The sequence below is a fragment of the Haloarcula amylovorans genome, from assembly GCF_004681185.1.
In the GTDB taxonomy this organism is placed as follows: Archaea; Halobacteriota; Halobacteria; order Halobacteriales; family Haloarculaceae; genus Haloarcula; species Haloarcula amylovorans.
The window spans coordinates 1113456-1169834 of sequence record NZ_SRIF01000002.1 but is presented as its reverse complement, the minus strand read 5'-3'; the positions used below and the strand labels follow the sequence as shown (position 1 = coordinate 1169834).

Genomic DNA, 56379 nt, shown 5'->3' with positions numbered 1-56379 from the left:
GAGAGCGCGATCCGGTCGGTGAACGCAGAGAGCGAGGACGGCCAGTAACCACGCCGACGCCACCGCGAGCGTCGCGCTATCACGCGGCCCATGCGTGGTCCGTTTTATTCGTCGCGACCGCCGAAATAGCCATCGAGGACGAGTCCGGCACCGAGCAGCCAACAGCCGACCAGCGCGCCGAGGACGCCGACGTGGAACAACCGACCGGTAGTGAAACCGCCGACGAGCGACCCGTCGAGCGCCGTCGCGGCAGTGTCGACCGCGACGCCGAGCGTCGCTGCGTCCGCTATCATCCCCGCGAACGTCCCGGCGACAATCGGCAGGGTCCCGACGAGGAGTGCAAGCCCCACACGCGTCGCCACGCTACCGACAGTGATCGGGTCGACAGCCCCGACCGTCGCGTGCGTCGAGCGTCGCTGTGACATGTCAATACGTACCAATCCTCAGCGTATAAATCCCCACGAAGCGAACCGTTCGACATCCGTTGGCGACTGTATGGGGTAGAGAGAGGATGATACGGGGTTTTCGACGATTCAGCCGTCGGCATCGCCTGTCGAAACTACTATCCCCGGGCGCACGTACGGGGAGACATGAGCACTCCGCCGGGGGAGTATTACACCGAAGAACGCTGGCAGAACTGGCTTGATCGCATCAACGAAGAGAACGTCGACCCCGAAGACGAGGACTCGGCGCGGCTCCTGTTGAACTTACAGGACGACGCGGCTATCGCCGTTGCGAAGATACTCACCGACTACGAAGACGGTGAGCTCGACGAAGAGACCGCCCTCGACGAACTCGCGGGCGTCCGCGAGATCGTTCTCGCGGACTTAGAGATGGAAGACGAAGAGACGCTAATGCTGATCGACGGCGTCCAGACGTCGCTGCTCTGTGTCTTCTACGCCGCCGAGGAGTATGCCGCCGAGGGCGTCGCCGACGATGCCTCCGTTGCCGACTACGTCGGGGCCGCCGCCGACGCCGAAGCCGAGGAGGACTTAGACGCGGCGCTCGGCTACTGCGTGCAGGCCGGGACGCGCATCATCGACGGCGACGAACTCTCGATGGACGTCGCCGAGGAACTGGAGTACGGACTGGTCTCGGAGTGGGTCAACGGGCTCGATAGCCTGCAGACGGCGATGAGCGACCCCGAGGTCGTCGAAGAGGAAGACGAGGCCTGAGACACTGGAACTAGAGCTGATACTGGGGCAGATACCTTTTTACCACCGACTCTGTAAGCGGCGGGCATGAGTTTCGTCGGGGACGAGCGGGCACAGTCGGTGCAGATCGGAGCGGTGTTGCTGTTCGCCGTCCTCGTCATCGCCTTCTCAAGTTATCAGGCGTTCGTTATCCCGAACCAGAACCAGGAGATAGAGTTCAATCACAATCAGCAGGTCCAATCGCAGATGCAGGACCTGCGAAACGCCATCGTCTCGACGTTGAGCGGAGAGCGGACGCAGGCCGTCGCCGTCCGACTCGGCACCAGATACCCCTCCCGGGCCGTCGCTGTCAATCCGGGTCCTGCAACGGGGTCGTTACGAACAGTCGGGACGACAGACGAGCGTGTCAAACTGACGCTCTCGAACGCATCGGCTGCTGGCGAGACCGGAGACTACTGGAACGAGACGCGACACTACAATACCGGCGGCATTCAGTACGCTCCGTCGTACAACCTCTATACGGAGGCACCGACGACAGTGTACGAACACACCGTCCTGTACGACCGATTTCCGAGCGGGAACGTCACGCTTGCCAATCAGACGTTCATCGACGGGACGGACATCTCGCTGGTGGTTCTCAACGGGTCGCTGTCGAGTGCATCCAGCGGAAGTACGTCCGTCGACGTCCGAACGGTTACAGCGTCTTCTAAACGGCTCCGTCTCGATGACGCGGGGTCGAACATCACGATTTCGTTTCTCTCCACCCGATCGGAAACGTACTGGGAGTTCCTAAACGAGACAGAAACGACCGTGACGGACGTCAGGAGTTCGCCCACAGCAACTCAATTCCACAACGTGACGGTCGAACTCGCAAAGAACGAGACGTACACACTTACGATGACGAAAGTAGGCGTCGGAACCCGTGTGACGTCCGAAAAGACGGCGTATCTCACTACCGTCGACGACCGGCGGCGCGCGCTTGCACAGGGCGAACGGGCCGAACTGGTACTCGAAGTCCGCAACCGATTCAACAACCCACCGGCGAACGCTTCCAACACCGTCGTCTATGCTAATGCGAGTGGCGGAAAGCTCGTTTCGACCGCACAGACGCCCGACGAAAACGGGCAAGTGATCTTCACCTACGTCGCTCCTAACAGTCGAACCGGCGAACAGCGCGTCAACTTCAGTTACGTCAGCTCCGACGCGGCCAACGCCAGTGCGTTCGAGCCGAGTACAGTCAAAAACGCGTCGATAGCCGTCGACGTAACGGCTTCCACTGACGACAGTAGCGGAGGGAATGGTGCGTACAGGACCGAATGGCTTGACCCCGCCGGGCAGTCTGGTGTGAGCTGCCCCGACGGCCCCGATGGGATCTGTACCGTCGACGTGAGTCAGACGTCCGATGCGATACTCACGATGGGGACCACTCCGGTCGCAGACGGCGCAGCCGTCCAGTACGCGGTCAACGACACCGGCGTTGGGTCGATCTCGCAGACGACCGGCACTACGAACTCCGTCGGCGAAAATCAAAGTGTGTTCTTGCCAGTGAACGATGGCGGCGTGAAAGTGTATACCACGAGCGGGAGCAGCGGTGACACGCTCGTTCTCGACGTGATAAACACCGTTGACGACCTCATTTACAACGAGGATGCCGTGGCCGTGGACGGGCCCGATGATGAGGTCTACCTTTCTCCGGAAGTTTCCGGTGGCGTCGAGTTCACCGTCACAAACCAGTTCTCTCAGAGCGCCGAAATTACGGAGATACGGGTGACTCGCCCCACCGGGCCCGCAAGAACGCTGAACGACAATGTCGGTGCGCCGAACGACGAAACACGTCGTACCGAAGTGTATGTTACCGGTGCGACGAGCGATGGCCACGTCGACATCAACGGTGGGGTCGGGCTACCGAACACGTTCGACATGGACAGCGACGGGTTCAGTAACGACGCTAATCCGGAGACACCCGCAGGAGGATCCTTCAAGCTCTATCTATTCGAATTCAGAGACAACCAAGGGGACGCTGTCGATATAACGGGCCGCACGTTCGACGTGACGCTCTACTACCGTCTCGCCGGCGGTGCGACGGGTTCAAAGACGATTACGATCACGCCGTCATGACCGGGCCGGTGAATGGGAGTTCGACGAGCGTCGAACTCTTGGACGACAGTAACTTATACGCTCGTAGTGAGGGTGTATCCATGACAGCAGTCGGTATCGACGCGATGGAGATATGGACAGGGAAGCTGAAACTCGACCTCGCCGAGACGTTCGCGCCGGCGCAGGGAGACGACCCCGGGAAGTATACGAAGGGGCTGGGACTGCACGCCTCGTCGTTCCCGGACGTCTACGAGGACATCGTGACGATGGCGGCCAACGCCGCCCACCGACTGATGGAACGCAAGGGGCTCGAACCCGACGATATCGGCCGCATCGACGTGGCTACGGAATCCTCCTTCGACAACTCCAAACCCGTCTCGACGTACGTCGCCGGCTGTCTCGAACAGGTGTACGACGGCGACTTCCACCACGCGAACAAGGGCGAACGGAAGTTTGCGTGTATCTCGGGAACACAGAGCCTGGACGACGCCTACAACTGGATTCGCGCCGGACGAAACCGCGGCCGCTCGGCCATCGTCATCGCCACCGACACGGCGCTGTACGCCCGTGACGACCCCGGTGAGGCCACACAGGGAGCGGGAGCCGTCGCCATGCTGGTCTCGGAGGACCCCGACCTCGTGGAACTCTCTACCGAGCAGGGCTTCGGCAGCGCCGACGAGACGGACTTCCTCAAACCGAATCAGCAGTTCCCGTCCGTCGACGGGAAGCGCTCGGTGAACGTCTACCTCGCCCGGATGCGCGAGGCGCTCGACGACTTCGCGTCGGTGGCCGGCGACATCCACCCCGACGACTATCCGTTGATTCCCTTCCACACGCCGTTCCCGGGGATGGTCCGGAAGGCCGCGGCGCTCGGCTACCGACACATCATCCGCGGGACGGAGGTCGAGGAGGCCGTCGCGGCCGAGATCGGTCACCAGCCGATGCGCGAGGACTTCGAGACCGACGACGAGTTCCGCGACGCCATCCGAGAGTACACCGACTCGCTGACCGAGACCGAGCGGTACAAAGACTGGTACGCCGACACTATCGACCCGACGCTCGAGATTTCACGCGAGGTCGGCAACTGGTACACCGGATCGGTCCACATCGCCCGCGCTGCCGGCCTGAAACACGCCCGCGAGAACGGCCGCGACTTGGAGGGGAAACAGCTACTGGTCGCTTCCTACGGCTCCGGCGCACAGGCCGAAGTCCACGCCGAGACGGTCGTGCCCGGCTGGGAAGAAGAGATCGCCCAGCTGAACATCGACAAGCAGAACCGCGAGCGGTACAACCTCTCTTTCGAGGAGTACGAGCAGATTCACGACGTCCACAACCACGACATGGAGGCCGACGTTGAGGAGTTCACCGCACCCGAATCCGAGTTCGTCTTCGACGGGTGGGGGCGGATGGGTGAGCGGAAGTATCGGTACGTGGAGTAGCGAGGTTCCGGCTTGCCGGAACCTCGGATAGCGAACGGCGAAGCCGTGAGCAGTAGCAAGGGACCGAACGAAGTGAGGTCCCTCGAATTGCGATCGGGGAGAGCGAGGCGCTTTGCGCCTCGAATGCGAGCGGCGATAGCCGCGAGTGGAACGACCCGCGAGCAGTAGCGATATGTCCCGAAGCTTGCAAGCACGTCTCTGACCACTCTTGCGTCCGGAGACCCGGATATGACGCTCACGGTCACTGTTGCCGACGTGCATCAGATGACGCCCGACGTGAAGCAGTTTCGGCTCGTCGCCGACGACCACACCTTCGAGTATCGGCCCGGGCAACACACGGCGGTTCACTTCGAGAACGACGGCGAGGACGACTCGCGGCCCTACACTGCTGCAAATCTGCCCGGCACCGACCAGCTCGTACTCGCCATCAAGCGCTACGACGACGGGAACGGGTCGGTGTTCATGCACGAGCAGACGCCGGGCGACGAAATCGAGATCGAGGAAGTCGAGGGGAACCTCCACGTCCGAGACCTCGACCGCGACGCCGTGTTCGTGGCGACGGGAACGGGAATCACGCCGTTGTATCCGATGGTGAAACACTACGCACGCGAAGGGGAGGGCGATGCCCAGCTCGTGTTCGGCGAACGCGACCAGTCCCACCTCATCTTCCGCGAGAGCCTCGACCAGCTCCAGGCGGAACACGAGAACGTTAGCGTCGAGTACGTCCTCTCTGATGCCGACGACCGGGCATGGAATGGCCGGACCGGACACGTACAGGACCATCTCCCTGACGCGCTGGACGGACTCGACGAGACGGACGTCTACCTCTGTGGCGTCCCCGAGATGGTCGTCGAGACCCGTGACCTCCTCGAAGACGAAGGCGTGGACGAGGAGAACATCTACACTGAGGGTTGGGAGGCGGACGCGGCGTAGCGAGGGGCGCGCGACCGAAAGGAGCGCGGCCCTCGGTGGGATGCGGAGAGAGACCGACAGTCCCCCAGGTAGTCGGGCGACACTGCCCCCTTCGATCAGAACTCACTGACTACGGCAGCGAGTGCAGACCGTCCAATAGGTCGTCCAGTTCCACGTCGGTGACAGCCAGTGAAAAGTCGTCGATGCGCGCGAGGTCGGCGGCGTGCTCCCAGACGGCGTCGCTGTCGAGTCCGTGGAGGACGACGGCGTTGGGCGTCGGCGAGACGACCCGAAGTGCCACGAGCGGGGATTCGCCGCGTGTGACGTTCGTGAACACGAGGACGCGGTTCGTCGATTGACCGTACAGTTGGAAGAACTCGTCCGAGGAGAGGCGAGTGATGGCCGCAATGGAGTTGATGACGGTGTGACCGGCGACGGTGTCCTGACTGCCGCGGTGGATCTCCTCGGCGTCGATGGCGTCGTACACCCGTTCGACGCCGACGTTGGCGGCGTACTCTTGGAGGTCGTAGACCACGTCGCTGTCGAACCCGGCCGAGAGGACGCGAGCGTGCTGGCGGATGTGGTCGCCGCCGCGGTCCTCGTCGATGTCCAGCAGCGCACTGACGAGTCGCCGGACGACATTGATACCCGGATTGTCTCGCCGCCCGCTCTCGTAGTCGGAGACGACCGATGGTGAGACGTCCAACTGGTCGGCCAACTCCGTCTGAGCCACGCCGAAGTCGGTTCGCCACTTCCGGAGCGTCGCCCCCGGTTCGTCGCTCAAGGCCACCTCCCCGGCAATCTTCTCGGCGAGGTCGTCCCGCGCTGCCCGTGCCATTGGTCAGCAAGGTGGGTTGACTGGAACAAAAGGATACCGAAACGCTACCCGCACGTCGCTCACCACAACGCTTCAGGTAGCGCGAATCCGTTCCTCGATGACGATGCTGTTCGTGGGAGCGTGGACGACGCGAACGACGAGGCGGTCGCCGCTGTCGAGCGAGCACTCGCTAGTCGAGACGCGGAACTGTGCCGTCTCCCCGGCGGTCCACTCGCCGTCGTCGTCCACGTCGCCCGTGCCGATGGGTCCCTCGACGGCGTCGTAGGAGTTGTCGAAGATATCGGCCCCGCGGACGTATTCGGTGGTCGGGCGGAGGTCGTCCCCGTCGGCGGGGAGGTTCACCAGCCGGCCAATCTTCCCGCAGGCGTCGCTCGCGTCGAGGACGATTTCTAACTCCCGCACGCGGAGCGTCTCACCGCCGAGATGAGCGACCCGAACGACCTGTGCCGTGTAGCGGCCGCCGCCGGTGCTATACGTCTCGTACTCACCACTTGAGTGAGCGACGGTCGGGACGGACGCGGTCACATCGTCGGCGTAGCCGAGTGCGAACGCCGACACCGACCCGGCGATAGCGACCGTCAGCCCGAGCAACAGGACGACGGCGACGACGGAACTGACCGCTCGCTGGTCGGGAGTCGACGGATCGGGCGGTGTCGGTGACACGGCACCAGATCGGCCCGTCTTCGTACAAAAACGGTCGGCTGGTACGCCAAGCGGACCACCGGGAGACTGCCGTCTTGGGACCGAAGACACGGGCACACCCCAAACTTGCACTTGAAGGCGAAGCTCCGAAACGGAATCCGCTCGATGTACGGTACGCAATGTCACTATCCGAAACGGTTTCCGAGATCGACCATCTGAGCGAGGAACAGCGAGAGTGCATCGAGAACTGCAACGAAGCCGCCGAGGTCTGTGAGTGGTGTGCCGACGAGTGCCTCGGGAGCGAGGACATGGAGGAGTGCGCCCGCCTCTGTCGGGATGTCGCTGACATCGCGTCGCTACACGCCCGGTTCATGGCCCGTGATTCGCAGTTCAGTTCGCAGCTCGCCGAGGCCTGCGCGGACGCCTGCGAAGCGTGTGCCGACGAATGCGAACAACACGACGCCGACCACTGCCAGCTCTGTGTCGACGTGCTCCGCGACTGCGTGGAGACCTGCCGCGATATGGCCTGAATCAGGCGACCGCTCCGACTCGTAGGCGTCACGCTCACCCGCTATCGAACTCTTTTCGAATCACGTCTCGTTCGTCCGCAGAGAGACCGTACAGTGAACACACGCGACGCTCGATAGCCGAATCGAGCGCTTCGATTCGTCGGTCCAACTGTCGGGCGCGAGCGCGCTCGTCCGAGAACTCTCGAAGCCCTGCCGCCACGTCGTCGAGGCGTGGCAGCGTCAGCGACTGCAGTCGCGTCACGAGCGAACTGGACTGGGTCGCGTTCGCCCGGAAGTCGGCGAATCCCTCGCGCCTGTCGGCGGCGTAGGGGACGAAGGCTTCGACCAGGGTTTCGCGTTCGTCGTCTACCCCGTCGAGTTCGAGCGCCGGAATCGGCTCGGTTTCCGCGTATCCCCACCTGTCGGTCTCGACCGTGTCGTCGTCGGGTTTGTACCGGGCGCTCGCGGCGATGACGAGACCGTTCGAGCTTGACTCCGCACGAACGTCGCCGATTCGTAGATTCGGCCACTCGTCGGCGGTCGCTCCGAGTTTCGTCGTCGAGACGCCTTCTGCCGGGCAACACTCTGAGAGAGTACCCAGCGACGGCCCGAACTCGTACGTCCCGAGAGACTCGGTAAGGTCGAGGTCGAGCCGGGAGCGCTCGGCCGTCAGCGAGAGCATACGGCCGACGGCGTCGACGAGCTCCGAATCCGGCCCCTCGCTCATCGCCGTCGGCAGCGCCTCGAAGGTGGATTGGTTAATTTGTGGGAATACGGTCCGGTAGGCGGCGTGCTTGTAGTGGTGGTAGAAGTTCAACACTGAGGAGTTCAACACCCCGAGGAGGTGTTTGAGTTCGTCAGTTGATCCCGACTCGATGTGGATGTTGTACGCCGATTTGATGGTTGCGAGACCGTCCGAGTCGAGCGTGCCGACGAGCGACGCGCTGGTCTGGCGGAAGACGAGTTTCGGACTCTCGTAGTTGCGCTCGTCCTTTTCGAGGTCGGCAGCCTCGACGTAGCGGAGTTCCTCGTCGTCGATGCCGTACCGACGCACCGCACCGCCGGGCGCGATCGGGCGCGTCCCTTCCCCTCCCTGTGGGCTCTCGGCGAGGCGCTCAGCTCGTTTACTCATCTCCTCACCCCGCGAGATGGTGATGAATTCACCGAGCGGGGGCTGGCGCTCGATTTTGTCGAGAATCGAGCGAGTGTCTGCGTCGAGATACAGCAGGAATCGCGCCGCGTCTTGCGCTTCGAAGACGCGAGACGGAATCGGGTCGTAGGCGATATCGTCCAGATTCGTTCGGTCAGCGTCGGTCGCGCTCGCACAGCGGACGGCGTCCGTCTCGTCGCCGCTGACGAGAATCACCGCGCCGCTTTCGACGCCCTCGAACACGGCACCGACCTGCAGTATCTCCACGAGCGACGTGTGTTCGAGGACGTACGCCCTGATGGGTTCGTTCTGTTCGCGCGTCAGCACCGAGTCCGGGACGACGAACCCGACCCGACCCGTCTGAGACTGGCGAATCGCCTGCTCGTAGAACGCCACGTAGAGGTCGAACTGGTCTTGTGTCGTCTCGAAAGCGTCTTCGAGGTAGGCCCGGAGGTCGGTCGCGATGGCGGCGCTGACGTTCGCGCGCCCGGCGGTCGCCACCCACGGCGGATTCCCGACGACGGCGTCGAATCCGGGTCGGTCGAGCGGGTCGCCGCTCTCGTCATAGTACATCTCCGGAAACTCTAGCTTCCAGTGGAAGTACGAGTCGTCCGCCGCCAGTCGCTGCGCCTCCTGAAACCACGTCGCCTTCTCGATAGTCGCCCACACCTCGTCGTCTTCTAGCGCGGCGGCCATCCGCTGGTAGGCGTCGGCCGGGACGGTATCGAGCCCGAATCGCTCGGCGGTGTAGACGTTGGCAATCGCCGTCAGCCGCCGGCGACGCCACTCGCGTTCGCATCGCCCGTATTCGCTCTTGGCCGCCGGGATCTCCTCGATGTCGCTCCCGACCAGCGCATTGCCTGTCTTGAGGTGGCGGTCGAGCGATGTGAGCGGTCGGTTGGCGACCGACGCTCGGAGCCAGAGCGACGCCGTCGCCAGTTCGACGGCCAGCGGATCCAGATCGACGCCGTAGACGCAGTGTCGTGCGACCTGCCGTCGCGCTCGGTCCATATCGTCGGTTGCATCGACGGACTCGTCGCCCGATTGCGCCTGCCGTTCCCGTTCGGCGACGATTTCCCGAGCGAGGTACTCGACGACGGCGAGGAGGAAGTGACCGCTCCCCATCGCCGGATCTAGCACGCTCAGGTCGAGGACTCGCCGCGTGAACTCGTCGGCCGAGTCCCCCTGCGCCCCGTCTCCCCCAGTTCCATCGCGACGAGCGTGCTCGGCTTCGAGGTCCGCTCGAATGTCCCGGACGAGCGGTCCGAGGGTGCGCTCGACGACGTGTTCGACGACGTACTCCGGCGTGTAGTACGCACCCGTCGCTTTCCGCTCGCCGTCGTCCGTCGTCAGATAGATGCTGCCCGTCGGGACGACGACGTGGTCACCGTCGCCCGCAGCCGTATAGGCCCCGTCCGTCAGCGTCAGCGGTTCGTCGGCCACGTCGAGTCGGTACTGCAAGAGGGTTTCGTGAATACTCCCCAACTGTCGAACGGCCAGCGACGAGTAGTCGATAAACGACGTTTCGCCGTCGTCTTCGTGTCGAGTCAGCAGTTCGACGACTCGGGCGAGGTGGGCGTCACTGACCGCGTAGTCGGCGAGAAAGCGCGTTTCACGGGGGTTACCCTCGTCGGGGTCCGTTCGGAACAGCCAACTGTCGTACGCCGGAACGGACGGGGCCTCCTCGTCAGTTCCGAGCGACGTACTGTCCCGATCGAGGCGTTCGAACAGTTCGTCGAGACGCGACCACAGGTCGGTCTGTCGACTGGAGTACGCCGAGTCCGCGCTGTCGAGTCGAGCGGCGACGGCCCGTTTCAGCGAGTGCAGCCCGCCCCGCTCGTAACCCCCGTTTTTCGTCTCCGGTAGGTGCCGCTCCTCGCTCTCGGCGTACAGGACGACGAGAAGTCGATAGAGGTAGACGAGCGAACTCTCGTAGACGAGGCCGAGTCTCGCCGCCTCGAAATCCGATCGATCGTCTGAAAGCAGACCGCGTTCGGTCAGTGCCGACCGCCCGAGGTCGTTGTCGGGGTACTCGAAGAACCCCTCGGCGAGGACTTCGAGGGCCTCGGCGACGTTTTCCGCGACTTCCCGGCCGAGTTCCCTTCGTCCGCCCCCTTCGGTCCCCACGTCGCCTCGGTCGTTCCCCATCGGTAGTATCGGACACCTGTCGAGGGACCCGTATAGTCCTTTCTCAGCGGCGGCGTGCTGGTATCAGCTCACGCCGCTCTGTCTCTCGGAGACGAACAGAGCGTGACGCTCCGCAACCACTAAACGCGCCACGCGCCTGTCTCTCGGTAATGGATTGGACCGAGAAGTACCGCCCGAGTACGCTCTCGGAGGTGCGAGGGAACAACAAGGCCCGCGACGCCCTGAAGGAGTGGGCCGACACGTGGGAGAGCCACCGCGAGGCCGTCATCCTCCACGGCACGCCGGGAGTGGGCAAGACATCGGCGGCCCACGCGCTGGCCAACGACATGGGCTGGCCGACCATCGAACTCAACGCCAGCGACTCCCGGACGAAGGATGTCATCGACAAGGTGGCCGGCGAAGCCGCCAAGTCAGGTACGCTGACCGCCGGGGGGAAAGGCCGCCGTCTCGTCATTATGGACGAGGCGGACAACATCCACGGTAACGCCGACCGCGGAGGCGCACGCGCCGTCTCCTCGCTCGTGAAAGAGGCCGGCCAGCCGATGATTCTCATCGCCAACGAGTTCTACGAAATGTCGAACTCGCTTCGCAACAACTGCCAGGACGTGGAGTTCTCGGCGGTCCAGAAACGCTCTATCGTCCCCGTCTTGCGGGACATCTGCCGGAAAGAAGGCGTCGAGTACACCGACGCCGTCATCGAGGACATCGCCGAGCAGAACAGCGGCGACCTGCGGGGAGCCATCAAGGACCTGCAGGCGACCGCCGAGGGCCGCGACCGCATCGAGGCCGACGACTACGTCTCCGGCGAGCGCGACACTTCCGAGGGCATCTTCGAGTACCTCGATATCGTGCTCAAAGAGGGCTCCGCCGAGGAAGCGCTGAAAGCCAGTTACGACGTCGACGAGACGCCCGACGACCTCATCAACTGGATCGAGGACAACATGCCCAAGGACTACGAGGGCGCGGAACTGGCCAAAGCCTACGGCTTCCTCTCGAATGCCGACCGGTGGCTGGGCCGGGTCCGGGCGACGCAAAACTACTCGTTCTGGCGGTACGCGGGCGACAACATGACTGCCGGCGTCGCCGCCGCCCGCGACGGCAAGAAGGGCGGTTGGACCCGCTACGGCCCGCCGAGCTACTGGTCGAAGCTTGGCCGCTCGAAGGGGACGCGCAAGACGCGGGACCACATCGCCCAGCAGATCGCCGTCATCGACGGCGTCTCGATGCGGACCGCTCGCCGGGAGATCATGCCGTTCCTCGCGACGATGACCCATCACTGTACGAATCGGGACCTGACGGTGGCGATGGCCGCCACCTACGAGCTGGAGGCCGACCACGTCTCCTTTATCACCGGGTCGGGCAAGGACACGAACAAGGTCCAGTCCATCGTCGAGGACGCCGAGCGACGCCGCGAAGACGCCGCCGTGGAACACTCCGGCGGCGCGTTCGAGGGCGCGACAGTCGACGGCGGCGACGCGGCTGGCAGTGACGAGCGTAGCGAGACGGCCGGCTCCGCCGACGCGGCCGACGAGAGCGAAACCGAAGACGAAATATCCGACGGCGAGGCGGCCGAAGACGACGACCAGCAGTCCGGGCTCTCCGACTTCATGTAGGTCAACGGGCAAAAGTGTGCGCGGTCCTCAGGCCCGCCGCTTCCCGCCCAGCCCGGGAATCGCCGTCCGTTCTTCGACCAGATTCATCAGGAGCGACGCCGAGACGACCAGCGCGAGGTAAAAGAGTGCGGCGAGCACGAACAGTTCCGTATAGCGGAAGGTGTCGTTAGCGATGGACTCGGCCTGGAAGAACAGTTCGCGGACCGTGATGAACGCGGCCAGCGAGGAGTACTTGATGAGGTAGACGAGTTCGTTCGACCACCCCGGGATGGCGTAGCGCAGGCCCTGCGGCAGGACGACGTAGCGGATGCCGTCCACCTTCGAGAGGCCGATAGAGCGCGCGGCGGTCAACTGGCCGGCGTCGACGGATTCGAGCGCCGAGCGGATGTACTCGGCCTGGTACGCGGCGCTGTTGAGCGTAAAGCCGACGATGGCGACCCAGACGGCGGTCCCCGGCACCATCCCCACGCCGACGCCGGGGAGCGTGCGAATTATCTGGGTCAGCGGCAGGCCGAAGTAGAGCACGAACAGTTGTGCGAGCAGCGGCGTACCGCGGATGAGTTCGGTGTACGAGAGGGAGAGCCACCGCAGGCCCCGGCCGCCGTAGACGCGCGCGACCGACAGCGGCACGGCCAGCACGAATCCGAAGGCGATGCCAGCGACAGTCAGGACGATGGTGAGCCACGCCCCGCGGGCCAGCGACGGGAGCGAGGGAATCGCGCCAGCCATAAAGGAGAGGACGCCCGCGAGCACGTCGAGCGGCGCACCGAACAGGCCAAGCGAGGCCGCGACCGCCCCGACCGACTCTGCTGCCGAAGCGAACGGCGTGACCGGAATAAACGACTGGTCGCTCGGGAACGCCAGCGAGTTCGGCAACAGGAAGTCGTTGGTCCACCGAATCAGCAGCCAGCCCCAGAATATCGCGAGTCCGGCGAGCGCCCACGGCCGGTCGATGTCGACGGTAGCCGTCGTGCGCACCTCGTCGGCGACGGACGGTTCGCCGGTGCTCATTCCGGAGCCCTCGACTGGAGACCCGCGAGGAACTCCTCGGTTCGGTCGTGTTCCGGGCGCTGGAACAACTGCTCGGGCGGTCCCGACTCGACGACGCGTCCGTCGTCTAAGAAGTGGACGTCGTCGGCCGCCGAGCGGACGAACCCCATCTCGTGGCTGACGACGAGCATCGTCGTCCCGCGCTCGGCGAGATCTCGCATCACTGCGACCACCTCGCCGACGAGTTCGGGGTCGAGCGCGCTGGTCGGCTCGTCGAACAGCATCAGCTTCGGCTCCATCGCCAACGCTCGGGCGATGCCGACGCGCTGTTGCTGGCCGCCCGAGAGTTCGGCGGGATAGGAGTCAGTCTGGTTCTCGAGGCCGACCTGCCGGAGGTGGTTGGCGGCTCGCTCGTTCGCCTCGCCGGCGTCCATTCCGAGGACGCGTTTCAGGCCGAGCGTGACGTTCTCCAGGGCGGTGAGGTGGGAAAAGAGGTTGAAGTCCTGAAACACCATCCCGACCTCCTGTCGGAGCGCGTTGACGTCGGTGCCGGGCGCGGTGACGTGCGTCTCGTTGAGCCAGATGTCGCCGTCGTCCACCTCGGTCAATCGGTTGATGCAGCGCAGCATCGTGGATTTCCCGCTCCCACTGGGGCCGACGAGGACGTCAACGTCGCCGCGGTCCATCTCGAAGCTGACGCCGTTCAGTACCTCCTCGTCACCGTAGGACTTGTCTACGTCCTCGACTCGTAGCAGTGTCATGTGTTCTCACCCGACGGAATCGCGTAGTACTCGCTCAGCCAGTCCAGCCCGCGGTTGGTCGTAAAGGTCAGCACGAAGTAGATGGCGCTGATGACCACGAAAACCTCCAAGACGGCCGTCGAGCGGCCGCTCTGGGTAAAGAGGTCGTAGCCGCGCGTCAGGAGTTCCGCGAGGCCGATGGCGAAGGCGATGCTCGTGTCCTTCAAGACGATGGTGAACTCGTTCTGGAACCCGGGCATGCTCCGGCGCAGCGCCTGCGGGACGACGACGTGACGGATACCGCCAAGTCGGCCCATCCCGATAGCGCGGGCCGCCTCCATCTGTCCGTCGTCGACGCTCTGGAGCGCGCCGCGGAAGATCTGCGACTGGTAGGCCGCACTGCGAAGCCCGAGTCCGACCGCGGCGGTGACGAACGCCGACTTAGAGATAGAGACGACGAAGAAGAGCACGAGCATGATGACGACGATGGGTGTCCCGCGGAGGACGACGCCAGCCAAGCTCACCAGTCGCTTGCCGATGCCGTCGCCGTACACCTCGATCGCGCCGGCGGGAAAGCCGACCAGCAGGCCGAGCAACAGGCTGGCAATAGTCAGGCCGACAGTGATGGCCGTCCCCGAGAGCAGGTAGTCGAGGTTGTTCAGGACGAAGGTCCAGTCGCCTGTCTGGAGCATCGCTCTACTCGCCGAACCACTTCTGGGTCAGTTCTTCGTACGTTCCGCCCTCCCGGACCGCCGAGAGCCCCGAGTTGAGCGCACTCGTCAGTTCGTCGTCGTCCGTGCGGACGCCGAAGCCGAACTTCTCGCCGGTCTCGTAGACGAACGCTATCTCGACTGGGCGGTTGTTGGCGAACGTCTCGGCGACGGGAACGTCGATGACGACGGCGTCGACGTTCCCGTTCTGGAGGTCCTGAATCGCCAGCACGTAGTTGTCGTAGGCGTTGTACTGGTTTTGAGTAATCTCGTCGCCGACGAGTTCGTCTTGGACGACGCCCTCTCCGGTGGTACCCTTCTGCGCGCCGATGGGACGGTCGGCCAGGTCCGAGAGGCTTCCCGGCGAGAAGTCGCCGTCCGCGCGGACGACGATGGCCTGGTCCGAGGAGTAGTAGGGGTCGGTGAAGTCGATGGTCTGGTCGCGCTTCTCGTTGATGGTCATCCCGGCCGCGATGGCGTCGATGTTGTTGTTGGTGAGCGCCGGGATGAGCGAGTCGAACTCGAACTCCGACCAGCCGTCGAACTGGTACTCCGTCTCGGAGACGACGGCCTCGAAGAGGTCGATGTCGAAGCCGACCAGTTCGCCGCCCTCCTTCATCTCGAACGGCGGGAATCCCGGTGCGGTACCGGCCGTGATGCTCGGTGCCTCTTCGGTGCCGGTAGATCCGTTTCCGCCGCCACCGTCGCCGCTCCCGTTACCGCCATCGCCCATGCAACCAGCGACCGAGAGCGTGACTGCCGCGCCGCCGACAGACGTGAGGTACTGCCGACGTGAGAGACTTCGCTCTGACATACACGGCAAGACAACGTAAGCGCGGATTAGTGTTACGAACGGGTTACTACGGGTGTTGTACGTTCTGATGCGGCGATTGTCGCTCGTTCAGTCGGAACTCGGAGCTGGTTCCGTCTCGGCGGTCGACTCGCTCGCTCGTGTCTCAGAGCGGGTCTCGGCGTCCGTCGCGGTGCCGTCGTAGGCCCACGCCGTCGCGGCGACCAATGCGACCAAAATCGTCAGCGCAGCGGCGTGATGCAGCACCTGTGCGGCCGCTCCGAAGTTGACGATGGTGTTTGCCCCCAGCAGTATCTGAACCGGGAGGACGACAGTGGCGACGCCCATTGCGTACTTGATACGGGTCGAGTACCCGCCGCGCCAGGCGGCGTACGTCGACCCGAGGATGGCGAAGCCGGTGACCATGGCGACCAGCCGGTGGAACCACTCGACGAAACTCGCCCAGTTGGCCGGGAACAGCCCCAGCCAGCCGTCACACAGCGGCCAGCGCCCGTTACATGTCAGGCCAGCGCCGATAGCGCCGGTGTAGACGCCCAAGAGGATGAGTGCGAAGGTCAGCCCCGTTGTCACCGCGAGTAGCCGACGGAAACGGTCGGTCATAGCGGAGTGTTGGTGTGCTCGTACTTATCCCCTTCTTTGGACGGCCGACAGCCTGAATCCCAATTATTAAACGTAATATTTTGGAGAGTACACTTTTTACAGTCCGTAAGATGGTCCCGAACAAGCACATCATGTTTTTCGAAGGATTGACCACACTGTTCGGGGACGACGAATCGAGCGAGCGGTTAGCAACTGACGGCGGTCAGACGGCGTCAGCGGCTGCCACGGATTTACCGGACGACGACCGCGACCCGAACGCCGAGGCGCTCGTCAGCGGCGCGTTCAATCGGCTCCGGGACGAACTCGACGAGGAGACACACCAGACCATAGCGACAGTCGAACGTGAACTGCAGGCCGAATTGGGGGCGGCGAGCACTGCCGGTCGAACGAACGGGACCACACAGCGCGAGGCCGCAGTCTCCCCGAAGCCAGCCGACGACCTACCGATAGATTTCCACGACGTCGTCCATCACATCGGGACGCCGCTGTTCATTCTCGACACGAACGGCGACATCGTGACGTGGAACCGCTCGCTGACCGAACTCACTGGGGTCGAAGAGACTGACGCCAAATCTATGGAGATGGCCAGCATGGCGTTCTACCCGGACGGCCGTCGCGGGCAGACGCTCGCCGACAAGGTGCTCGACGCACCCGAGCGGACCCACGTCGAGTACGACGTGCCGAAAGTCGAGGACGCGGAGTTCACGCTGTACCGAGACACGAGCGTCATGGCGGACCAACACGGCGAGGACCGACATATCTCCTTCAGCGCAGCGCCGTTGTACGAAGACGGCGAACTCGTCGCCGTCGTGGAGATGGTCCAAGACCGAACTGACGACGCCCATCGGCACGAGGCAATCTCCGACCTCGTCGGGGAACTCGAAGCGACGATGACTGCGATGCAACAGGGCGACCTCGGCGCTCGGGCGTCGTTCGACGACGAGGAAGGGAGACAGTACGTCGACGACGCGCTGTTGGACGTACTCGACGCACTCAACGACATGGCCGAGCAGTTCGACCGCCTGACCCGGCAGGTCGACACACAGACGGCGGACCTTGCGAGCGCCATCGACCAGACGGCGTCGGCCGCCCGAACTGTCGAGCAACAGGTCGCTGAACAGGCCGAAGCGCTGGATACGGCCGCCGACAACGTACAGAACGTCAGCGCCGGAATGCAACAGGTCGCCGCCACGTCGAGCGAGGTGGCCAGCGCGGCGGAGCGCGCGCTCACCGCCGCCGAGGACGGGGCCGACGCCAGCGAGGCGGTCCACGAGGTGACCGACGGACTCACCGAGACGAGTGAGTCCCTCGTCGACAGCGTCACCGACCTCGAATCACGGATGGACGAGGTCAGCGACGTGGCGGAGGTCATCGCCGACGTCGCGGAGCAGACGAACATGCTCGCGCTGAACGCCAACATCGAGGCTGCCCGGGCAGGCGAGAGCGGGAGCGGGTTCGCCGTCGTCGCTGACGAGGTGAAGACGCTGGCGAACGAAACGAGCGACCACGCCGCCGAGATATCCGACAGCATCGACACCATCCAGGCCCAGGCGACGGAGACGGCCGAGATGGTCGACGACTCTCACGAACAGGTCGAACGGGCAGAGAGCGAGATTCAGGCGGCGCTCGACGCGCTCGACGAGATAACGACTGCTGTGGAAGCGGCCACGTCCGGTATCCAAGAGGTCGCAGACGCGAACGGGGGACAGGCGAACGCCATCGAGGACATCACGACGATGATCGAGGACGCGAAAGTCCACGCAGAGGAGGCCGAGGCGGCGACTGAAGAGATCGTGTCCGCGACAGACCAGCAGTCCGGTGCGGTGGCGGACCTCGTGAGCAACGTCGCCGACCTCACTGACAACACGCGCCGCTGAGTCTGTCAGTGTCTACGTAAGATTTCGACATTCGTTGATGTCGGGTACGTCGCTTGACGGTAAAGCCGTCTTTTTTAAGTTGGCGTTCGACCACCGACTATGGGTCTGGACGAGGACGCACTCGACTACCACAGCAGTGATCCGCCCGGGAAAATAGAGATAGCGACGACGAAGCCGACCAACACGCAGCGGGACCTCTCGCTCGCGTACTCGCCGGGCGTCGCGGCCCCGTGTGAGGAGATCGCCGAAAACCCCGACGATGCATTTACCTACACTGCGAAGGGGAACCTCGTCGCTGTCGTCTCCGACGGCTCTGCGGTGTTGGGACTCGGCGACATCGGACCGGAAGCCGGGAAGCCGGTGATGGAGGGGAAAGGCGTGCTGTTCAAGCGCTTCGCCGACATCGACGTCTTCGACATCGAACTAGATACCGACAGCGCCGACGCGATGGTGAACACGGTCCGCGCGATGGAGCCGACCTTCGGCGGGATCAACTTAGAGGACATCGCCGCCCCGGAGTGTTTCGAGGTCGAACGACGCCTGCGTGAGGACCTGGACATCCCGGTCTTCCACGACGACCAGCACGGCACCGCCATCATCTCGGGGGCAGCACTACTGAACGCCGCCGAGATCGCCGATAAGGACCTCGCGGACTTGGACATCGTTTTCTCCGGTGCGGGCGCGAGCGCGATCGCCAGCGCCCGCTTCTACGTCTCCCTCGGCGCGCGAAAGGAGAACATCACGATGTGTGACTCCTCGGGTATCATCACGGAAGAGCGCGCCGAACACGAGGACCTCAACGAGTTCAAACAGGAGTTCGCCCGCGACATCCCCGGCGGCGACCTCGCGGACGCGATGGCCGGCGCGGACGTCTTCGTCGGCCTCTCGGTCGGCGGCATCGTCAGCGAGACGATGGTCCAGTCGATGGCCGAAGACCCCGCGGTCTTCGCCATGGCGAACCCCGATCCCGAAATCGACTACGAGACGGCCAAAAACGCACGCGACGACACCGTCATCATGGCCACCGGGCGGTCCGATTACCCCAATCAGGTCAACAACGTGCTGGGGTTCCCCTTCATCTTCCGAGGCGCACTCGACGTGCGTGCGACCGAAATCAACGAGGCGATGAAAGTCGCCGCCGCCGAGGCGCTGGCCGAACTCGCACAGCAGGACGTGCCCGACGCCGTCGTCAAGGCCTACGGCGACCAACCGCTCCAGTTCGGCCCGGAGTACATAATCCCGAAGCCGCTCGACCCCCGCGTCCTCTTCGAGGTGACGCCCGCCGTCGCCGAGGCCGCGATGGACAGCGGGGCTGCCCGGAAGGAACTGGACCTGGAGGCCTACGTCGAGAAACTGGAAGCCCGGCTCGGAAAGTCCCGCGAGATGATGCGCGTCGTCCTCAACAAGGCCAAGAACGACCCCAAGCGCGTCGTCTTAGCGGAGGGCGACGACGAGAAGATGATCCGCGCGGCCTACCAGCTCGTCGAACAGGGCATCGCCGAGCCCGTCCTGTTGGGTGACGCAGACGAAATCGAGGCGACCCGTCGCCGGTTCGGGCTGGAGTTCGACCCCATCGTGGTCGACCCCGACACCGCCGACGTAGAGGAGTACGCCGACCGCCTCTACGAACTCCGTCAGCGCAAGGGAGTTACCCGTAGCGAGGCCGAGGAACTGATTCGGGACGGCAACTACCTCGGCAGCGTGATGGTCGAGATGGGCGACGCCGACACGATGCTGACCGGCCTCACCCACGACTACCCGTCGGCGCTGCGCCCGCCGCTACAGGTCATCGGGACGGCCGAGGACGCCGACTACGCCGCCGGCGTCTATATGCTCACCTTCCGGAATCAGGTCATCTTCTGTGCAGACACGACGGTCAATCAGGCTCCCGAAGCGGACGTGCTGGCCGAAGTCACTCGTCACACCGCCGAACTAGCCCGCAGTTTCAACGTCGAACCGCGGGCGGCGATGCTGTCGTACTCCAACTTCGGCAGCGTCGATACTGAGGGAACGCGCAAACCACGGCAGGCCGTCGAGAAACTGCAGAACGACAGCAGCGTCGATTTCCCGGTCGACGGGGAGATGCAGGCCGACACTGCCGTCGTCAAGGACATCCTCACGAACACCTACGAGTTCTCCGAACTGGACGACCCCGCGAACGTGTTGGTGTTCCCGAACCTCGAAGCCGGCAACATCGGCTACAAGCTCCTCCAACGACTCGGCGGCGCGGAGGCCATCGGCCCGATGCTCGTCGGGATGGACAAACCCGTCCACGTCCTCCAGCGCGGTGACGAGGTCAAAGATATCGTCAACCTGGCAGGCGTCGCTGTGGTGGACGCACAGCAAGAGTAGGGACCGGGACGCCGTCGCCATTTTTCACCGCTGTCACTGCGACTTCGTCGGCGGGTGCAAGAAGAGCGCGTCGGTGACGGCCGCGACGGCGACGATTGAGCCGGCAGCGAAAGCGGTCGGAAGCGCCACGCCGACGACGCTGGCTGCGGCGAGCGCCAGTAGGAACGCGGCGGGGATGAGCGCGAGCACGAGATCGTACCGGGTCACTGCTATCGTTGGTCGGTCTCGACGCTGTCCCGCAGAGTCGCGAGTCCTGCTGCTACGGATACTCATCTGTGAGATCCCTCTGGGTATGGCTATATTACCGACCCCACTTAAAGATTGAGCCCTGTAACGTCGTCGAAACATCGTAGTCGTGGTGTTCGTGGTTCCCTATAACGTATGCATAGTTACGACACGGCCGACGCTCGGCCAAAACCGCCGGTAGCGGCGAAGCGACAGTATCCGGCGGGTCGTGTGAACTTTGGTCGTAGCCCGAGAAGAGGAGACGTGACCGAAACAGTCGCCGTCACCGGAGGGAACGGCCGGGTCGGGCAGGCCGTCCTCGAACGGCTATCTGCGGAGGGGTACCGAACGGTGAACCTCTCGCGCGGGAAGCGAGACGAGCACCACTCGGACGCGTATCTTACTACGGACTTGCTAGACGCGGGCGAAGTGTATGGCTCGGTAGCGAAGAGCGACGCCGACGCCGTCGTCCACCTCGGGATGCTTCCGACGCCGGAGGCGACGCCCGGCTATCGAACGTTCGAGAGCAACGCGATGTCGAGTTACCACGTGCTGGAGGCCGCGGGCGAACTCGGCGTCGAGACGGTGACGCTCGCGTCGAGTTTCAGCGCCATCGGCGGCGGGTTCGAACCGGACCCCATCACTGTCGATTACCTGCCGGTCGACGAATCCCATCGTCTCACGCCCTCGACACCCTACGGGATGGGCAAGCAAACGCTCGAAACCGTCGCCGACGGGTTCGCCCGTCGAAACGAGGGCGCGCCGCAGACCATCACCTCGCTGCGGTTCCCGTGGGTAGTCGACGACGCTATTGCCCGTGAGACGTTCGTCGAAGCCGACCGGACGCTTTCGGGGATGCGCGAGTCAGGGTCGTTTCACACCGAGCGCAATATGCTGTTTAGCTACGCCCACATGTCGGACGTGGTCGACCTCGTCCGCCGAACCGTCGAGGCGTCTTTTGACGGCCATGAGCGGGTCTGGGTGTCGGCACCCGATACGAGTGTGGCGACGCCGAGCGACGAGCTACTCGCGGAACTGTTCGGGGACGTGACGGTTCGAGACGACTTTCCCGAGAGCGACCACGCAGCGCTGGTCGATACGTCGAAAGCAACGGCACTCTTCGACTGGGAACCGACGTGGCGCTGGCGACAGCTCCGCTGACCGGATTTCGGCGTGACCGCACCCGGATCAGTCCGAGGCACCGCCGCGGTTCGACCGGGACGGTGGCGGCACGCGCTCGTCGGTGGAGGTCGTCGTCTGGGGAACGACACACCGGTCGGGTTCGCCGTTGACGTGGGCGTACTGGTCGGGGGCGTTTGCCAGCGGATGGGCCGGGTTCCGGTCGCTGGAGATGCGAGCAGCCCTGATTTCGCCGAAGCCGTTGATACGTGCCTGGATACCACGCCAGTGAAGCCCTGTCGACGGCGGGACGGAGACGCCGTGGGGCGGGTCGTAGGCCGACCCGTGTGTGGCCAACACTTCGGCGTTGACGTTCTCGGCGAGCTGGTCGTGGTCGATGAGGAGACCGATACGGGCGTTCGTCGGCGCTCGCGCGGCGAGGACGTCTAGTCCGAGGTGAAGCGCTCGATACTCGGCGACGTTGTTGTCCGGCGAACTGTCGGGGACAGATAGCCTGACAACACGTTCGCCGTCGAACGTCTCGACGACCACGCCGAGGCCGCCCTCCTCCATGGGGGAGCCATCGTCGCCGACGGCACCGCCGCTGTGCGGGCGGAAGGAGCCGTCTGTGGCGATGTAGAAGTCTCGATGGTGACTGCGCGGCGGATGGGCGATATGCGGCGTCGGTGACTCGTCGAACAGGTCTCGTAAGGTCGGCCGGCCGTAAGCGGCCATACCCGTTTTTGGACGAGTGGGAATATAAATATGTGGCCTGATACTGCGATAATCGGCCGGCTAATCGCGTGCGTGGGAGTGGCCGATGAGTAACGCGACGGCGTTACAGGCGACCAGCGCGGCGAAAGCCGTCCGCACGGAACCCGACTGGAGGCCCGAAGCTAACAGCGGGAGATAGAGGAAGGGGAGGGCGATGGCTATCCAGAAGGCGATACCTCGGATGGGGGCCAGGAGGGACTGGCCGATGTTCGGGACCGTCTCGTCGAAACGGGCGAACAGTTCGTTTGCTGACGAACCTGACATGGCGGGTGACCTACCGACAACTATACACCCTGTCTATCATATAACCGCGAGAGCCTTCGACCGATTTTGTCTCGTTTTACGTCTCGAAGCAACTGCCTAGACGTTTTATGGATTTGTTAGACGTGTCGAGACGTTTTATCGACCTCTCTCAGGCAGTAACTCATCGTGACGGTAATATTTCCAATTTTCGAATTACGCCGGGATTCACGGCCCGAGCAACGAGATCCTCACCTCGTGACCGTCCGTCGGAATCGTAACCGTCTCCACAACGTGGTCGGGCAGCGTCTCGCGCCACTCCGCGACGCACCGTTCGTGGTACTCGCGGTGTCGGGCCACGCTGTAGGTCTCGTCGTCTCGGTTGCGGAGTTCGTCGGCGGTTCGGTCGGGCGTCGGATACGGCGGGGCGTCCTCACGCAGGAGTGACGTGGGCGAGATGTGGAGGGTCTCGTCGGCGGCGTCGCCCTGAACGACGTGGAGGCGTGCACGCATCCGACCGCTGTACGGCGGCGTCACGCGCAGTACCGCGTTCGGACCGTCGCGTGCGCTCGCCTCCGCCGCCGCGAGGAGGTCCTCGGCGCTGACCGCGAGCGAGCGAATGGCCGACGGATCGGTACTCATCGGTCGCCCGTAGGTCCCCCTCGTACAAATCGCCGACGGCCCGCGCTACATCCGGTCGCTGTAATCCCACGAGTGCAGGCGCTCGGGCGTGACGGTGAGTCTCACTTCCTGCCGGTTCGGCGAGAGCAGCCGTTCGGCCAGCGGTGAGTCGGTCCCGCCGAGATACCGCTCGACGAGCGCTCGCAATACCCGCTTCTCGTCGTCGGGCGTTATCGTAACGCTCCCATTCCCGCGGACGCCGCGATACGGGGGGTCGTTCGTCGACACCTCGAAACTGACCTCGGGATCGGCGTCGAGATATCGGACGATGTCGGCGGCGGCGGCCGTCGCACACTCGAAGACGCCGTCTCGATAGCGATACCACAGCGAGAGCATCCAGAGGTCGCCCGACGGTCGCCGACAGCCCAGGCGAATCGGTACCGTCTCCTCGGTGAGGAAGTCGGCTGCTTCGTCGAGCGACCACGCGCCCGTTACTGAGACCATCACGGTGTGCTACGGCCGCCACGGCTAACTATACTGCGGTGAGCCAACACAACACACAGGTGACCAGTCGAGAATCATGTCTGATAATCCGTCAGGTGGATTTATGGTAGCCATTCGGTAAGACGTAACAGATGCAGGCGGCGCGGCTACCGAAACGGAGGTATCAAACGTGCATATGACCGCGGATTCAGAGACGGCAACGGTACTCGTCGTGGACGACGAACGCGACGTGGCCGAACTGTATACGACGTGGCTCGGGATGCGCCACAACGTCCGGAGTGCGAACAGCGGCGAGCGCGCGCTCGAAGCTGTAGACGAGTCGGTCGACGTGGTATTTCTGGACAGACAGATGCCCGGGATGTCCGGCGACGACGTGCTCGACGGCATCCGCGAACGCGACCTCGATTGCCGTGTCGTCATGGTCACTGCCGTCGACCCGGGATTCGACATCGTCGAGATGCCGTTTGACGACTATCTGACCAAACCGGTGACGCGTGCGGACCTCCACGAGACGGTCGAGGAGATGCTCGCTCGCGACACATACGACGACCAGATGCAGCAGTACTTCGCTATGGCGTCGAAGAAGGCCACGCTCGAAGCCGAGAAGAATGCCGCGGAACTCGATGACCACGACGAGTACCACGAGGTCACCCGGCGCGTCAACTCACTCAAGCAGGCCGCCGACCAGACGATCGGCGAGATACAGGACTTCGAAGCCGCGTTTAGCGACTTCTCCGGAAGTTGAGGTAGCGGGTGGTCGTTTTACTCTTGTTTTCGTACCACGTCTTCGTCGGTCGGCCCCTGTCCGTCGTATCTGGCGACGAACTCGTCCAGTCGCGCCGAGTCGTCGGCGCCCGGTAGTTCCCGGGTCGCCGTCTCGCAGGCGGCGTCGACGCCGAGACGCTCACAGACGAGGTCGGTCGCCGCTTCGGCCATCTGCCGGTAGGTCGTTAGCTTGCCGCCGACGATACTGAGGAAGTTCTCGACGCCGTCGTCGGCGTGGTCCAGTCGGAAGAACCCACGCGAGATACCGCGTCGATCGCCCTCGCCCTCGTCCGGTGCGTACAGCGGTCGGACGCCCCACCACGTGCGGGCCACCGATGCGTCGGCCACCGGGGGCACCATCGCCGCGCACTCCTCGATGGAGCTTTGGACCTCCCAGTCGGCTTTCTCGTAGTCGTCGGGGTCCGAAACGGGGACGCTCGTCGTCCCTAACACCGCCTCGGACTCGTGGGGGACGACAATGTCGCCGTCGGCAGGGTCCCGACAGCGGTTCAACACCGGGCCAACCCCGTCGTACTCGACGGAGACCATCACGCCGCGAGTGGGGGCCATCTCGACGGTCACGCCCGCCATCGATGCTACCTCCCCCGCCCACGCGCCGGCCGCGTTGACGACGTAATCGGTCTCGATGGTGTCGTCGACCGTCCCGCCGAGTCGCGCCTCAGTCACCAACCCCTCGACCGTGCTCAGTGCTTCCAGGGGTGCGTGCGGATGAACGGTCCCGCCGTGTGCCTCGACGTCGGCCGCGTTCGCCGCGACGAGTCGGGAGGGATAGACGACGCCGTCGGGCACCGACATCGCGCGCTCTACGTCCGCCGAGAGGTCCGGGACGCGTTCCCTCGCCTCCTCGGCGTCCAGCAGTTCCGTCTCGATGCCGATGGTCCCGCAGGCAGTGCGCTTCTCCTCGAAGTACTCCGGGTCGTCGCCGGCGAGTTGGACGAACAACCCACCGGTGTCTCGGATGCATTCCCCGGCGATGGATCGGAGGATTCGGTTCTCTTCAAGACACTCCTCGGCACCGACTCGGTCGCTCTCGGCATAGCGCGCCCCGCTGTGTAACAGTCCGTGCGAGCGGCCCGAGGTCCCGCTGGCGAGTCCGCCGCGCTCGGCGAGTGTCACGTCGACGCCGCGGATTGCGAGGTCGCGCGCGATGCCGGTGCCGGTCGCACCACCGCCGACGACTAAAACGGAAGGTGAACGCGTCATCACCGTACGTTGGACTGCAGAGGGATGTGTCTGGCGCTCAGTGCTCCACCTTCACGAGCACTTTGATAGCCTCGCGTTCGTCCATCGCTCGGTACCCCTCCGGAACGCCGTCTAAGTCGACCGTCTTCGTGAAGATTGGCGAGGGGTCGAGCGTCCCCTGTAACACGTCGGCCAGTAACTCCTCTGCGTAGGCTCGTACCGGCGCGACGCCGCCCCGAAGCGTGACGTTATCCTGGAACAGCGAGAACACGTCGAGACCGGCGTCGTCTACGCCGTGGGGAACACCGACGTAGCCGACGGTTCCGCCGGGCCGACAGAGGTCGATGGCGCTGTCCATCGCCGACGCTGCACCGACACACTCCATGACGTGCGTCGGGCCGCCGTAGGTCAGCTCTCTCGCCCGTTCGACCGCCTCATCGCCGCGGGCAGCGACCGTCTCCGTCGCACCGAACGACTCGGCGAGTTCGAGGCGGTCCTCGTGGTGTCCCATCGCGACGATCCGTTCGGCCCCGAGTCGGCGGGCCGCGAGGACGCCGCACAGACCGACCGCCCCGTCGCCGACGACGACGCAGGTGTCGCCCTTGCCGACACCCGCGCTCACGGCCGCGTGGTGGCCCGTGCCCATCACGTCAGTCAACGGGAGTACCGCTTCGAGCGTCGCCTCGTCGTCGGCGTGTCTATCGGGGACCCGAACGAGCGTTCCGTCGGCTTCCGTTGCCCGAACGAACTCGCCCTGTGCGCCGCCGTTGTCGCCGCCCCACGAGTCGCCGTTCGCGCAGGACGTGTGCAGTCCCTTCCGGCAGAACTCACAACGTCCACAGCTGATCTTGAACGGCGCGAATACCCGGTCCCCGGGGTCAACCGAGCGGACATCCTCGCCCACCGCTTCGACGATGCCCATCGGTTCGTGCCCGACCGGCGATCCTTCCTCTCGGTCGCTCTCGCCGCGGTAGAACCAGAGATCCGACCCACAGACCGCCGTATGCGTCACGCGGACGATAGCGTCCGTCGGCGACTCGATTTCGGGTTTCGAAACTTCCTCGACGGTAATCTCGCCGGGGCCGCGGTAGATGGCTGCGCGCATACGTCTCCTTCGCCCCGTCGGTGGAAAACCGTTCGCCCCTACTGGTAAGCCGCTTCGGGCGAATGCACACCTATGGACGCCACCACGACCGTCCGCGACTACTACGATTCGCTCCGACACGGCGCACCGCTGGACACGTTCTTCGCCGCCGACCGCCCCGAAGACGACTCCATCGTGAAGGTCGGCATCTCGGAACGCCTCGTGGGGTCCGACGCCGTTCAGGCCGGACTCCGCGACCAAACGCTCTCGACGAGCGACTGGGTCGTCGAGAGTCACGCGCTCCGCGTCACTGAACGCGACGACGTGGCGTGGTTCAGCGACGACGTAGCCCTCGCGTGGACAGACGAGGACGGAGAGCGACACGAGTTCGACACCCGCTGGAGCGGCACGCTCGAACGACGCGACGGCGACTGGCGATTCGTCGGGATGCACGTAAGCGCGTCCCAAGAACTGTGAGCGGGTACTCGGCCAGCGTTCCACCGACGCGTGCTTACGGCGGATACGCGACGAAGTTGACCATGTCGACGGCGACGTCCATGGCAATCCCGTCGGGCGTCGCCGCGTACGACGACCACGCGAGCCACTTCGAATCGGTGGTCTCGCCGCTCGGTAGCTCAGCGTCGCCGCTGAACGTCTGTGACGCCGCCCACGTCGCGCCGTCGGCACCGGTCTCCACACTCTCGACGGAGATCGCCGCCTCGCGCGTGTCCCCCCTCGGGTCGTAGTCCACGAAGATGTCGTACCGACTGGTGACAGTGACACCTTCCTGGAGGAGAACCTGCATAGCCGACGAGCCGTCGCCGATTCGCGCGTAGACGTTGTTGTCCACGATCCTGACGCCGAGCTGTTTGTCTGCCGATGCGCCCTGCATCGACCCCGTTCCGACCTCAACGACCTCCCCGTGGTCGCTTCCCGGGACAGTGAGAGACACACGGAGGCGGCGGCGTCGGTCCCACGTCGGCTCGTTCCAGGACTGAGAGACTGGATCTTCGGTACGGACGGCGGCGTCGGCCGTCGCCTCCGTCGTGAGACTACCACCGTCGGGACCGACGGTGAAGTCGCCACCGTCGCCGTAGACGCCGACGCCGGCCGCCGATTGGGCGTCCCACTGGTAGTTCAGCGTCTCCACCTCGACGGCGTCGAACGCGTCGGTTATCCTCGCTATTCCGGCCGAGTAGTCCCCGGCGCTGAACGACTGAACAGCTCTGCTCGCGGCGTTCCACGAGGAGCCGTCGCCGTCGTAGACCACCCCCGAGTCCGTCGCGACGTACGTCGCCGTCGGATGGGGCGTGTAGTTGCTGCGGTTCGCCTCAGTGTCCTTGATCACGAGACGCTCCTCAATGTGTTGCATGTCGGGCGAATGCGTCCAGTCGGTGTCGCCCGCCTCGTATTTGTTCAGTCCGTGGTTGGCTGTTTCCTGCACCATGATTATTGCTCCGTTGGGCTGCCGTAGGGGAGCTGCCCGTAGCCGACATCACCGTAGTCGTCGCCCGGCGTCGCTGTCTCAGTGGTAGTCTGCGTTCCCGTCGCTGTCTCGGTCACAGTCTGTGTCGCCGTAGGCGTCTGTGTTGGTGTCGATACCACCGGGTCTTCGTCGTCGTCGCTATTGGGAACGTTGTACAGTTGCGGTGCCTCCGTGGTCGAGACCGGCGGTTCGGTGGGTGTCTCGGTCGCCGTTGAAGTCGGCGTCGGCGTCTCGGTCTCGGGCGCCGTGACCGTCCCGATTTCCGTCAACGTCGCCAAGCCGGAATCGGGCGTGAATACGTCACGGTCCGTCGATTCTGAGTCTGGAGCGTGCAAGCCGCCCGAATCACCCGAACCATCGGAGTTAGCACCATCGCCATCGTCGACGACATCGCCCGTATCGTCAGCGGGATTTCCCGTCCCTGCGTCGTTCGACGCCGTCGACCGACCACTACGACTCGATCCGGTGCCGATACTCGTGCCAGTGTCGTTGCCCGCTGGTGCGCTTCCATAACCTACCGTCGTGCGAGTCGCCGAGCGCTCGTCGTCTGAGTCGAAGAAGTTGCACCCGGAGACGGTCGCTGTCGCCGCAACGGTGAGTTTGAGGACCGTGCGCCTGGACAGTTGCTCTCCGTGGGGCATCTATCCGGTTGTTTCGAGGTACCAGCATGATAGTTACGGTTACGCACACGCTATATCTCGATAGAGGGACGTCCGGCTGCAGGACGTCTTGCGAAGAGAGAGACGAAAGAACGTCTGTATGCGCCGCTCACCGGCGTTCGTGTCGGTTGGAAAATGCCCGGGGAGGGCTCCGAACCCTCGATCTCCGCATAACCCAGGTTCGGGGTGTGACGAGCACCCCACGGGTCATGTCGGCAGGTGCCGCATGAGTCGTGAAACCCTATGAGTGCGGCGCTATGTCCAGCTAAGCCACCCGGGCTCGGGTGCACCCGATGCTTGGCCGGTACTCGCCTTGAAGGTTCTCATCTTCCCGCAGGCTGTGGGCCACTCGCACGGTAGGGGTTATCTGACCCCCCGGATTTAAGCCATCACGCGGAAATGCACGGAGCATGAAGGTACCACCCCTCGTCCAGCAGGAACTCGGGGACGAGGAGATCCGGGCCAGCGTCAATCTCGGTGACGAGGACGTCGTCTGTTTTACGTCCACCCGGACGCTCGTCTATCGCGGGGAGGGACTGCTCAGCGACGAGAAAGTCGTCGTCTATCCCCACGACTTCGAGCGACTGACCATCTCCGAGGGCCGGCGAAAGACCAAGCTAACCCTCTACTACGCCGACGAGAAGCGCGACCTCGGCGTCCCTGTCGACCGCGGCGAAACGGTCCTCGAACGCCTCCTCGAAGGCAAACTCCACGTCGCCGGCGTCACCACCGACGGCGAGGGCGTCAACGGCGTCTTCCGCTTTAGTGAACTCACGCTCGTCGTCACCGACGCCCAGTTGCTGAAACACATCGGCGGCGTCACGTGGGACGCCGACTTCGAATCGTACTCCTTCGACGACGTCACTGGGCTGGATTTCGAGGAGGGCAGCGTCGCCACGGCCATCGTCTTCGCCGTCGACGGCCGGCCCGAACGCATCAAGGCCCCCGCAGAGCAGGCCCCCGCCGTACAGCAGGCGCTCCAGCAGGCGCTCTTTGCCTATCACGATGTCTCGTCGCTGGACGAACTCAACGCGAAGGTCGGATCGGAACCGGACGAGGAGCGCGACGCCGAGGACGGCCTCAACCTCGACTCCGGCATCGACCCGCTCGTCGGCGGCGACGACGAGGACGCACCCGCCGATGCCGATCAGCCGCCCGACCAGGCCGCAGGAACCCCTGCAAACGGCGGGCAACGAGAAGCGGCGGCGGCCAGTACGGACGCCGCCCGACAGTCGCCGTCTCAGTCGCAGTCGTCCACCCAGCGGACGCCGCGGGCCACGACGGACACCAGCGACGACCTCGCGTCCCTCGAATCACAGGTTGCCGAACTGACTGCCGCCGTCGAGCGCCAGAACGAACGCATCGAACGGCAGGAGCAAGTCATCAAGAAACTCATCGAAGAACTCAGACAGGGCCGTTGAAGCGGGCGTTTTCGCCGCTTCTCGCTCTGCTCTGACTCTCGTCACTACGCCACGACTCACCGAGGCCGCGAACGCGGCCTCGCTACCGTTCGCCGTTCCGTTCCGAGGGCCGCTCACTCCGTCGTCGGGCAGCGCCGCTGCCCGACTGCCTGCGGGACCTTCGGTCCCTCTCTGTTCGAATCCTCGCTGCTCACGAGTCGCTTCACTCCTCGTTCGCGTCTTCGTGATTCGCGCATCTACAGATGCGCGAACCACGCTACTGCTCTGCGGTTCCCTGTCTCGCGGGCGTTACCCGCTCGACTCGCCGAGGCCGCTGACGCGGCCTCGCTACCGCTCACCGCTTCGCTTCGAGGATTCGAACAGAGTGAGAATCCTCGCTACTCCCGCCCCAAGACTTTCTGAATACACGTCGACCCGAACGGCCCTAACTCGCCGCCGTCGAACTGCACGAAGTGGCCCGTCGAGATGCTCGCGCCGCAGCGCTCACAGGAGAAATCGCCCTCGCGGACGACCACGTCGGCCTCGAAACTGACGTACGTGCCCCGAGAGCGCGGCCGGACGAGGCCGTTTTCGCGGTCGATGACGCCGCGCATCGCCGCGGTGTCCAAAATCTCGCGCTGGACGCCGGGGTTGGTCGTCACCGTCTCGATGCGGTCCATCGCGTCGGCCACCGACAGCTCTTCGTGTTCGAGGTGGGCGAGCAGCTCGACCCCGAGCTCGACGGGGTCGCGGTCAGCGTCGTCCACGCCGGAGCCTCGTTCGCCACCGGATTAACGCTTACCACAAGAGGTTTGCCGGTCGCACACACTCTCATCGGTAGATGGACAGCCTCGTCAAGCGACAGGTGCTCGGGTCGGCGGCGCTACTCGCTGTTCTCGCGGTCGTCGCGCTGATTCTCTCCCCGGCCCGTCTCATCCACGAGGCGATGCACCTCTCGGAACATCCCGTCTACATGGCGGGCCTCATCGTCTTCCTCTATCTTGTCCGCCCGCTGTTCGCGTGGCCGACGATGCCGCTGTCGGCCTTCGTCGGGTTCGTCCTCGGCATCGGCTACGGCATCCCGGTGGCGCTGATGGGCGCGCTCGTCACCTGCCTCATTCCGTATCGATTCGCCCAGCGAGCGGGCGAACAGGGCGGGATGTTCGGGCGACTGGGCGAGTCCGGTCGGCGCATCATCGAGGTGACTGGCGAGACGCGCGGTGTGTTGGCCGCCCGACTCTCGCCGGTGCCTGCCGACCCGGTCTCCTACGGCGCTGGCTTCGCCGATGTCTCGACGCGAGCGTTCGTCGTCGGCACGTTCGTCGGCGAGATTCCGTGGGTCGTCGCCGAAGTCGCAGCCGGGGCATCGATGCGGTCGCTGACGCTAACCGGCGTCTCCATCGAGGCGCTCCCGCACCTGCTCGTGTTACTCGGCGCGATGGCGGTGCTAGTACTGGCCGGGCCGACCTACCGCCACTTCAGCGGTCGTCCCGACTCGTCGTGAACTCGACGCGCGCGCCGCCAGCGCCGCTCTCGGTAACGCTGACTGTCCAGCCGTGGGCGTCAGCGATGTCGGCGACGATGGCGAGACCGAATCCGGTTCCCCCGTTACTGGTGGTGTAGCCGCGTTCGAAGACGCCCTCTCGCTCGTCCGGTGGGATACCGACACCGTCGTCCTCGACGTAGAACCCGCTCGCTCCGTCGGAATCCCCCTCATCGAGAGCCCCGACAGTCACGGTCAGCGGCGTCGTTCGGTCGTCGTTCGGTGTGCCGTGTTCGACACTGTTCTCGTGAGCCTGTGAACGAGTGCCTGTGGAACCATGTTCCACACTGTCGTCGGACCCCGTCCGACTGCTTGTCGAACCGTGTTCGACACTGTTGCGAATCAGATTCTCGAACAGTTCACGGAGTCTGTCCGGGTCGGCCTCAATCTCGGTCGTCGGGCCGAAAGAGAGCGTCGCGTCGCCGGTATCGACGTTCTCCCACGCTCGCTCGGCAGTGGTCGCGAGGTCCACCTCGGCGGTCTCACCGACGGTCTCGCCTTGTCTGGCGAGCGTCAGCAGGTCTTCGATGAGCCGTTCCATCCGCGTCGCTGCTGCCGCCGCGTCACCGAGATGGGAGACGTCGCCGGTCTCCTCGGCCAGCGAGAGGCGACCTTGCACGACGTTGAGGGGGTTTCGGAGGTCGTGGCTGACGACGGAGGCGAACTCCGAGAGGCGACGCTCACGCTCTTTGCGCTTGGTGATGTTCCGTATGACACCGGCCGTCCCGGTGAACTCCCCGTCAGCGCTCGGCAGTATCGCCATGTTGTTCTCGGTCGGGATTCGCTCACCGCTGCGAGTCACGACGGCCATTTCGAGCGTGGTGGTCTCGACATCCGGGTCAGTGACCAGCAACCGGACCAGTTCGTCCCCCCTATCGAGGTCGTCGTCGGTCATTATCTCCCCGATGTGCTCCCCGACGAGTTCCTCGGCAGCGTACCCGGTCATCTGCTCGATAGCTTCGTTGACGTACGTGAATACGCCGTCGTCGTCGAGCGTGTACACTGGGTCCCCGACGGCTTCGACGATCGTTTCGTAGCGTTCGAGTTCGCGCTCTCGGTCCTTCCGGTCGGCGATGTTCCGCAAGACGCCGACCGAACCGACGAACTCCCCATCCGAGTCGAACAACGGCGCGACCTTGTCCTCGTTGACCGTCCGCTCGCCGTCGCTGTCGATGGTGTGCATCTCGAAGGTGGCCCACGTCCGTTCGGGGTCCTCGAGCAAGCGCGCTATCGTCTCGGTCGCCGTCTCGACGTCGGCGGCGGGCATGAATCGCGTCGGGTCCGACCCCAGGATCTTCTCGCGGTCGTAGCCGAGACGGTCCGACATCGCGTCGTTGACCATCACTATCGTTCCGTCGGTGTCGAGGACGTACATCGCGTCACCGACGTTCTCGACGAGCGTCTCGTACTGTTCGAGTTTGCGTTCGCGCGCTTTTCGCTCGGTGATGTCGCGGGCGATACCGGCGATACCGAGTTCGTTGCCGTCGGTGTCTTCGATGAGCGAGCCGCGGAACTCGTGGCGAATCTCGTCTCCTGCTTTGGTCAACAGCGGCGCTTCGAACGTCGAGTGCCCGGTTTCGAACGTCTCGCGGACGGTCTCGGCGACGTGGTTGTGAACCGGTTCCGGAAACAGGTCGAAAGCGCTCATCGAGGACAGTTCCTCGTCGTTGTAGCCGGTCACCTCGGTCGCGGTGTCGTTCCAGCGTATCAGGTCGCCCTCGAACCCGACGAGGTAGAATACGTCGTCGATAGCGTCGACGAGGTTCTCGGTGAACTCCCGCTCCCGTTGGAGTTCTTGTTCACGCGCTTTCCGGGCGGTGATGTCCGTGATGAATCCCTCTATCAGTTCGACGCCGTCCTCGTCGCTTCCGACGACCCGCCCCCGCTCCCACATCCAGCGACGCTCGCCGTCTCTCGTCTCGACGCGATAGGTCACCTCGAACGGTTCGCTGGCCGCGATACAGGTCTGCACTTGCTCCCAGAGCGTCTCGCGGTCGTCCGCGACGATGAGTGAACTCCACGACACCTCGCCGGATTCGAGCGTCTCGCTGTCGTAGCCGACCAGTTCTTCGGCACCGTCGCTGACGAACTCCATCGGCCACTCCGGTTCGTTCCGGCACCGATAGACGAGACCGGGAAGGTTCGAAATGAGCGTCGCCAGTTGCCGCTCGGACTCTTCGAGGGCGGACTTCGCTCGGTTCTCGCTCACGGCTCTCCTGATACGGTTGGCGAGCACTGTGTACTGGTCGGTGCCGACGTCCTTCTGAAGGTACTCGGTGACGCCGGCCGAGATGGCGTCGCTCGCGATTTCTTCGTTGCCTTTCCCGGTAAAGAGGACGAATGGGAGTTCGGGATACGACGACCGAACGGCTTTCAGAAACTCCAGTCCGTCCATTCCGGGCATGTCGTGGTCGCTGACGACGCAGTCGACCGGGTCCGAGCGCAGCACGTCGAGTCCCTCGCTCGCGGACGCCGCTGTCACGACGGCGATATCGTCGTCGGCTCGCTCTAAGTGCATCGCGGCGACGTCTGCGAACTCCGTCTCGTCGTCGACGTGGAGAACGTAGATATCGCCATTCTCACCCATTAGATATGACCTGCGTTTCCATCACAATAAATCCGATAGCACTGCGCAGTGAAATGGGAACTCAGTAAAACGTATCAGCGCAGTCATATACGACGCCGTGCTCCGGACAGACGTACTTACAGTGACGGTGGTACATCGCCCGGTCACATAGCGGACAGGGACGGCCGCCCGATTCGTCGCTCATACACCGTCGCAGGCACCCCGTCTGCTTCTCTCTTTGGGGACAAAATTGGAACAACGCCTTTGGGCGGGTAGTCCTTCCCTCCGACTATGGCCGAGGACGTTCTCGACACTCGCGGGGGCCGGGCGCTGGTCGCTCTCGTTGCGGCAGTCGCCGGCCTCGCGGGGTCTTACGCGCTCGCGGGGTACACGCCCGCGTTTCTCGCCTCGCCGGTCGAGCGAACGCTCGCTCGAACCATGCCCGGCGAAGTCGTCTCGCTCGCCATCACTGAACTGGGAAGCGTCGGCCAGCAACTCAACCTCTTCGCCGCGCTCGTTCTCACCGGACTGGTCGTCGCGCTCGCGGCGTGGGTGGCTCTCGGTACCGGCGACACCGCGAACAATCGCCTCCTCCCGAGCGTGGGGACGGCAGTACTTGTGTGGGGCCTCGCCGCCACAGTCACTGGCGAACTCGCCCTCGCCGCTGGTCCGGCGCTCGCCGCGGCCGCCGTCGTCGCCCTCGCACAGGTGTTCGACGCCTACGGTGACGGGACGCCCGTCTCGTCGAAGCGCCGCCGCGCCCTCTCGACGGTCGGCGTCGCCCTCGGTGCGAGCGTCCTCGGCTACACCGTCGGTACTCGCCGAACGCCCACGGCGACGGCCGCCGACGCCCCCTCGCTCTCGGCCTCCGACGCGGCCCGCGAGGACATCGAGACCAAACTCGCCCTCGCCGAGGCACGCTCGCTGGACATCGACGGGCTGGACTCGCTGGTCAGCGAGACGTTCTATCAGGTGGACATCAACTCCATCGACCCCGAACTCGACGGCGACGACTGGTCGCTCTCGGTCACCGGTGCCGTCGAAACGGAACTCACCGTCGACTACGACGAACTGCGCTCGATGGACGCCCAAAACCAGTTCTCGACGCTGCGCTGTGTCGGCGATTCGCTCAACGGCAAGAAGATGGACACCGCGCTGTGGACCGGCGTGCCGCTCGGCCGGCTCTTGGACGAAGCCGGCGTCCAGAGCGACTGTGAGTGCGTGATGCTACACGCCGAGGACGACTACTTCGTCGAGTTCCCTATCGAGGCGCTGCGCCGCGGCCTGCTCGTCTACGGCATGAACGGGAAGCTGCTTCCCCGAGGCCACGGCTACCCAGTTCGGGCGCTCGTCGCGGGTCACTGGGGCGAGGTCAACACTAAGTGGGTGACCGAAATCGAGGTACTCGATACAACCGCCGACGGCTACTGGGAACGCCGAGGCTGGGAGGGCACCGGCCCGGTCAAACCCATCGCCAAACTCCACCACAGCGAGACGCTCGACGACGGCCGCCGTCGCCTCGCCGGTCACGCCTACGCTGGGCTGCGCGGCGTCTCCCGCGTCGAAGTCTCGACCGACGGCGGCGAGTCGTGGGCCGACGCCTCGCTCTCGGAGCCGCTACCGGCCGCCGACGGCGATGGCGCGGCCGCCGACGCGTGGCGACAGTGGACGTACACGTACGACCCACCAGACGGCGGTCACACCGCCGTCGTCCGAATGGTCACCGACGACGGGACCGTCCAGACCGACGAGAAGACCGGGCCGAAGCCGACCGGCCCCTCCGGATGGGTCACGACGGAGTTCTCGTAGACTGGCAAGACACATCCCGCTCTACGCCGAGACACCTGTATGACCGAGACGATCGCGGGCGAGGTCATCCACGTCGTCCCGCCCGACGAACTCGACGACTACGATTTGGACCCTGACCTGGCGTCGCTGGCCGACTCCCGATACGTCCTCGTCTGTCGCAAGGGGGGCCGTCCGTCGTGGCTCGAACGCATCGTCGCCTTCCTCCGGCGAGAGCCCATCGAACCCGTGACGCTGGTCGCCGACACCGCCGCCGAAGAGGGCGACGAGGTGACAGCGACGGTCAGCGAGACGGGAATCGCGGGCGTCTACGACGTAATCGAGTTCGAATCCGAATAGAAACGCGAATCGAGACTGCACGCGGCGAATCGGGCTCCGGTGTCACACGCTCCGTCTGGCCGCGGAAATCCGTAGTCGGTCAGTCGGTCAGTTCAGCACTCGGACCAGCCACAGGACTCGCAGGTCTTGCAGCCTTCCGAGTAGTACAGCGAGAGCGACCCGCAGTCGGGACATTCCGGGCTCTCGCCGGCGTCGATGAGTTCCTGCTGGTCGCCGGCCGTCTCGGTGCCGGCGTCGGCGTTCGGCCCGTCGGCGGTCTGGGTGCCGCTCGGCTGGGCCGCCGGACCGCCGTCGGTCTGGGTCGAGGCGGACTGACCGTCGAGTTCCTCCTCGTCCTCGGTCGTCTCCTCTAAGGTGACCTGCTGCGGGTAGGCCTTGTCGACCTCACCGTCGAGGTAGCGGCGCAGCGCGGTGCCGATGGCGTCGGGGATAGACTGGATCTGTTCGCCCTTGTCCCAGGCGACCTTCGGCGACCGGATGCCCTGCAGTTCGTCGGCGATCTCCTCGGGGTCCACGCCCGATCGGAGCGCCGTCGAGATGGTCTTGGCCAGCGCCTCGGTGAAGGAGGCGGTGAAGCCGCCCGAGTTGCCGATGTTGGCGAACAGCTCGAAGGGCCGTTTGGCTTCGGGATCTTCGTTGATATTAACGTACAGTTTCCCGTAGCCGGTGTCGATGCGCTGGGTGACGCCGTGAAGGACGTCCGGGCGACTCTGCTTGCGGGCGAACTCGGAGTGCTCGCCGTCTGCGACCGACAGCATCTCCTCGACGGATTCGTCCAGTGCCGCCTGTACGGCCTCGTCTTCGAGGAAGCCCTCGACGCCGCCGAACATCTCCTCGATCTGGGCGACGATTTCCTCCGTGTCCATGTCGGCGAACTCGGCGTTCTGGGCACGGGTCGTCAGCACCTGCTTCGAGCGGGTGCCGTCGCGGTAGTAGGTGACGCCCTTGCCGCCGTGGTCGTAGATGTACTCGAACACCTCGGCGGCGTCCTCGACGGTCGAGTCGTTGGGCGCGTTCACGGTCTTGGAGATGGCGGAGTCGACGCCCTCCTGACAGGCGACCTGCACGCCCGCGTGGGCCTGCGCCGAGAGGTCGCCGGTCGTGACGAACAGCTCGCCGATGGCGTCCGGTACCGTCGTGAGTCCGGTGACGCCGTCGAACTCGTTGTCGGCCATCTGTTCTTGGGCCTCTTCCTTGACGGCCTCGACTTCGATACCGTTCTCCTCTAGGGCGCGCAGGAAGTAGTCGTCGAACTCGACGAGCATCTCGTCGCCCTGCACGTCGTCAGAGACGTTCTTGTAGTAGGCGACGTTGTAGATGGGCTCACACCCGCCGGTGGTGTTGCCGATCATCGACGTAGTTCCGGTCGGGGCGATGGTCGTCGTGTTGTGGTTCCGGATTGGGAACCCGTCTGCCCAGTCGTCGGCATCCTCGCCGGTCTGTTTCTCGAACCACTCGCGGTACGCCGTCGGGTTCGCGTACTTCGAGTTGTCCCACTCCTCGAAGGTGCCGCGGTCCGTGGCAAGTTCGCGTGACGCTCGCTTCGAGCCGTGGTTGATGTGACGCATCAACTGGCGGGCGACCTCGTTGGCCTCGTCGGAGCCGTATTCGACGCCCAACTGGATGTACAGTTGCGCGAGACCCATGATACCGAGGCCGATCTTGCGCATCTCCCGGACCTTCTGCTCGATCTTCTCGACCGGGAAATCCGACATCGTGACGACGTTTTCCAGGAAACGGGTGCCGAGTTCGATGCGGCGGTCGAACTCCTCCCAGTCCATCGCGTCGTCTAAGAACGCCGCGACGGCTTCGGCGTCGGAGGCGTACTCGTCGGCGTGGTCGTCGGCCCAGACGCGCCAGTCTGGGGCGTCCTGTGCCGCGAGCGTCGAGAGGTTGATGTGTCCGAGGTTGCAGGCCTCGTACTCTTCGAGCGGCTGCTCGCCGCAAGGGTTCGTCGCGAGGATGCGGTGGTCGGGGTGTTCCTCGACGTCGAAGGAGTGCTCCTTGTTGACGCGTTCGAGGTAGATGACGCCCGGTTCGCCGTTCTCGTGTGCGCCCTCGACGATGCGCTCCCAGAGCTTCTCGGCGGGAATCGAGAGCACTTCGCCGGCCTCGACGTACTCGCCGAGGTCGAACATCTCGTACAGTTCCTCCGTCTCGGCGGTGGCAACGTGGTCCTCGCCGGTCCGGGGGTTCGTGAAAGTGAACTCCTCGCCGTTTTGGAGGGCGTCCATGAAGCCGTCGGTGACGCCGACGGAGATGTTGAAGTTAGAGAGATGTCCCTCGACGGCGTTTCGGAGGTGCTTTGGCACTTTGCCGTCGTCGTCGATGAGGCCGCGGGCCTCTTCGAGCGCCTCGGCGAAGGAGTTGTGTGTGAAGTCGTCCGGGTCGTTCAGCCGGAGCGTCTCGGCCAGCGAGACGTCCTTGTTCTTCGAGTGGATGAACTGGATGACGTCCGGGTGCGAGACGCGCATGACGCCCATCTGTGCGCCACGGCGGGCCCCGCCCTGTGCGATGGTCTCGCACATCTGGTCGTAGGTCCGCATGAACGTGATCGGCCCGGAGGCGATGCCGCCGGTCGAACCGACGGGGTCGCCGTACGGGCGAAGCTTCCAGAACGCGTAGCCCATGCCACCGCCGGACTGGAACACCTGTGCGGCCTCCTTTGCGGTCTGGTGGATGTCGTCGATGTCGTCGCCCGGAGAGTCGACGAAACACGCCGAAAGCTGCTGCAGTTCGTCGCCGGCGTTCATCAGCGTCGGCGAGTTCGGCATGAAGGAGAGCTGTTCCATCTGTTCCTGGAACGCGTCGGCGGTCTCCTCGACATGGTCCCGAACCTCGGCGGGAAGTTCGGGGACGACCGTCTCGTAGGCGAACTTGTTGACGTTGTACACCGAGAGCGTCGTCTCGGCGTCGTCGTCCGCCGTAGTTCCCTTCCCGAACACTTCGGCGGCGAGCTCGTCCCGGCGCGGGTGGTCGGGCTTGAGCTGGTCGGGCGTGACGGTGACGTCGACATCGCGCTTCTCGGCCTCGAAGACGGCCTCGGCGAGTGCGATGTTCTCCGCGACTCGCTCGAAGAGATCCTCGGGAGACTCCACGAGGTCGCCGTTGGCGTCCTTCCGCAGATAGCGGGCGGGGAGAATGTTGTGATAGGCGTTACTCGTCAGTCGTTCCTCTAAGGTGTCTCCGTCCGTTCGTTTGATTGGAAGCGTGAGTTCGTCGGCGGACTGGTCCGCGTCACTCATTCGTCGGTCCTCCTCCCGGCAGCGTCCGTCTGCCGGTCGATACCCCTCTCGACGGTTGGCCGAATTCCTGTCATTTCTGGCGGCGAATAGGTATTCATGGATGTCCTATAACCCTTGCTTTCTCGGTCTTATGTGCGAAATCCTACCTGTCGCAGAGTAGTAACTACAGTGCCATTTCCTGCAAGTTCGTTCACACGACGACCACAGTCGCGTACGACCACTAGCAACGTTGGTCACTCCTTAAGCATGTGTAGACCGCGGTGAAAGTAAAATACTCCCCCTCGCAACCGCCGGAGGACGTGCCAAAATCCAGTGGAAACGAGCGGGGGTTCGGATAGAGATCCCGCCTGCGCACTGGATGAAAGAAAAACGGAACGTCTACAACAGCCGGTTTGCCCCTACTGGTTGCTCACATGACCTCACGAGTGCCTTGCGGGCCGGTATCCGAACGCTACCCATGAACTATTTGTGTGAGTCTCACGTTCCTAGCAGTATGCTTCCGCTGTTGCAGTTCGGGTCGCTGGGGTCGCCGCCGTCCCTACTTGTCGGATTGGTCCTCGTCGCGCTGGTGCTCCTCGTCGGCCGATTCGTGATGAAAGTCGCCTGGAAACTGGTCGTCCTCGCCATTATCGCCGTGACGGTGCTGTGGGTAATCGGGATCCTCGGCTTCTAAGCGCCGCTATAGTACCAATTGAAACGGTTTACATACCGACCGCACCGCCGCCGTGTGGTCGGGTGTGCAGTGATTTTCACTGGCTACTATAGATTCCCGAGAGGAAGTTTCTGATGACGTCGTGACCCACCGCGGTCAGTACTGACTCCGGATGGAACTGCACCGCCTCGATTGGATACTCACGATGACGGACGCCCATCACCAACTCGGTACCGTCCTCGGTGGTGGTCGTCGCCGTCACCTCGAACGCCTCGGGCACCTCGGTCGCCACGAGCGAGTGGTACCGACCGCCCTGGAACCCCTGTTCGAGGCCGGCGAAGACGCCCTCGCCGTCGTGGTCGATGGGGAACGCCTTCCCGTGGACGGGTTCGGGCGCACGACCGACGCTGCCGCCGTAGGCGTACACCGCCGACTCTAAGCCGAGACAGACACCGAGCGTCGGCACCTCGGGACTGACCTCACGGAGAACGTCCATCGTCACGCCCACGTCGCGGTCGTTCTCGGGATGGCCCGGTCCCGGCGAGAGCACGATGGCGTCGGGGTCGAATGCTCGCACGTCGTCGAGGGTCGCCGTGTTGCGTACGACCTCGGTTTCGGCGTGCTCCGAGACGTACTCCACGAGGTTGTACGTGAACGAATCGAAGTTGTCGACGAAGAGGACGCGAGTATCGGTAAGCGTCTCGTCCGTCGCTGGTTTCTGTGTACTCATTTGCTCACCTCCGCGCCGCTCTCGGTGGATGGCATTTCGCGCTCGATACGTTCGACGGCCGCCAGCACGCCGTCCATCTTCTGTTCGGTCTCGACGTACTCGCTCTCGGGGTCCGAGTCGGCGACAATGCCGGCCCCGGCCTGGACCGTGACCCGGTCGTACGTCCCGTCGGTCCCCGCATCCGCGTCGGGGAGCGAGACGCCGTTCTCGATGGTCGCAGACCGGATGACGATGGCGAAGTCGGTATCACCGCCCCAGTCGAAGTAGCCGACGCCGCCGCCGTAGGGACCGCGCGGCGAGCGTTCGAGTTCGTCGATTATCTCCATGGCGCGTATCTTCGGCGCGCCCGAGAGCGTGCCCGCGGGGAACGTCGCCCGCGCGGCGTCGAACGCGTCACAGTCCGTAGCGAGCGTTCCAGTCACAGTCGATTCGATGTGCTGGACGTGGCTGTACTTCAGGACGTTCATGAACTCCTCGACGCGGACCGACCCGGCCTCGGCGACCCGGCGCACGTCGTTGCGCGCTAAGTCGACGAGCATCGTATGTTCGGCCCGCTCTTTGCCGTCGGCGAGCATCTCGCCGGCCAGTCGACGGTCCTCGACGGGGCTGTTCCCGCGCGAGCAGGTGCCCGCGATGGGGTTCGAGACCACGCGGTCGCCCGCCACCGACACCAGCGTCTCCGGACTCGCGCCGACGACGCTCAGGTCGTCGTAGCCAAGCAGGTACATGTACGGTGAGGGGTTGACAGTCCGGAGCGCCTCGTACAGGCCGAGCGGGTCGATATCGCCGTACAGCTCCCGAGTGCGAGAGACGACGCCCTGATAGATGTCTCCCGAGAGGACGTACTCCTTGGCGCGGGAAACGGCCTCCTCGTACTCGTCTTGCGGGCCGGCTATCTCGGCCTCGCGGGTGAATCCGTCGGTCGAGAGCGCGTCGGCGTCCGTGAGAGCATCCTCGACCCGTTCGACTTCGGCGAGCAGTTCGTCGTATCGCTCGCTCGCGTCCTCGTCAGCCCGAACGACCGGCGTGAAGACGAGTTCGACCCGTTCCTCGACGTGGTCGAACCGAAGCGTCGCCGTCGTCAGGACGAACTGGGCGTCCGGAAAGCGCGAATCGGGCCGGTCGAGTCCGACTTCGTCCAACCAGAGGTCGTAGACGGCGTCGTAGGAGAGAAAGCCGACGAGGCCGCCCTCCAAATGCTGGCGGTCCATCTTGGGGAAGCCACGCAGTTCGGCGTCGGGCATGACCGCCCGGAGGTCGTCGATGACGTCGCCGCCGTTGGTCGTTACGAGGTCGGCATAGCGGTCGTCGAACACCTCGACATCGCTCTCCTCGCCGGTCACCGTCACGACCGCTCGGGGATCGTAGCCCACGAAGGAAAAACGAGCGTGTCGGTCGTCGGTTTCCGGCGCGAACGCGCCGTCGGGATCGCTTGAGGCGACTTTCTCGGCGCTTTCGAGCAAGAACGTGTACTCGCTCGCGTCTACGTCGCTAGTTCGCCCTGCGAGCGCCGCGTACGCCGAGAGCGGTTCGATATCCGTGTCGAGTTCGGCTGCCGCCCGGACGACGACCGGCCGGTCGGCCTCGGCGTACTCGACGAACTGCTCGCGGGAGACGTCGAGGCTCACGCCGTCACCTCCGCGTCGGAGACCGTCGCGTTCCCGACGAACCGCTCGACGGCGTCGTGGTCTTTCACGCCGCCACTACTCTCGACCCCGCTCGCCACGTCGACGGCGAACGGCCGCACCGTCTCGACGGCCCCGGCGACATTCTCGGGGGTGAGGCCGCCCGCGAGAATCACGGGCACGTCGAGTGACTGCACGACATCACGCGTGCGCTCCCAGTCGTGAGTCTCGCCGGTACCGCCGGCCCCATCGGCGTCGACCGAATCGACCAGTAGCGCGTCGGCGTTCTTCGCGTAGTCGTCGAGGTCGACAGATTCGGGATCGACGGCGACGACGATTCGCTGCGCGACGCGTTCGCCGAGCGTACCGACTTCGGCCGGCGTGAGACCGCCGTGGACCTGCACGACATCCGGCTCGATCTCGTCGATACGGTCGACAGCCTCTGCTACCGCCGTCGGCATCGTCACCAGCACGCTCGTCACGAGCGGCGGAACCCCCTCGACGAGTGTCGCCGCGGTGTCGGCGTCGACCTCACGTGGCGTCTCGACTGGAACGCCGTGGATGACGCCGACCGCGTCGGCCCCTGCCGCGACGACGGCGTCGCAGTCAGCGGGGGTCGTTACGCCACAGATTTTCACGCGCGTCATGCCCCGATGAGGTCCGCTAGCTTCGCGGCGGCGTCGCCGGACTCGATCGCCTCTCTGGCGAGGTCGACGCCCTCGGTATGGGTCTCTGCGACACCGGCAACGTAGATGGCCGCCCCGGCGTTGGCGAGGATTATCTCGCGCTTCGCGCCCGTGATCTCGCCTTCGACGATGCCCCGGAGGTCCGCCGCGTTCTCCTCGGGGGACCCGCCGGAGATACGCTCGATGTCGCGGGTCTCCAGTCCGATGTCCTCGGGGGTGATGCTGTATTCGGAAATGGAGTCGCCGTCGACCTCGGCGATAGTGGTCTCGCCGTGGATGGCGATTTCGTCGAGACCGTCGCCGTGGACGACGAGCGCACGTTCGACGTCGAGGCGGGCCAGCGCCTCGGCCATTATCGGAACGAGGTCAGGATCGTAGACGCCCAGGACCTGCGCCTCGGCCCCGGCGGGGTTCGTCAGCGGCCCGAGGATGTTGAAGATAGTTCGAATCCCGAGTTCCTGTCGAGGGCCGATGACGGCCTTCATCGCCGGGTGGAAGACGGGCGCGAGCATGAACCCGATGTCTTTCTCCTCGATCGTCTGTTCGACGTCTTTCGGTTCCGCCTCGACGTCGACGCCGACGACTTCCAGCACGTCGGCGCTGCCCGACGAGGAGGAGACCGAGTAGTTGCCGTGCTTGGCGATGGGGACGCCCGCACCCGCGGCGACGATGGCGCTCGTCGTCGAGACGTTGATCGTGTCGTAGTCGTCCCCGCCGGTCCCACAGGTGTCGACGAGACCCTTTCGGTTGGGCTCGATAGTCCGGGCAGCGTCACGCATCCCTTCCGCGAATCCGGCGACTTCGCTCTCGGTCTCGCCTTTCGCCCGGAGCGCGGTCAGCAACGCCCCGATTTGGGCGTCCGTCGCGTCCTCGAAGACCCGCGTCGCGACCTCGCGTGCCTCGTCCTGTGTCAAGTCCTCGCCGTCGGTAACGCGCTCGATGTACTCCTTCATTGTATTCACCAATGGTCTATTTCGTGTTGTAATGTACAAATCCGTACACTGACTTAAGCCTATCGGGGAACCGCTACCAGACGGCACGTCCGTGTGGCGAATCAACAGACGCCGTGCGGGTTCGAATTCGAAACCTTCAATTATACCCCCCGGTAAGAATGAGTTGCACGAGGCAGCGAGGGTTCGTGGTCTAGGTCGGTTATGACACCTCCTTGACATGGAGGAGGCCGGCGGTTCAAATCCGCCCGAACCCATACGCGGATTCTCTCTTAACGCTCGACTCCGAACACTGGGTCTGTGACGCAGGTGGCTATTTGAAACGTCTTCTCGGAGACGTTTCAGACGAGAGCAGTCCCGGAAACGACAGGTTCCAGAAATTTCTTACTCTGGCCGCACGACCTGGAACTATGGAGGAGACTCTGCAGTCGGCGCGGCCGTTCGAACAGTTCGTCTTACTGTCGGTGGTAGAACTGTCGGTGAAGGGGGAGACGCCAGCCCACTCCTACGATGTCGCGGAGACGGCGCGTGACCGTCTCGACGACGTGGACCGGGAACCGTTCGGCGGCGTCGAGCGGCAGGAGGTCATCTCGGCGCTGCGGGCGCTGGCCGAGGAAGACGTCCTCGCGAAGGACCGCACCGAGTCGGCGACCGGCAAGGGCCGCCCGGCGTACGAACTGGCCGTCGACGCTGATACTGTGTTGGACAACCTCGAAGACGCAGAAACCGTCGGGTCGTACGCCGAAGCACTCAGAGCGGACGCATAAACCGTTCGCGGTCGTCGCTGTGTCCGGTTCTCGCCGACCGAGGTCAGCGAACTACCGACCTGCTCTGGACTTCTCAGACGATACTGACATCCGTCGCGGTCTGTTCGAGCGCGGACGGTTCGCCTTCTTCGAGCCGTTCCAGTCGGTCCATGATAGTGTGGACGACATCACCTTTCGTACACGGAGCGACGTGCGCGAGTTCACCCTCGTGGTACTCTGCGAGACCCATGACCGGCAGGACCATCGTGTCGTAGGCGTCGTCGGTGACCTCCGAGTCGACCTCGCTGTTCTGGTAGAACGACTCCAGCGAGACGTTGTTCGAGAGCGCCCACTGTTTGAACTCGGCGACGCGATTGAGGATGTACTTTCCTTCTTCAGTATTGGCCGCGGCGGACTCCGTGGCGACCTGCTTGCCCCAGACCACGACGTTGTACCCGGCAATTTCGTCCTCGCGTTCGAGGCGGTCGAGCTGGTCGATGACGGCTTCCTGTCGTTCGTGGGCACCGTCGGGGAGGAGCGAGCGGACGTATAGTTCGATTCGCGGCGTGGGAGTATCCTCGGTCATGTCTGATTTAGATCATACAGTCGAGACTACATATAGGTTCTGTGGGGAGTGTATGCACATCTCGGGACGATATATATTCCTAATAGCCGCCCGCTGTCGGGTGATTCCTCAGAGCGTGCTTTCCATCGTTGTGACGGCACCACGTCTGATTAACACTCGGTAAATCCAGTATCGGCCATGCAACAATTTCACTCAGTCACGGTTTCGCAGGATTTCGTGGATGCCCAGCACGAACGCGGGGACCACCACGATGAAGATGTGCTCCTCGATAGGGATGCCCAAGAAGTCGACGCCGGTTCGTAATTTGATGGCGAAGACGCCGACTTTCAGCGTATACCAGTCCCAGACATATGCGACGGGGTAGAGGACGGCGATCGTTCGGGCGGCGGAGCGAAGTGCGTCGGCTCGCCAGAGCAACCCCAGTGCGACAGTCCCGAACACCACCTCTGTCACGAGGTACGTGTATGGACCGAACACACCAATGTCAGGAAGCATATCTGACAGACGGCCCGGCGGTGTAAAAGTTTAGCCCGGCTCTCGAAATTCGGGAACTAAACCAAGCTTGATAACCCTACACGTAGAATCTCAGGACGTGAAGCACGATGGATATTGCTGACATCGCCACCAGAGAGTTTGTCGAGGTCGACGCCAACAAGCGCCTCGGGAAGGTCCGTTCGATCTTCGAGCGGGAGAACCCGAAAGGCATCATCGTCACCGAGGACGGTGCGTACGCGGGCGTCATCACGCAGAAGCAGTTGGTCCAGTCCCACGTCGAGGACGACGCGAAGGCGGGGGCGATGACCAGTTCGGCACCGAAAGTCGGGCGAACCGACGACGTGCGCGAGGTCGCACGGGTGCTAGTCGAGGGCGGCACCAAAATCGCACCGGTGTTTCAGGGCGAGGAACTCTGGGGCATCGTCACCGAGGACGACATCCTCGAAGCGGTACTCGAAAATCTCGATGCACTGACCATCGAACAGATATACACCGACGACGTCATCACCGTTACCGAGGACACCAACGTCGGCCAGGTCGTCAATCTCCTCCGGAAGCACGGCATCTCCCGACTTCCCGTGCTCGACGACACCGACTCGCTGACCGGGATGGTCACGCGTCACGACATCGTCGACGTGGTGGTTCGGGACATGAACAAGGCAACCCGGGGCGACCGCTCCGGCGAGATCGAACGCGTGCTGGACCTGCCGGTCTACGACGTCATGAACAGTCCCGTCGAGACGGCGAAACTGGCCGACTCCGTGGAGGACGCCGTCTCTCGGATGCTCGAAAACGACTTCGCCGGGCTGGTCGTGACCGACGAGGACGACGACGGTCACGTCATCGGCATCGTCACCAAGACGGACGTGCTCCGGGCGCTGACCTACACCGAGGAGGACCACATGGACGTTCAGATAACCAACATCAAACTCCTCGATACCATCTCCCGGGAGACCATCCGCACGGACATCGGAGAGGTCGTCGACAAGTACCAGGCGATGCAGGTCAAACACGCTCACGTCCGGTTCCACGAACACAAGGAGAAACTCCGTGGCACGCCGCTCATCCAGTGTCAGATTCGCCTCCGGACCAACAAAGGGCAGGCCGCTGGTTCCGGTGAAGGATACGGGGCCGAGACGGCCTTCAACGTCGCGCTGGACAAACTCGAACGCAACGTCCTCGAACTGAAGGGCGTCCAGGCCGACGAGGAATACCGCGGGCAGTTGCTCCGGAAACTCGGCGAGCTGTAAGGGCGTCTCTCGACTACCGCCGGTTTTTTCGCTCGCTCCGCTGCACGGCGAGCGACGCTTCAATGGCCGTTTGAGCCATCCTCGTTTATATGTCGGTGGCAAGAGTTCGCACGAATATGGCACCCGCTGGTCTCTGCCGCCGCCTCCTCTGTTGTCTCGTCGTCGGGTCGCTGCTGGCCGTCGCTGTCCCCGCAAGCGCCGCGCCGCCGCCACGACCGCTCTGTGACGCTTGTGGCGACACCTTCGAGGAGACGGCCGAGTACCAAGACGTCTCGCTGACGGTCGAGCGAAGCACGGCGACGATCGCGGTTCACGAGAACGGAACCGCGACGTGGGTCGTGCAGAACCACCTCACGGGCGACGGTGAACGTCTCCGAACCAACGAGAGCCTGCTGCGGAGTATCGGTGACCGGGCGATGTGGGACGCCGAGTTCCTCGGCGCGAACGTCTCGGCCGACGGCGTCGTCACGCTCCGCTACCGCGAAGCCGGCTTCGCCGAATCGGCTGCCGGCGGAACGCTCCGCTCCGGCGAGTTCACCGAGTCGTACGGCTACCGCAACCTCGCCGGGCTTGGCGCGGACCGCCTCACCGTCGTCGCCCCCGACGGGATGCGCGTCGGATGGACGGTACCCGGCGCGAGTGTCTCCGAGGACGGGACGCGGATGACGCTCACGTCGCTGGACCGCGGCGGGTTCGTCACGTTCGTCCCGCGGGACAGCGCGTTCGGCCCCGTAACGAGCCTCCTCGCCGTCGGGTCGCTCGTCGGCCCCGTCTTCTTCCTAAACGCCGCCGTCCAGCTCGCCCTCCCCGCGGCGGTGTTCGGGCTACTCGTCTCGGCGCTCGGCGGCGGCCTCTCGTGGCTCGACCCCGACGTGAGCGACTACGGTGACCGCGCCGGACCCGCGTTGGCCGTCGTCGGCGGACTGGTGACAGCCCTGTCGCTCGCAGCGGGCGGCGTCTCGATTCTGGGCGGGAGCGCTGCCCCGGTCGTCGGCGTCGGCATCACCTTCGCCCTCTTTGGCCTCGCGCTCTCCCGACCAGCCGTCCGAGAGCATCTCTCGTACCCCATGATGGTCGGACTCGGCGTCCTCGGCGTCGTCTCCGCGGCAGGATTCACGCTCATTGCGGCGCGCCTCCTGAACCAGAACGGTCTCACGCTCGCCTTCCTCACCAGCCTCCCCGCCCTCGTCTCGCTGTTCGCTCTGTTCCCGACCGGATACGCGCTCGGAGCGGACCGCCGTCGCCTCGCCGTGGTGACGATCGTCGCGAGCGTCGTCCTCGCGCTGTTGCCGACCGCCTCGCTGTTCTCGCCGGCCGTCGGCAACGGGATGCTCATCTACCTGTTCCTCGGCCTCTCCGCTGTCGGGGCGCTCGTCCTCGGATCGCCGCTGGTCGTCGTCGGCGTCGTCCTCGGTCGTGGGGACGACGGAAAGAGAGCGATTCGGTAGCAGGTGAGAGACTGTCGACGGAGTAAGCGTCTAAGCATCCGCCGAGTGAAACGAGGCGGTTCACCGGCGGCGACGCGCAGCGAGCCGCCGGCCTTTTTCATGAACGGTTTGCGAGTCGGGTTCGCGCCGTCAGGCGCGAACCCGACGAAGTAACAGGTTCATTGGAAGCCGATGCGGCCGCTGCCACCGGGCTGGCGCTGCGGACTGGACCCGCCCTTGAACTCCTCTTGCATCTGCTCGTAGTAGTCGCGGATGTCGTCCGTGATAGTCGGACGGACGTTGTCCATCGCCTGGCGGAAGTGGCGCATGTCGACTTCTTCGGCGTCGTCGTCCTCCCTGAGGGCCTCGATGGCCGCCTCACGCGCGATGGATTCGAGGTCGGAGCCGACGAACCCGCCGGTGCGCTCGGCCAGTTCGCGCAGGCTCACGTCCGGAGCCAGCGGCGTGTCGTCGGTGTGAATCCGCAGAATCTGCTCGCGGCCGTCGACGTCGGGTTCGCCGATCATGACGAGGCGGTCGAAGCGACCGGAGCGGATGAGCGCCGGGTCGATCATGTCCGGGCGGTTAGTCGCGCCGATGACCATCACGTCCTCCATCTCTTCGAGGCCGTCGAGTTCGGTCAACAGTTGGTTGACGACGCGTTCGGAGACGTTCGACCCCATGTCGCCGCCCCGGCCCGGAGCCAACGAATCGAGTTCGTCGAAGAAGATGACCGTCGGGGCCACCTGTCGGGCTTTGCGGAACGTCTGGCGGATGGCTTTTTCGGACTCGCCGACCCACTTGCTGAGCAGTTGCGGCCCCCGCACCGAGATGAAGTTGGCGTCCGTCTCGTTGGCGACGGCCTTCGCCATCAGCGTCTTGCCGGTGCCGGGCGGGCCGTATAGCAAGACTCCGGACGGTGGCGTCACGCCCATGCGCTCGAACTTCTCCGGGGAGTTCATCGGCCACTCGACGGCCTCCTGGACCTGCTCTTTGGCCGGGTCGAGACCGCCGACGCTGTCCCAGGACACCTTCGGCAGTTCCACAAGGACCTCCCGCATGGCGCTTGGGCTCACCTCGTTGAGCGCGCCCTTGAAGTCCTCGCGCTTGATTATCATGCGGTCGATGAGGCTCGGCGGGATGTCCTCCTCGTCTAAGTCGATTTCCGGGAGGTATCGACGCAGCGCCTTCATCGCTGCCTCCTTCGTCAGACTCTCGATGTCGGCACCGACGAAGCCGTGGGTGTCGGTCGCCATCTTGGCGAGGTTGACGTCGTCTGAGAGGGGCATCCCGCGGGTGTGGATCTGGAGAATCTCTTCGCGGCCCACCTCGTCGGGGACGCCGATTTCGATTTCGCGGTCGAAGCGGCCCGGGCGGCGAAGTGCCGGGTCCACCGAATCGACGCGGTTGGTGGCGGCGATGACGATGACCTGACCCCGCGATTCGAGGCCGTCCATCATCGTGAGCAACTGGGCGACGACCCGGCGCTCGACCTCGCCGGTAACGTCCTCGCGTTTCGGCGCGATGGAGTCGAGTTCGTCGATGAAGATGATGGCGGGCGACTCCTCGCTCGCGTCCTCGAATATCTCGCGTAGCTGTTGTTCCGATTCACCGTAGTACTTCGAGATGATCTCCGGCCCGGCGATAGAGAAGAAACTGGCGGAGGTTTCGTTGGCGACGGCCTTCGCGAGCAGGGTCTTCCCCGTGCCCGGCGGCCCGTGGAGCAAGACCCCCTGTGGCGGCTCGATGCCGAGTTTCTTGAATATCTGGGGGTGTTTCATCGGCAGTTCGACCATCTCGCGGACCCGCTGAATCTCGTTTTGCAGGCCGCCGATGTCCTCGTAGGTGATGCCGCCGCCGGTCTTCTCGAAGCCCGAAATCGGCTCTTCTCGCAGCTCGACTTCGGTGTCTTCGGTGATGAGACAGACGCCTTCGGGCTCCGTCTCGACGGCGATGAGTGGGATGGCCTGTCCCGGCGAGCGCATGAAGGGGTGGTTCGTCGAGGACATCACGGGAACAATGTCGCGTTCGACGACCGGCCGTTTCAGAATCTGCCGTTTGACCATGCCGGCGGCGTCGGAGCCGAACTGCACCGACGCTTCCTCGGGCGGTGCGAGGACGAGTTTGTCGGCCTTCTCGGCTTCGGCCTTCCGGATCTCGACGCGCTCACCGATACCCACGTCGGCGTTCTGCCGCGTGAAGCCGTCGATGCGCACCGTGTCCGTGTTCCAGTCCTGTCGGTCGGCGCGCCACACTTTGGCGGCCGTCGTGTCGCTCCCCTCTATCTCGATGATGTCGCCGGGCGAGAGCTTGAGATGGAGCAACGTGTCGGGGTCGAGGCGGGCGATTCCGCGTCCCGAGTCGTTCGGGTACGCCTTCGCCACTTCCAGTTGCACTTCGTTCATAGTAGAGTGAGGCTACAGAGAACTCGGGTAGCCCGGGAGATATGCTTTATGCTACCGGCGGGCAGGAGACGGCAGCGACGCCTTTTTATGTGAACTGCTACCACACGTCAGTCAGCGCACAACGGCGACGGTATCTCGCTGATTAGCGGCGGGTTCGATCACACTCGGATTCCCACCGATGCCTGCCGCCATCGCCGCGTTTGATAAGGCTGGCTCCGATAGCGCCGATATGGTATTTCTCGTCCCGTTCGACGGATCGTCGCTCGCCGAGGCCGCGCTCGAACGCGCGGTCGAGTACGCCGCTGCCCTCGACCACGAAGTCGTCGCCGTCAGTCTCATCCCGACGGGGTCCGACTACGCCCAGCGCCGTCGACAGGTGGACCCACACGAGGACTTCGCGGCGGAGACGGCCGCCAGCGACCTCCGGCGCAAGATCGAGGAGGCGACCGACGACGCCGAACTCCGCTACGAGGACGTCAGCGCCTACTCCGCGAACGAACTCTCCGAAACCATCCGAAAGGTGGCCCGCGATGTCAACGCGAGCGTCGTCTTCCTCGGCAGCGCCGATACCGAGGACGTGGTCGTGCCCATCGAGGAACTCGACGACGAGGACGCCTACGACGTTCACATCGTCCGGCGCGCCTGATACGGCTTGTTGTAGTAGGCTTTTACCCGCCGAGCGAGACGTTCGACTATGCGAACGCTCGCCTTCGACGGCCGGATGGGTGCCGCCGGCGATATGCTCCTCGGCGCGTTGCTCGCCGCCGGTGCCGACCCTGCCGTCCTCTCCCCCGTCGAGGACGCGCTCGATATCGAATACGCTGTCTCCGAGAGAGACCAAAGCGGCATTAGTGCCACTCGCGTCGAGGTGCTCCTGACCGACGACCGCGAACAGCACGCCGAACACCACCACGACGAGGGCAGTCACACGCACAGTCACGAACACGGCCATTCTCACTCGCACGGCGACGAACACGACCACGCTCACGACGAGCACGATCACCCACACGCGGAGGGTCACGGCCCGAACCGTAGCTACGCCGAAGTCGTCGATATCGTCGAGGAGATGGGTCTCGACAGCCGCGTCGAAGCGGATGCGCTGGCCACCTTCGAGATTCTCGGCGAAGCCGAGGCATCGGTCCACGGCACCGAGCTGGACGAGACGCACTTTCACGAGGTTGGAGCCGACGACGCCATCGCCGACATCGTCGGGGCGGCCCTGTTGCTCGATGACCTTGATGTCGAGCGGGTCGTGACAACGCCGCTTTCGGCTGGCGGCGGCACCGTCGAGATGAGCCACGGGATCTACCCCGTGCCGACGCCCGCCGTGGTCGAGATTGCCGAACGAGCGGACTGGGCGCTGCGGGGCGGCCCCGTCGATGCGGAACTACTGACCCCGACGGGTGCGGCCATCCTCGCTCACGTCGCAGCGGGCGTCGAGTCGCTCCCGTCGCTCTCGCTCGACGCGTCGGGCTACGGCGCTGGTGGCCGCTCCTTCGAGGGGCGACCCAACGTCCTCCGCGCGATGGTCGGCGAGGGCGAGGGGCGACTCCGCCGGGACGACATCACCGTCCTGGAGACGAATCTCGACGACGCCTCGCCGGAACTGCTCGGTGACCTCCAGCGGTCGCTGTCGACCGTTGGTGCCCGCGACGTCTCGGTGCTCCCGGCGACGATGAAGAAATCCCGACCCGGCCACCTCGTGAAAGTCATCTGCAAGCCCGAGGACGCCGAGCGCGTCGCCCGCCGACTCGCCGAGGAGACTGGCACCCTCGGCGTTAGAGAGCACGGAGCCGGCCACCGGTGGGTCGCCGAGCGAGCGTTCGAGACGGTCACACTCGCAATCGACGGCGAGCAGTACGAGGTCACTGTGAAGCTAGCCAGCGACGAAGACGGCGAGATATACGACGTGAGCGCGGAGTTCGACGACGCGGCGGCCGTCGCCGACGCCACTGATCTCCCGGTTCGTGCGGTCATCCGCCGTGCCGAGCGAACTGTCCGGGACTAACCGGTCGTCGAATCAGTGTCGGCTGCGTTCTCGTCTTCTCCGCCGTCGCTCTCGCTCTCCGCGTCGCCACGGTGTTCGGCCAACGCCTCCTCGATGGTGAGGGTGCCCTCAGCCACGTCGCGGGCCAGCTCCGCGTCGATGGCCCGGTTAGTGTCGCTGACCTCCCGTGAGCGGTCTTTGATGCGCTGGAGTTCTCCCGCCGTCGGTTCCACGTCACGGCTCGTTATCGCCTCGCCCTCTAGTCGGGCGATGTTGACCGCGGCCAGCACGTCACCCATGCCGCGCGCGCCGCTGCCGAGGTACGGCGTCGTCCCCGTCTCATCCACCAGTTCGACCGGGACATCGACGATGTCGTCGATGAGGCGCGACCCGACGAGTCGCGCACCGTCGCCAATGCGGACCACCGGATTGACGGCGTCTTCGACCTCGCGATGGACGACCTCGACGGCGTCGGCGGCCGGCACCTGAAACGCGGCGACGACCATCTCGCCGTGCATGACGGCCACGCCGGGGCGTTCACCGGGGTCGATACCGATGATAGTGCGACCAGTCTCGCCTCGTAGCGCCGCGATGGCCGCCTCGACCGCTCGTCGCGGGCGCTCGGGGTCGGCTTGCACGAGATCGACGCCGTCGGGAATCTCGACCGTTTCGCCGGCCGCGATGACCGCCACGTCGGTGTCATCGGGCCACTCGTCGCCGGGTTCGATAGTCGTAAAGTCGACGCCGCGGTCCCGTAGCTCCGTGACCACGCCGTGGTACACTTCGAAATCTGCCGTCGCGACGACTATCACGGTCGAAACTTCACCGGGCGACCACTTACGATTGCTGGCTCCGACCGGTCAGATAGGTTTCTCACCGCGTGGGTTCTGGGTATCCTTTTGTACGCCGGCGGCGAAACAAGCCCCATGCCCCCGCCCTCCTCCAGCGACGACACGGGTTCAAGTGACTCGGACCCGCTGTTCGGCGTCGTCACGGGAATCTACCTCGCGTTGCTCGCTGCACCGCTGGCCGTGTTCGCCGCTGTCCGCGCCGGAGTGTCGGGTTCGGGCGTCCTCTACGGCGTCGTCATCGGGACGCTAACCGTCGTTACCGGTCTCGGCTGGTTGGCGACGGCAAGAGTGGAGGGCGTCGATGTCCGTCTCGGCGGCTCTCGGCTGCGATGGCTTCCCGCACTCGCGCCTGCGGTCTACGTCGTCGCAGGATTCGCCTCGATCGCTGCGACCGGTGTCGCCGGCTTCCTCGCGTTCTTCTTCGGTCTGTTCGCCGTGTTGTTCGGGTTCGTTCTCGGTGTGATGGCTCGAACCAGACACACCATCGCGCTCACGGCGGGTGTCGAACCCGACTGCGAGTTCACCGCCGGGTGGCCCAAGCGTGCGCGGCGACGTGTCCACCTCGTCGCCGGTGTTCTCCTCGCCGTGACCGCCGCCGGGTTCATCGCTGGAATAGCCACGAACAGGATTTGGCTCCAGACCGCCTCGCAGATACTGTTCCCGCTCGGTCTCGTCTTCGCCTCGTCGGGTGAGAGACGAACGTATCTCGTCTCGGCGGTCGGCATCGAACAGCGAATGCCGGTCGCACGACGGCTGTTCCGATGGGACGACTTCGGCGGCTACACCCGAACCGCCGACGCCATCAGTCTCCACCGCCCGCGGCGGGTCGACTTCCGGTTCGCGCTCGCAGATTTGGACGACTCGGACGCCATCGAGCGGGCAATCGAGAGATATCTCTCCCCCTCGTGAGACGAGCAGGTGCGAGCGTTTTTATCCGGACACGTCCAACCCGTTGCCGTGAGCGACCACGTCTCGACCGGCTGTGACCCGCTCGACGAGTTGCTGGGCGGCGGACTGGAGCGCGGAGCCGTCACGCAGGTGTACGGCCCGCCAGCGGCCGGCAAGACGAACCTCGCCCTCTCGGCGGCCATCGAAGTCGCCGCGCAGGGCGACGCCGCCCTCTACATCGACACCGAAGGGCTCTCGGCCGACCGCATGCGCCAGATCGCCAGCGGCCGCGCCGCTGGGACGAACCAGACGGTCGACGACCTCGCGGGCCGCCTCATCGTCTCGGAAGTCTTCGACTACGACGAGCAAGCCGAAGCCGTGCAAGACGCCGCCGAGTTCGCCGCCGAAATCGAACTCGTCGTCCTCGACAGTGCCACCGGCTTCTACCGCCTCCAGCGCGACGACGACGACGGCGGTGCGGCCTTGCGTGACGTCGCCCGACAGATTACCCACCTCCTCTCGCTGGCCCGCAAACACGACCTCGCCGTCGTCTTCACGAATCAGGTCTTCACCGACCCCGACAGCGACCGGTCGACCGCGCTGGGCGGCCACACACTGAATCACTGGTCCGGCGCAATCCTCCGCATCGACCGCTTCCGCGGCGGCAACCGCCGCGCCACGTTGGAGAAACACCGCGCGAAACCCGCCGGCGACACCACCCAGTTCCGCATCACCGACGAGGGGATGGTCGGCGACGATGGACAGCAACCGCCGCGCCGGGAGTAAAGCGAGCGTTGCGGTGGCGCGCACCCTCGCGGTCGAGGTCGCAAGCGACCTCGACCGCGAGGTACGTGCGAGGGACGAGTAGCGCAGTGAAGCGAGCAACGCAGTCGGTTGGGGAGGGTGTGGCTGTCGAGCGGTGCTGTGCGGGAAAGCATAC

Annotated in this window: 54 protein-coding genes and 2 tRNA genes (1 of these 56 cut by a window edge); 25 read left to right on the top strand and 31 right to left on the bottom strand. The window is 64.6% G+C overall.

Annotated elements, in window-relative coordinates; genetic code table 11:
• Positions 1-48, top strand: the end of a protein-coding gene (locus E4S61_RS13230) for a mechanosensitive ion channel family protein (RefSeq protein ID WP_135304402.1). Its footprint begins 1200 nt before the window's first position; 48 of the gene's 1248 nt are visible here — the last part of the coding sequence; its start codon lies beyond the left edge, outside the window; the stop codon is at positions 46-48.
• A gap of 56 nt (positions 49-104) precedes the next feature.
• On the opposite strand, the gene E4S61_RS13225 is transcribed toward E4S61_RS13230, so the two are convergent.
• On the bottom strand, positions 105-425 hold the full coding sequence (locus E4S61_RS13225) for a hypothetical protein (RefSeq protein ID WP_135304401.1): 321 nt from the start codon (positions 423-425) through the stop codon (positions 105-107).
• Between the two features lie 165 nt (positions 426-590).
• Here E4S61_RS13225 and E4S61_RS13220 point away from each other — a divergent pair, with 165 nt between their 5' ends.
• The 4 genes from E4S61_RS13220 to E4S61_RS13205 all read left to right on the top strand — a co-directional run bounded on the left by E4S61_RS13220 (position 591) and on the right by E4S61_RS13205 (position 5623).
• Entirely contained in the window at positions 591-1175 is a 585-nt protein-coding gene (locus E4S61_RS13220) for a DUF2150 family protein (RefSeq protein WP_135304400.1), read from the top strand.
• A gap of 66 nt (positions 1176-1241) precedes the next feature.
• Entirely contained in the window at positions 1242-3272 is a 2031-nt protein-coding gene (locus tag E4S61_RS13215; protein ID WP_135304399.1) for a hypothetical protein, read from the top strand.
• Positions 3273-3352: 80 nt separating this feature from the next.
• A complete protein-coding gene (hmgB, locus tag E4S61_RS13210) occupies positions 3353-4690 on the top strand; it encodes a hydroxymethylglutaryl-CoA synthase (RefSeq protein ID WP_135304398.1) in 1338 nt (445 codons plus the stop codon).
• Positions 4691-4918: 228 nt separating this feature from the next.
• Positions 4919-5623, top strand: a complete 705-nt coding sequence (locus tag E4S61_RS13205) for a ferredoxin--NADP reductase (protein WP_135304397.1) — start codon at positions 4919-4921, stop codon at positions 5621-5623.
• Between the two features lie 109 nt (positions 5624-5732).
• Here E4S61_RS13205 and E4S61_RS13200 read toward each other — a convergent pair whose 3' ends face one another.
• Positions 5733-6440, bottom strand: coding sequence for a helix-turn-helix domain-containing protein (locus E4S61_RS13200; protein WP_135304396.1), 708 nt, complete (start codon positions 6438-6440; stop codon positions 5733-5735).
• A gap of 72 nt (positions 6441-6512) precedes the next feature.
• Positions 6513-7103 carry a type IV pilin gene (locus E4S61_RS13195; protein WP_135304395.1) on the bottom strand — a complete coding sequence of 197 codons (591 nt, stop codon included), beginning with the start codon at positions 7101-7103 and terminating at the stop codon, positions 6513-6515.
• 158 nt (positions 7104-7261) lie between these two features.
• On the opposite strand from E4S61_RS13195, the gene E4S61_RS13190 reads away from it, so the two are divergent.
• Complete coding sequence (locus E4S61_RS13190) at positions 7262-7612, top strand: four-helix bundle copper-binding protein (protein WP_135304394.1); 351 nt, start codon at positions 7262-7264, stop codon at positions 7610-7612.
• Between the two features lie 34 nt (positions 7613-7646).
• Here E4S61_RS13190 and E4S61_RS13185 read toward each other — a convergent pair whose 3' ends face one another.
• Positions 7647-10889 carry an Eco57I restriction-modification methylase domain-containing protein gene (locus E4S61_RS13185; RefSeq protein ID WP_135304393.1) on the bottom strand — a complete coding sequence of 1081 codons (3243 nt, stop codon included), beginning with the start codon at positions 10887-10889 and terminating at the stop codon, positions 7647-7649.
• A 149-nt stretch (positions 10890-11038) separates the two neighbouring features.
• On the opposite strand from E4S61_RS13185, the gene E4S61_RS13180 reads away from it, so the two are divergent.
• Positions 11039-12502 carry a replication factor C large subunit gene (locus tag E4S61_RS13180; RefSeq protein ID WP_135304392.1) on the top strand — a complete coding sequence of 488 codons (1464 nt, stop codon included), beginning with the start codon at positions 11039-11041 and terminating at the stop codon, positions 12500-12502.
• Between the two features lie 27 nt (positions 12503-12529).
• On the opposite strand, the gene E4S61_RS13175 is transcribed toward E4S61_RS13180, so the two are convergent.
• From E4S61_RS13175 to E4S61_RS13155, 5 genes are all read right to left on the bottom strand, one after another.
• On the bottom strand, positions 12530-13513 hold the full coding sequence (locus tag E4S61_RS13175; RefSeq protein WP_135304391.1) for an amino acid ABC transporter permease: 984 nt from the start codon (positions 13511-13513) through the stop codon (positions 12530-12532).
• The gene (locus E4S61_RS13170; RefSeq protein ID WP_135304390.1) at positions 13510-14253 is read right to left on the bottom strand and encodes an amino acid ABC transporter ATP-binding protein; all 744 of its coding nucleotides are present in this window, start codon (positions 14251-14253) and stop codon (positions 13510-13512) included. The genes E4S61_RS13175 and E4S61_RS13170 overlap by 4 nt, the downstream gene beginning before the upstream one ends.
• A complete protein-coding gene (locus E4S61_RS13165; protein ID WP_135304389.1) occupies positions 14250-14924 on the bottom strand; it encodes an amino acid ABC transporter permease in 675 nt (224 codons plus the stop codon). Before E4S61_RS13165 ends, E4S61_RS13170 begins: the two co-directional genes overlap by 4 nt.
• 4 nt (positions 14925-14928) lie before the next feature.
• Complete coding sequence (locus E4S61_RS13160) at positions 14929-15756, bottom strand: basic amino acid ABC transporter substrate-binding protein (protein WP_135304388.1); 828 nt, start codon at positions 15754-15756, stop codon at positions 14929-14931.
• An 87-nt stretch (positions 15757-15843) separates the two neighbouring features.
• Complete coding sequence (locus tag E4S61_RS13155) at positions 15844-16353, bottom strand: COX15/CtaA family protein (RefSeq protein WP_135304387.1); 510 nt, start codon at positions 16351-16353, stop codon at positions 15844-15846.
• 110 nt (positions 16354-16463) lie between these two features.
• Between E4S61_RS13155 and E4S61_RS13150 the strand changes: the two genes are divergently transcribed.
• The gene (locus E4S61_RS13150) at positions 16464-18230 is read left to right on the top strand and encodes a methyl-accepting chemotaxis protein (RefSeq protein ID WP_135304386.1); all 1767 of its coding nucleotides are present in this window, start codon (positions 16464-16466) and stop codon (positions 18228-18230) included.
• Between the two features lie 99 nt (positions 18231-18329).
• Positions 18330-20582, top strand: coding sequence for an NADP-dependent malic enzyme (locus E4S61_RS13145; protein WP_135304385.1), 2253 nt, complete (start codon positions 18330-18332; stop codon positions 20580-20582).
• Between the two features lie 33 nt (positions 20583-20615).
• Here the strand turns inward: E4S61_RS13145 and E4S61_RS13140 are convergent, their stop codons facing one another.
• Positions 20616-20789: a hypothetical protein gene (locus E4S61_RS13140; RefSeq protein ID WP_245180722.1), complete on the bottom strand. Its 174-nt coding sequence runs from the start codon at positions 20787-20789 to the stop codon at positions 20616-20618.
• A 282-nt stretch (positions 20790-21071) separates the two neighbouring features.
• On the opposite strand from E4S61_RS13140, the gene E4S61_RS13135 reads away from it, so the two are divergent.
• Positions 21072-21968 carry an NAD-dependent epimerase/dehydratase family protein gene (locus E4S61_RS13135; RefSeq protein WP_135304383.1) on the top strand — a complete coding sequence of 299 codons (897 nt, stop codon included), beginning with the start codon at positions 21072-21074 and terminating at the stop codon, positions 21966-21968.
• A gap of 27 nt (positions 21969-21995) precedes the next feature.
• On the opposite strand, the gene E4S61_RS13130 is transcribed toward E4S61_RS13135, so the two are convergent.
• From E4S61_RS13130 to E4S61_RS13115, 4 genes are all read right to left on the bottom strand, one after another.
• Entirely contained in the window at positions 21996-22661 is a 666-nt protein-coding gene (locus E4S61_RS13130) for a ribonuclease H family protein (protein WP_135304382.1), read from the bottom strand.
• Positions 22662-22721: 60 nt separating this feature from the next.
• Positions 22722-22964, bottom strand: a complete 243-nt coding sequence (locus tag E4S61_RS13125; RefSeq protein WP_135304381.1) for a hypothetical protein — start codon at positions 22962-22964, stop codon at positions 22722-22724.
• Positions 22965-23168: 204 nt separating this feature from the next.
• The gene (locus E4S61_RS13120; RefSeq protein ID WP_135304380.1) at positions 23169-23582 is read right to left on the bottom strand and encodes a hypothetical protein; all 414 of its coding nucleotides are present in this window, start codon (positions 23580-23582) and stop codon (positions 23169-23171) included.
• A 45-nt stretch (positions 23583-23627) separates the two neighbouring features.
• Positions 23628-24065, bottom strand: a complete 438-nt coding sequence (locus E4S61_RS13115) for a pyridoxamine 5'-phosphate oxidase family protein (RefSeq protein ID WP_135304379.1) — start codon at positions 24063-24065, stop codon at positions 23628-23630.
• 175 nt (positions 24066-24240) lie between these two features.
• Between E4S61_RS13115 and E4S61_RS13110 the strand changes: the two genes are divergently transcribed.
• Positions 24241-24810 (top strand): HalX domain-containing protein, encoded by a 570-nt coding sequence (locus E4S61_RS13110; RefSeq protein ID WP_135304378.1) that lies wholly within the window; start codon positions 24241-24243, stop codon positions 24808-24810.
• 17 nt (positions 24811-24827) lie between these two features.
• Here the strand turns inward: E4S61_RS13110 and E4S61_RS13105 are convergent, their stop codons facing one another.
• Positions 24828-26054, bottom strand: a complete 1227-nt coding sequence (locus E4S61_RS13105) for an FAD-dependent oxidoreductase (protein WP_135304377.1) — start codon at positions 26052-26054, stop codon at positions 24828-24830.
• Between the two features lie 37 nt (positions 26055-26091).
• Positions 26092-27138 carry a zinc-dependent alcohol dehydrogenase family protein gene (locus tag E4S61_RS13100; protein WP_135304376.1) on the bottom strand — a complete coding sequence of 349 codons (1047 nt, stop codon included), beginning with the start codon at positions 27136-27138 and terminating at the stop codon, positions 26092-26094.
• A gap of 72 nt (positions 27139-27210) precedes the next feature.
• Here E4S61_RS13100 and E4S61_RS13095 point away from each other — a divergent pair, with 72 nt between their 5' ends.
• Positions 27211-27594, top strand: coding sequence for a nuclear transport factor 2 family protein (locus E4S61_RS13095; protein WP_135304375.1), 384 nt, complete (start codon positions 27211-27213; stop codon positions 27592-27594).
• A gap of 34 nt (positions 27595-27628) precedes the next feature.
• On the opposite strand, the gene E4S61_RS13090 is transcribed toward E4S61_RS13095, so the two are convergent.
• The 3 genes from E4S61_RS13090 to E4S61_RS25450 all read right to left on the bottom strand — a co-directional run bounded on the left by E4S61_RS13090 (position 27629) and on the right by E4S61_RS25450 (position 29542).
• Positions 27629-28564 carry a hypothetical protein gene (locus E4S61_RS13090; RefSeq protein ID WP_135304374.1) on the bottom strand — a complete coding sequence of 312 codons (936 nt, stop codon included), beginning with the start codon at positions 28562-28564 and terminating at the stop codon, positions 27629-27631.
• A gap of 2 nt (positions 28565-28566) precedes the next feature.
• Entirely contained in the window at positions 28567-29244 is a 678-nt protein-coding gene (locus tag E4S61_RS13085; RefSeq protein WP_135304373.1) for a hypothetical protein, read from the bottom strand.
• Positions 29245-29398: 154 nt separating this feature from the next.
• Positions 29399-29542: transfer RNA gene (locus E4S61_RS25450), tRNA-Met, on the bottom strand.
• 130 nt (positions 29543-29672) lie between these two features.
• Here E4S61_RS25450 and E4S61_RS13080 point away from each other — a divergent pair.
• Positions 29673-30683 carry a DUF7115 domain-containing protein gene (locus E4S61_RS13080; protein ID WP_135304372.1) on the top strand — a complete coding sequence of 337 codons (1011 nt, stop codon included), beginning with the start codon at positions 29673-29675 and terminating at the stop codon, positions 30681-30683.
• Positions 30684-31060: 377 nt separating this feature from the next.
• On the opposite strand, the gene E4S61_RS13075 is transcribed toward E4S61_RS13080, so the two are convergent.
• Positions 31061-31429 carry a DUF5830 family protein gene (locus tag E4S61_RS13075; protein ID WP_135304371.1) on the bottom strand — a complete coding sequence of 123 codons (369 nt, stop codon included), beginning with the start codon at positions 31427-31429 and terminating at the stop codon, positions 31061-31063.
• Between the two features lie 74 nt (positions 31430-31503).
• Here E4S61_RS13075 and E4S61_RS13070 point away from each other — a divergent pair, with 74 nt between their 5' ends.
• Entirely contained in the window at positions 31504-32166 is a 663-nt protein-coding gene (locus E4S61_RS13070; protein ID WP_135304370.1) for a TVP38/TMEM64 family protein, read from the top strand.
• Here the strand turns inward: E4S61_RS13070 and E4S61_RS13065 are convergent.
• Together E4S61_RS13065 and E4S61_RS26530 are read right to left on the bottom strand one after the other, a co-directional pair.
• Entirely contained in the window at positions 32141-34792 is a 2652-nt protein-coding gene (locus E4S61_RS13065; RefSeq protein ID WP_135304369.1) for a PAS domain S-box protein, read from the bottom strand. The two genes, E4S61_RS13070 and E4S61_RS13065, sit on opposite strands and share 26 nt — an antisense overlap.
• 61 nt (positions 34793-34853) lie before the next feature.
• Complete coding sequence (locus E4S61_RS26530; RefSeq protein ID WP_280663807.1) at positions 34854-34976, bottom strand: HVO_2523 family zinc finger protein; 123 nt, start codon at positions 34974-34976, stop codon at positions 34854-34856.
• Positions 34977-35062: 86 nt separating this feature from the next.
• Between E4S61_RS26530 and E4S61_RS13060 the strand changes: the two genes are divergently transcribed.
• Both E4S61_RS13060 and E4S61_RS13055 read left to right on the top strand, forming a co-directional pair.
• Positions 35063-36580, top strand: coding sequence for a molybdopterin-dependent oxidoreductase (locus E4S61_RS13060; protein ID WP_135304368.1), 1518 nt, complete (start codon positions 35063-35065; stop codon positions 36578-36580).
• Positions 36581-36619: 39 nt separating this feature from the next.
• Entirely contained in the window at positions 36620-36916 is a 297-nt protein-coding gene (locus tag E4S61_RS13055) for a DUF7526 family protein (protein WP_135304367.1), read from the top strand.
• Between the two features lie 92 nt (positions 36917-37008).
• Here the strand turns inward: E4S61_RS13055 and E4S61_RS13050 are convergent, their stop codons facing one another.
• Positions 37009-40161: an adenosylcobalamin-dependent ribonucleoside-diphosphate reductase gene (locus E4S61_RS13050; RefSeq protein WP_135304366.1), complete on the bottom strand. Its 3153-nt coding sequence runs from the start codon at positions 40159-40161 to the stop codon at positions 37009-37011.
• A gap of 493 nt (positions 40162-40654) precedes the next feature.
• Here E4S61_RS13050 and E4S61_RS13045 point away from each other — a divergent pair, with 493 nt between their 5' ends.
• Entirely contained in the window at positions 40655-40834 is a 180-nt protein-coding gene (locus E4S61_RS13045) for a hypothetical protein (protein ID WP_135304365.1), read from the top strand.
• A 76-nt stretch (positions 40835-40910) separates the two neighbouring features.
• Here the strand turns inward: E4S61_RS13045 and trpG are convergent, their stop codons facing one another.
• From trpG to trpD, 4 genes are read right to left on the bottom strand one after another with little or no spacing between them, the layout of a single operon-like run.
• Positions 40911-41543 carry an anthranilate synthase component II gene (gene trpG, locus E4S61_RS13040; RefSeq protein ID WP_135304364.1) on the bottom strand — a complete coding sequence of 211 codons (633 nt, stop codon included), beginning with the start codon at positions 41541-41543 and terminating at the stop codon, positions 40911-40913.
• A complete protein-coding gene (trpE, locus tag E4S61_RS13035; protein ID WP_135304363.1) occupies positions 41540-43171 on the bottom strand; it encodes an anthranilate synthase component I in 1632 nt (543 codons plus the stop codon). The genes trpG and trpE overlap by 4 nt, the downstream gene beginning before the upstream one ends.
• Entirely contained in the window at positions 43168-43815 is a 648-nt protein-coding gene (locus E4S61_RS13030) for a phosphoribosylanthranilate isomerase (RefSeq protein WP_135304362.1), read from the bottom strand. The genes trpE and E4S61_RS13030 overlap by 4 nt, the downstream gene beginning before the upstream one ends.
• Complete coding sequence (gene trpD, locus E4S61_RS13025; protein WP_135304361.1) at positions 43812-44807, bottom strand: anthranilate phosphoribosyltransferase; 996 nt, start codon at positions 44805-44807, stop codon at positions 43812-43814. The genes E4S61_RS13030 and trpD overlap by 4 nt, the downstream gene beginning before the upstream one ends.
• 179 nt (positions 44808-44986) lie before the next feature.
• On the opposite strand from trpD, the gene E4S61_RS13020 reads away from it, so the two are divergent.
• Together E4S61_RS13020 and E4S61_RS13015 are read left to right on the top strand one after the other, a co-directional pair.
• Positions 44987-45061: transfer RNA gene (locus E4S61_RS13020), tRNA-Val, on the top strand.
• Between the two features lie 153 nt (positions 45062-45214).
• Positions 45215-45571, top strand: a complete 357-nt coding sequence (locus E4S61_RS13015; RefSeq protein WP_135304360.1) for a hypothetical protein — start codon at positions 45215-45217, stop codon at positions 45569-45571.
• A gap of 73 nt (positions 45572-45644) precedes the next feature.
• Here E4S61_RS13015 and E4S61_RS13010 read toward each other — a convergent pair whose 3' ends face one another.
• Positions 45645-46136, bottom strand: coding sequence for an HTH domain-containing protein (locus tag E4S61_RS13010; RefSeq protein WP_135304359.1), 492 nt, complete (start codon positions 46134-46136; stop codon positions 45645-45647).
• 192 nt (positions 46137-46328) lie between these two features.
• Positions 46329-46631, bottom strand: coding sequence for a lycopene cyclase domain-containing protein (locus E4S61_RS13005; protein WP_135304358.1), 303 nt, complete (start codon positions 46629-46631; stop codon positions 46329-46331).
• Between the two features lie 107 nt (positions 46632-46738).
• Between E4S61_RS13005 and E4S61_RS13000 the strand changes: the two genes are divergently transcribed.
• Both E4S61_RS13000 and E4S61_RS12995 read left to right on the top strand, forming a co-directional pair.
• Entirely contained in the window at positions 46739-47881 is a 1143-nt protein-coding gene (locus tag E4S61_RS13000; RefSeq protein ID WP_135304357.1) for a CBS domain-containing protein, read from the top strand.
• A 116-nt stretch (positions 47882-47997) separates the two neighbouring features.
• Entirely contained in the window at positions 47998-49329 is a 1332-nt protein-coding gene (locus E4S61_RS12995) for a hypothetical protein (protein ID WP_135304356.1), read from the top strand.
• A 158-nt stretch (positions 49330-49487) separates the two neighbouring features.
• Here E4S61_RS12995 and E4S61_RS12990 read toward each other — a convergent pair whose 3' ends face one another.
• Positions 49488-51713 (bottom strand): CDC48 family AAA ATPase, encoded by a 2226-nt coding sequence (locus tag E4S61_RS12990; RefSeq protein WP_135304355.1) that lies wholly within the window; start codon positions 51711-51713, stop codon positions 49488-49490.
• A gap of 229 nt (positions 51714-51942) precedes the next feature.
• On the opposite strand from E4S61_RS12990, the gene E4S61_RS12985 reads away from it, so the two are divergent.
• Together E4S61_RS12985 and larC are read left to right on the top strand one after the other, a co-directional pair.
• Entirely contained in the window at positions 51943-52359 is a 417-nt protein-coding gene (locus E4S61_RS12985) for a universal stress protein (RefSeq protein ID WP_135304354.1), read from the top strand.
• 48 nt (positions 52360-52407) lie between these two features.
• Positions 52408-53721, top strand: a complete 1314-nt coding sequence (gene larC, locus E4S61_RS12980; RefSeq protein WP_135304353.1) for a nickel pincer cofactor biosynthesis protein LarC — start codon at positions 52408-52410, stop codon at positions 53719-53721.
• Here the strand turns inward: larC and E4S61_RS12975 are convergent.
• A complete protein-coding gene (locus E4S61_RS12975) occupies positions 53718-54512 on the bottom strand; it encodes a hypothetical protein (protein ID WP_135304352.1) in 795 nt (264 codons plus the stop codon). The genes larC and E4S61_RS12975 overlap by 4 nt on opposite strands.
• Before the next feature lie 114 nt (positions 54513-54626).
• Here E4S61_RS12975 and E4S61_RS12970 point away from each other — a divergent pair, with 114 nt between their 5' ends.
• Both E4S61_RS12970 and radB read left to right on the top strand, forming a co-directional pair.
• Positions 54627-55460, top strand: a complete 834-nt coding sequence (locus tag E4S61_RS12970) for a hypothetical protein (protein ID WP_135304351.1) — start codon at positions 54627-54629, stop codon at positions 55458-55460.
• Between the two features lie 48 nt (positions 55461-55508).
• Positions 55509-56225, top strand: a complete 717-nt coding sequence (gene radB, locus E4S61_RS12965; RefSeq protein ID WP_135304350.1) for a DNA repair and recombination protein RadB — start codon at positions 55509-55511, stop codon at positions 56223-56225.
• Positions 56226-56379 lie beyond the last annotated feature (154 nt).

Coding starts and splice junctions, on each gene's coding strand:
- E4S61_RS13070 (WP_135304370.1), top strand. CDS start 31,504: ATGGACAGCCTCGTCAAGCGACAGGTGCTCGGGTCGGCGGCGCTACTC.
- larC (WP_135304353.1), top strand. CDS start 52,408: ATGCGAACGCTCGCCTTCGACGGCCGGATGGGTGCCGCCGGCGATATG.
- E4S61_RS13030 (WP_135304362.1), bottom strand. CDS start 43,815: ATGACGCGCGTGAAAATCTGTGGCGTAACGACCCCCGCTGACTGCGAC.
- E4S61_RS13085 (WP_135304373.1), bottom strand. CDS start 29,244: ATGCCCCACGGAGAGCAACTGTCCAGGCGCACGGTCCTCAAACTCACC.
- E4S61_RS13045 (WP_135304365.1), top strand. CDS start 40,655: ATGCTTCCGCTGTTGCAGTTCGGGTCGCTGGGGTCGCCGCCGTCCCTA.
- E4S61_RS13105 (WP_135304377.1), bottom strand. CDS start 26,054: ATGACGCGTTCACCTTCCGTTTTAGTCGTCGGCGGTGGTGCGACCGGC.
- trpG (WP_135304364.1), bottom strand. CDS start 41,543: ATGAGTACACAGAAACCAGCGACGGACGAGACGCTTACCGATACTCGC.
- E4S61_RS13100 (WP_135304376.1), bottom strand. CDS start 27,138: ATGCGCGCAGCCATCTACCGCGGCCCCGGCGAGATTACCGTCGAGGAA.
- E4S61_RS13080 (WP_135304372.1), top strand. CDS start 29,673: ATGAAGGTACCACCCCTCGTCCAGCAGGAACTCGGGGACGAGGAGATC.
- E4S61_RS13050 (WP_135304366.1), bottom strand. CDS start 40,161: ATGAGTGACGCGGACCAGTCCGCCGACGAACTCACGCTTCCAATCAAA.
- E4S61_RS13010 (WP_135304359.1), bottom strand. CDS start 46,136: ATGACCGAGGATACTCCCACGCCGCGAATCGAACTATACGTCCGCTCG.
- E4S61_RS13060 (WP_135304368.1), top strand. CDS start 35,063: ATGGCCGAGGACGTTCTCGACACTCGCGGGGGCCGGGCGCTGGTCGCT.
- E4S61_RS13005 (WP_135304358.1), bottom strand. CDS start 46,631: ATGCTTCCTGACATTGGTGTGTTCGGTCCATACACGTACCTCGTGACA.
- E4S61_RS13155 (WP_135304387.1), bottom strand. CDS start 16,353: ATGACCGACCGTTTCCGTCGGCTACTCGCGGTGACAACGGGGCTGACC.
- E4S61_RS13125 (WP_135304381.1), bottom strand. CDS start 22,964: ATGTCAGGTTCGTCAGCAAACGAACTGTTCGCCCGTTTCGACGAGACG.
- E4S61_RS12990 (WP_135304355.1), bottom strand. CDS start 51,713: ATGAACGAAGTGCAACTGGAAGTGGCGAAGGCGTACCCGAACGACTCG.
- E4S61_RS13130 (WP_135304382.1), bottom strand. CDS start 22,661: ATGGCCGCTTACGGCCGGCCGACCTTACGAGACCTGTTCGACGAGTCA.
- E4S61_RS13095 (WP_135304375.1), top strand. CDS start 27,211: ATGGACGCCACCACGACCGTCCGCGACTACTACGATTCGCTCCGACAC.
- E4S61_RS13220 (WP_135304400.1), top strand. CDS start 591: ATGAGCACTCCGCCGGGGGAGTATTACACCGAAGAACGCTGGCAGAAC.
- E4S61_RS13090 (WP_135304374.1), bottom strand. CDS start 28,564: ATGGTGCAGGAAACAGCCAACCACGGACTGAACAAATACGAGGCGGGC.
- E4S61_RS12970 (WP_135304351.1), top strand. CDS start 54,627: ATGCCCCCGCCCTCCTCCAGCGACGACACGGGTTCAAGTGACTCGGAC.
- hmgB (WP_135304398.1), top strand. CDS start 3,353: ATGACAGCAGTCGGTATCGACGCGATGGAGATATGGACAGGGAAGCTG.
- E4S61_RS13110 (WP_135304378.1), top strand. CDS start 24,241: ATGACCGCGGATTCAGAGACGGCAACGGTACTCGTCGTGGACGACGAA.
- E4S61_RS13165 (WP_135304389.1), bottom strand. CDS start 14,924: ATGCTCCAGACAGGCGACTGGACCTTCGTCCTGAACAACCTCGACTAC.
- E4S61_RS13145 (WP_135304385.1), top strand. CDS start 18,330: ATGGGTCTGGACGAGGACGCACTCGACTACCACAGCAGTGATCCGCCC.
- trpD (WP_135304361.1), bottom strand. CDS start 44,807: ATGAAGGAGTACATCGAGCGCGTTACCGACGGCGAGGACTTGACACAG.
- E4S61_RS13180 (WP_135304392.1), top strand. CDS start 11,039: ATGGATTGGACCGAGAAGTACCGCCCGAGTACGCTCTCGGAGGTGCGA.
- E4S61_RS13120 (WP_135304380.1), bottom strand. CDS start 23,582: ATGAGTACCGATCCGTCGGCCATTCGCTCGCTCGCGGTCAGCGCCGAG.
- E4S61_RS13205 (WP_135304397.1), top strand. CDS start 4,919: ATGACGCTCACGGTCACTGTTGCCGACGTGCATCAGATGACGCCCGAC.
- E4S61_RS13115 (WP_135304379.1), bottom strand. CDS start 24,065: ATGGTCTCAGTAACGGGCGCGTGGTCGCTCGACGAAGCAGCCGACTTC.
- E4S61_RS12985 (WP_135304354.1), top strand. CDS start 51,943: ATGGTATTTCTCGTCCCGTTCGACGGATCGTCGCTCGCCGAGGCCGCG.
- E4S61_RS13015 (WP_135304360.1), top strand. CDS start 45,215: ATGGAGGAGACTCTGCAGTCGGCGCGGCCGTTCGAACAGTTCGTCTTA.
- E4S61_RS13185 (WP_135304393.1), bottom strand. CDS start 10,889: ATGGGGAACGACCGAGGCGACGTGGGGACCGAAGGGGGCGGACGAAGG.
- E4S61_RS13065 (WP_135304369.1), bottom strand. CDS start 34,792: ATGGGTGAGAATGGCGATATCTACGTTCTCCACGTCGACGACGAGACG.
- E4S61_RS13225 (WP_135304401.1), bottom strand. CDS start 425: ATGTCACAGCGACGCTCGACGCACGCGACGGTCGGGGCTGTCGACCCG.
- E4S61_RS13190 (WP_135304394.1), top strand. CDS start 7,262: ATGTCACTATCCGAAACGGTTTCCGAGATCGACCATCTGAGCGAGGAA.
- E4S61_RS12995 (WP_135304356.1), top strand. CDS start 47,998: ATGGCACCCGCTGGTCTCTGCCGCCGCCTCCTCTGTTGTCTCGTCGTC.
- E4S61_RS13055 (WP_135304367.1), top strand. CDS start 36,620: ATGACCGAGACGATCGCGGGCGAGGTCATCCACGTCGTCCCGCCCGAC.
- E4S61_RS26530 (WP_280663807.1), bottom strand. CDS start 34,976: ATGAGCGACGAATCGGGCGGCCGTCCCTGTCCGCTATGTGACCGGGCG.
- E4S61_RS13175 (WP_135304391.1), bottom strand. CDS start 13,513: ATGAGCACCGGCGAACCGTCCGTCGCCGACGAGGTGCGCACGACGGCT.
- E4S61_RS13160 (WP_135304388.1), bottom strand. CDS start 15,756: ATGTCAGAGCGAAGTCTCTCACGTCGGCAGTACCTCACGTCTGTCGGC.
- E4S61_RS13200 (WP_135304396.1), bottom strand. CDS start 6,440: ATGGCACGGGCAGCGCGGGACGACCTCGCCGAGAAGATTGCCGGGGAG.
- E4S61_RS13150 (WP_135304386.1), top strand. CDS start 16,464: ATGGTCCCGAACAAGCACATCATGTTTTTCGAAGGATTGACCACACTG.
- E4S61_RS13170 (WP_135304390.1), bottom strand. CDS start 14,253: ATGACACTGCTACGAGTCGAGGACGTAGACAAGTCCTACGGTGACGAG.
- E4S61_RS13000 (WP_135304357.1), top strand. CDS start 46,739: ATGGATATTGCTGACATCGCCACCAGAGAGTTTGTCGAGGTCGACGCC.
- E4S61_RS13215 (WP_135304399.1), top strand. CDS start 1,242: ATGAGTTTCGTCGGGGACGAGCGGGCACAGTCGGTGCAGATCGGAGCG.